Below are 41,270 nucleotides of genomic sequence, written 5' to 3' on the forward strand. Positions count from 1 at the left end.
TGAAATTGAAGGAAGAAAGATATCTGCATGGTTTGGAAAGGAAGGAGCAATTTTTAAAGATGGAGATGAGGCAAGATATAGAGAAGGGCAAATAGTTTCTTGGAAAGATTTAGCTAATAATATTAATGATTTATTAAATAGAGGAGAATTTGCTAGCAACGTGGAGGTTATAGAAAGTGCCACATATGAAAGAGAAAAAATAGCAGAAAAATTATTGTATTTAAAGAGAGATCTTTCTGATGAAACTAAGGACAGATATTTAGCGATTCTTAATGATATAAAAGGAAGAGGCTTCCCAGATGAAAAAGAAAATCTCGGAAAAAAACTTGAAGATAAAAATTTTATAAATAAACTCAGAAAAGAATACGAGGTATTTTTAGAAGAATATAAGATTAATCCTAATATTTTAAGATTTCATCATTATAAATTATCTAGAATCTATAATGATATCAATGATTTAGAAATAGAAAGAAAATTATATAGGTCAAATTTAAAGGATATTGCACCTATTCAGAGTTTCATAACACAAGATGAGATAGATGAAAACTTAAAAAGAGGAAGTGGGTTTTCTGATGGAAAGAAAAGAATATATGAATTTTTTACTAAAAAGCATGATTTGAAAGAACAAGCAGACTTCTTGAAAAATGAATATGGCGTAGGTGGAAGTTCTCATGCACTATCTGCTGCAAGAAAAAGTGGTGAGTGGCACGATGCGAAGGGAATAAAATATAATAAAGGTAATGCAAAAGAAATACTACTATCTTGGTCTAATGTTGCAAGAAGAATTAATGACCTTATTAAAAAGAATAGATATATAGATGAAGAAAGTTTTGAAGAAAATAGGAAGAAAAAAACAGATCAGGAAATAAATAAAACAGAAAAAGAAAGCCAGGAGTATATAAATTATCAAGATGATTTGCCTCCAACTGATAATGATGTATATATAGAAAGAACAAATAATAGTTCTATATATTATTATCAAGGACAGTCTGTAGCAAGTATAGGTGATGATGGAAAACTTATCATTTATGATGAATTTATGCCAAATTTTTTAAAAGAAGAAATATATTCCATAGCCTTTGAAAAACAATTAGATATACCATTAGACCAGTTAGACGATGGAATTATTCTTGAGGGAATACATGACACTTTTTATATTAAAGAAAAGGAAGAAATAGAAGGAAGAGAATATTACCTTTTAGAAAGTCAAAGTCGATATGATGATATTCCAAATATTGTAGTTAATTCTAACAAAGAAGTTATAGATGATGATATAGTAAATGGTTTTGAAGAATTTAAGGAATTTTATCCTAATAAAAATAAAGAGAATATAGGTTTTGATTTAGATAGCCATATAAAAGATGATTATTGGATAATTGAGTTTAATGAGGGTTCGAGTCTAATAGAAAAAGATTATACAGGACAAAGGCTGACCAAAGAACTATTAGATGAAATAAGAGAAATAGATGAAAAGATAAGACTTCATAATAAGACCTTAGGAGAAGATGAATATAGGCAGATGACTGATAAGTGGGAGGGGTATTCCAAATTCTATTTTGACCATATAGTAGATGGAAAAATTGTTGATCACTATAAGATAGACATAGGTGATGGAAATGAGATCAACCAAAGAGATTTTGAATTTCTTTATGAACAAATAGGAAAAAGTCAGATAGAACTTAATCAAACTATAGAAGAAAATAAGATAGATGAAAAAATAATTTCCATAGACCAAATTGAAGATAGACTTTTCGATGTATTAGTTAAGGATAAAGCTTTAGAAAATGAAATTATAAAGGCAAGAGAAAACTTAGGAAATAATACCTTAGCAAGTTTTAACTCTGTATTTCAAAGAGAATATGCGAAAATCATGAGAGAAGTTGCCGATAAGCAGGGAAATCTTCCGGATGATATGAAGTCAATAGATAAGGTTAAAGAATTAGGCATTAGAATAGAAAATAGATATAGAGAATATTTAAATAATTCACTTAAAAACAATATAGAAGATGATAAGGAAATCCTCTCTATAAAAGTGGGAGATATAGTTAGAACAGAGGATAATAAATATTTAAAAATAAAAAATATTTCCAGTGGATATGATAATAACCATAATCAAATAACATATTATTCATATGATGCCTATTTTGATAAGGACTTAAAACTATTCTCACATTCCTTTAAAGAAAGCGATTTAAAAGCTTTAGAAGTATTAAGAAATGAAGTAGAAGAAAAATTAACAAAAGAGATTGTAGAAGATAAAATAGCAGTAAAAGTAGGATTTTATTATGCTTTAGTAGATAAAGAGAAAACAAAGGATATAGAACTAGAAGAAACAGGAATTAGAGTTTATCCAAGAAAGGAAAACTCACAAGGAAAGATCTACAATTTATATAAAGGGAAATCTTTTGAGGATAGCAGAAAAATAGACAGTTTGTTTGATGAAATTACTGTCAAAATGAAAGAAGTAAACCTTACAAATTTAAATGATGTATTAGAATTGGAAAGGGAAGGTTTATTTGAAATTACTGATGATAAAGTTACAAAATTTGAGGAAGGCTATGATATAGATGTTCAAAGCTTTAATCAGCAATTTCCAGATTACTATAATGATATATATGTTTTTAATAAAAATCTTGAAATCAGTGGAGCATATCAAAATTTAGCACAAATAAATGAAGAAAATAAAATTACTTTTAATATAAATTTATCTCAAGAAGAAAAATCAAAAATTGAAGAAATAAGAGATAAAAAAGAAGTTCTTTCCAAGTTAATAGATAAGGATATCAAAGAAAAAAGAGAATACTATTTTGATCCTCAAAATGAAGAATACTTACTACTGTCAAAGAAAATAGAAGATGGATTATTAAAAAAACCAGAAAATATTATAGATGGAAAAGAAGGGTATAAGGTAGAGCTAATCTTAGATGTTAAGGGGAAATCTCTTAAACAAAATTTACGATACAATGGGTATATTTTAAATTCTAATCAAGCTATAAAATATAAAAGTTATAAGGACATATTAAGTAACTTACCTTATTTACTTGATGACAAACATAGAGAAGTGCTTTTAAATGGATATTTAAATCAGCAAATAGAAAATGATAGAACAAGGCAAGAAGAAAATCCATTTAAAGAAGGTATGAGTGTTAGATACAAAGGAAAAGAATACACTATAACCGCCATTAACGATACTACAAGTCCTAAAACTATAGAATTAGAAGATAGCACAGGACTAATGAATGGTTTTATTACCGGAAACGAAATAATTCTTTTTAATGACTACAAAGATCTTGATTTGGAAGTTATAAAAAAAGAGGAATTAATTCCGTTAGAAATAGAAGATTATAGTCTTTTAGGATTACCAGTTCAATTTAGAAATAAGGAATATTTAATTAAAGAAAATGAATTTAATGAAGCTGGAATGGGTAGATTAGCTTTAAGTACAATAGATAAGAGTGTTATTACTGAAGTAATATATAGTAGAGAAAGACCTGTTTCTAATATTTTTGTAAGAAAGGAAGATTTAGAAGAATATAAATCTAGTGAAAAAGATATATTAAGTAAAAAACAATCTATCGATAAAGAGGAATTAGTAGAACAAATTAGCTTTGAAGATATTGACAATAATAACGAAGAAAAAGTTAAAAAAGACAATTCAAGGCTTTTACATAAAAGCCTTGATGTAATAAATAATAAATCTTCTCTTGTTGCTGATCAGTTTATAGTAAGAGTTGATAATGAAAAGGAAGAATTTTTAGTATATAGTTCGTCTAATCCAAAAAATTATAGGGAATTTACTCTACCTTTTTCTTACCTCAAAGGAATCGACAAAATTGACGGAGATGGTAATTCATTGAAATTAACCACTCATAGAAAAGAAACTATTGATAAGAAGTTAGAAGAATATAAGGAATGGAAAGAAAATAATAATTTAATAAGGACTGATAGAGAAAATATAGAAGGGATTTCTGAAGTTTCTTTAGAAAACTATAAAATTATTAATGAAGAAGAAAACCTACCACCTTCACAGAGATTAAAAAACAACATTGAAGCTATAAATGTCTTAAAGGCTTTAGAAAAAGAAAATAGAAGTGCAAGAAAAGATGAACAGGAAATTTTGGCAAAATATATCGGCTGGGGAGGACTTTCTGATGTATTTGATGAAGAAAAGGAAGGTCAATGGCTTGATGCAAGAAACTTTTTAAAAGAAAATCTAGCTGGGGAAGAATATAATAGGGCAAGAGAATCAACCTTAACAGCTTTTTATACGCCGAAAGTAGTTATAGACGCTATCTATGAAAGTCTTTCTAATCTTGGATTTGAAAAAGGAAATATATTAGAACCAAGTGCTGGGACAGGAAGATTTATAGGAAATCTACCTGAAGAAATGAAAGAGTCAAACTTTTATGGAGTTGAATTAGATAGCATTAGTGGACAAATTGCCAAAGAACTTTACCCTAATGCCAATATACAAATAAAAGGATTTGAAGAAACCAATTTTTCTAATAACCTATTTGATGTGGCCATAGGAAATATTCCTTTTGGAGAATTTAAAGTAGCAGATCGTGAGTATGAAAGAAATAACTTTCTAATTCACGATTATTTTTTTGCTAAAACTTTAGATAAGGTTAGAGATGGAGGCATAATTGCTTTTATAACATCTTCAGGAACAATGGATAAAAAAAGTGAAGATGTTAGAAGATATATATCGGAAAGAGCAGAGTTCTTAGGAGCAATAAGACTACCAAATACTACATTTAAAGGGGTAGCTGGAACAGAAGTAACTTCAGATATAATCTTTTTAAAAAAGAGAGATAGACTATTAAAGCTAGATGAAGACTGGATAAAGCTAGACAAAGATGCAAAAGGACTAATATATAATAAATACTTTGTAGATAATCCTCAGATGGTAATAGGGACTATGGAAGAAATACCGTCAAGATTTGGGACAAGCCTTGCATGTATTGAAAATAAAGATATTTCTTTAGAAGAAGGACTAAAAAAAGCTATTAAAAATATTCAAGGTAGGTATGAAAAAGCTCAAATAAATGATGATTTAGGAGAAGAAACAATACCAGCTGATGATAGTGTTAAAAACTATTCTTTTGCTTTAGTGGATGATGAAATATATTTTAGAGAAAATTCAATTATGCAAAGAATATCCTTAAACCAAAAGGATAAAGATAAGGTAAAAGAATATTTAAGATTAAATGAAAGTCTAAGGAAAGTTATAACCTATCAAAGAGAAGACTATTCAGATGAAGAGATAAAAAAAGAACAAGAAAATCTAAATAAATTCTACGATGATTTCAATAGCAAACATGGAAGACTAAATTCAAAAAACAATAAAAAGTTATTTAGAGAAGATGCCAATTTTTCTTTAATTTCAACTTTGGAGAAATTAGATAAAGAAGGCAACTTTATAGGAAAATCTGATATCTTTAACAAGAGAACTATAAAAAAAGCTGTAATAATAGATCATACAGATAGGGCAATAGATGCTCTGGTACTCTCTATTAGTCAAAAAGGTAAAATAAATTTTGATTACATGGAAGAATTGACAGGAAAAACAAGAGATAAATTAATAGAAGAATTAAAGGGAGAAATATTTTTAAATTTAGATTCCTTTGAACCTAATGATATGAATCCATTTAAGTCTGCTAAAGAGCTAGGAGATTTTTCAAGACCTTACGTAAGTGCTGATGAATACTTGTCAGGAAATATAAGAGATAAAATTGAAGTTGTAGACTCTTATATTAAAAACATCGAAAAAGAGTTAGGAAAGGAAGAAAATCTAGAGGATAGTAAACTCTTAAAAAAAGAATTAGAAGAGTTACATTTTCAAAAAGCAAAGCTAGTGGAAGTAATGCCTAAAGCACTAGATGCAAGTGAGATTACAGTTAGAATGGGTGCAACATGGATACCGGAACAAGATTACAAAAAATTTATGTTTGATTTGTTGAAAACACCAGTTTCATCAAGGTGGAATATAGATATTAAGTATTCTGACTTTACAGGAGAATATAGAGTTGAAGGAAAAAGCTCTGATAGGGACAATGACCTTGCTTCTTTTACCTATGGTACAAATAGGGTAAATGCCTACAAATTGATAGAAGATACTTTAAATTTAAGAGATACTAAGGTATTTGACCAAGTAGAAGACAGTGATGGAAAGAAAAAATCTGTGCTTAATCAAAAAGAAACAATGCTTGCAAGAAGTAAGCAAGAGATGATAAAAGAAGAATTTAAAAGCTGGATATTTGATGATGTGGAAAGAAGAAATAGATTAGTAGAAGATTATAACGAAAGATTCAATTCCATAAGACAAAGGGAATATGATGGATCTAATCTTACTTTTGAAGGAATGAATCCTGAAATAGAATTAAGAGCACATCAAAAAGATGCAATAGCAAGAGGGTTGTTTGGTGGAAATACTTTACTTGCCCATGAAGTAGGAGCAGGAAAAACCTTTGAAATGATAGGTATAGCCATGGAGTCAAAAAGACTTGGGATGAGTAATAAGTCAATGTTTGTTGTTCCTAACCACATCGTAGAGCAATTTGGAAGAGAATTTAATGAACTCTATCCAGGAGCTAATGTATTATGTGCTACAGAAAAAGACTTCACACCAGATAAACGAAAAAGATTTTGTAGTCGTATTGCTACAGGAAGTTTTGATGCTGTTATTATAGGGCACAGTCAATTTGAAAAAATTCCTATATCAAAAGAAAGACAAGAATATGAATTGCAAGGTCAAATTGATGAAATAATTGACTATATAGATGAATACAAAAGAGAAAGGGATCAAAGATTTACTGTAAAGCAATTAGAAAAAACAAAGAAAAAATTAGAGACAAAGTTAGAAAAACTAAATGCTGATTATAAGAAAGATGACGTTGTAACCTTTGAGGAACTGGGAGTAGATAAGTTATTTGTAGATGAAGCCCATGCCTACAAAAACCTCTATCTATTTTCTAAAATGAGGAATGTAGCAGGAATTACTTCTACAGATTCACAAAAATCATCAGATATGCTTATGAAATGCCGCTATATGGATGAAATAACTAATAATAAAGGATTAGTATTTGCCACAGGTACACCAGTAAGTAACAGTATGGCTGAACTTTATACCATGCAGAGATATTTACAGTATGATGAATTAAAAAAGATGAAATTGCAACATTTCGATTCTTGGGCATCTACTTTTGGAGAAACAATAACGGCAATAGAATTAAATCCTGAGGGTAATGGTTATAGGAGCAAAACCAGATTTGCAAAATTTTATAATCTTCCAGAACTTATGAATACTGTAAAAGGATTTATGGATATTAAAACAGCTGATGTTTTAAACCTTCCTACACCAATGGCCCATTATGAAACTATAAAAACAAAGCCTACCGAAGAACAAAAAGAAATTCTTGAAACTTTTTCCGAGAGAGCAGATAAGGTTCGTGATAAGCAGGTAGATTCAAGTGTTGATAATATGCTATTAATAACAAATGATGGGAAGAAGATGGCATTAGATCAAAGATTAATCAATCCTTTACTTCCTGATGATCCTAATAGTAAGGTGAATACCTGTATAAAAAATGTGTTTAGCATTTGGTATAAATATAAAGATAAAAAATCTGCTCAATTAATATTTTGTGATATGTCTACACCAAGTAGTGATTTTAATATCTATGATGATATTAAAACAAAACTTATAGATATGGGAGTACCTGAAAATGAAATAGAATTTATTCATAAGGCAAAAAACAATATGGAAAAAGACGCTATCTTTGATAAGGTAAGAAAGGGAGAAATAAGAGTCTTACTTGGTTCAACACAGAAAATGGGAGCAGGTACTAATGCCCAAGACAAACTAATTGCAATTCACGATCTTGATATACCATGGAGACCTGCTGATCTTTCTCAAAGGGCAGGCAGGATTGTGAGGCAGGGAAATGAGAATAAGGAAGTCCATATATTTAGATATGTAACAGAAAATACTTTTGATGCCTACCTATTCCAAACCTTAGAGAATAAACAAAAATATATTTCCCAAATTATGACGTCAAAGACTCCTGTAAGAGTTGCAGAAGATGTAGACGAAGCCACATTAAACTATGCCGAAATAAAAACTCTTGCAACAGGAAATCCATTAATAAAGGAGAAGATGGACCTTGATGTTGAAGTTTCTAAACTTAAAATGCTAGAGTCCAATTTTAAATCAAATCTTTACAAGCTGGAAGATAAAGTAGTTAAATTTTATCCAAAGGAAATAGAAAGATTAAAAGAAAGGATAGAGAACTTAAAGGAAGATATTAAAAATGTTGAGCCTTATAGAGAATTGGATAAAAATTTAAAAGAAGATAATAAATTTACCTCTCTAATTATTGACGGAAAGAAGTATATAGATAAGAAAATAGCTGGAGAGTTTTTGTTGAACAAAATTAAGGGAGTTAAAATATATAGGGAAATGGATAAAGATGGAGAAAAAATAGGTGAATATAGAAATTTTGATTTATCCATAAAATATGATTCCTTTTTCAATAAATATAACTTTATATTAAAAGGTAAGGGAGAATATAGAGGAGAGTTTGGAACAGATGAAATAGGTAATATAACAAGAATGGATAATGTATTAGATAAATTACCAGAAAGATTAGAAAATACAATTTCAAAACTAAAAGATACAGAAGAGCAATTTCAAACAGCCAAAATTGAAATACAAAAGACATTTCCACAAGCTGAACTTTTAAAGGATAAGACACTAAGACTTGCAGAAGTTAATAATCTTTTGGATATGGGAGAAAGTGAAGATATAAGCCGAGATAATCCATTACTAGAAGAAGTAAAGGAAGAATTGATAGACTTCCTTAACAGAGAATATGATGAAGAAAACAGGTTAGAGGACTTTGATACTATATTTCCTGACTTAACAGATATAGGAATAGCTTATACAACTACACCAGATGAAAAACATGAAATACAAGTAAGTTTAGATTTAATAAATTACAAGATGAACACCTATGTAGATAAGAATCTAATTGACAGCTTTCAATACACCTATGATCCCTTAGATGCAAGTGATTTAAAAGAGCTAGTACAGATAAAGACATCTATTGGCTTTTGGGATTTTAGTGAGCTTGTATCAGTAAATGAAGAAAAACTGAGAGAAGTAATGGGATTTGAAATAGATGATGATGGCAACTTCTATGACCCATTATCTAAAGATATGGATTTAGATGGAATAATAGATAGAAATGATGCTGACTTTAGAGATAGTAAAGTGCAGGAAATAGGAGATTTTGAAAGGAAAGAAAAAACATCTATTATGGATAGATTAAAGGAATATAAGGGGAATTTAGCAGTAAATAATAATATAAAAGAAATAAATAATAGTGAACCATGTGGCAGATAAAACTTTAAATGAGATTATTAGAGGACAAAGAATATGGAATTTGATAGAGATAGATTTAATGAATTTATTCGAGAAAATTTTTCTTTTGATGGTGCTACTCAGAGAATAATTAACAATATAGTTGAATATGGAATTAAAAATTTTGCCGATTCAGAAGATAAATTAGTTGAATTTATTCAGACTACAATTGATGATCCAACAGTTGAAGAAATAAAACATTTTATTATTAGTGATGGAAAGGAAGAAGAAATAAAAGATTTAACAGATAAGAAAGATAAAAATAGAAATGGAGGAATAAAAATGAATATAAAAAAGGGAAATGTAATTGAAACTGAATTTGGAGACACTATGGTATTGGATGTGAAAGATAATCAAGCTACCTTATTTGACGGGAAGCAATTTATTTTAGCCACAGGAGTAGAGTTTAACAAAGAAAGTGGAAAGTATGAATGGGATTCTGTTAGATACGCAAGTGATATAAAAACAATAGCAAATATGGAAAATACAAATTTTGAAAGCATGAAAAATACAATAGATTTTTTAGCAGAATATAATCATAAAGAATTTGTAAAAGGTATTATATCTCTTGAAACAGGAGTAGAAAATGAAAATGTTCTTAATAATGCCTATGATAATTATATGAACGATTCAGTTATGGGGCTTATTGATGAAAAGTTTATTGAATATATAGACGAAGAAGAGTTAAAAGAAAATTTAGAAGTTAATCAAGAACAAGGAGATAAAGAAATGAAAGATATAGATAATAAAGAAAAGGATACATTAAATATAGATGGAAATATAGCAACTGATATAGAAATTAAAGATTTAAAATCAAAAGATGGGAGGGACTTTAAAGTAGCCTCCTTTTCTATTGCTGAAAATGACAAGGAAGGAAATGCAAAATTCATCAGCTGCTACGCCTATAATGACAAAATCAATCAAGTAAAAAATTTGAAAAAAGGAGATTTTGTACACCTATTTGGAAAAGAAAAGAAAAGTATGGGGAAGGATAATAAGGAATACACAAGTCTAAAAGTATACTCTGCAAAGTTATTAAAAGCTAAAGAGCATATTAAAGCAAAAGCATCAACACTAGGGAAATTAAAGGAATTTAAGACTAAAGGGGATATGAAAGTGGATGAAAAGAAGAAAAAGGATAATAGCATAGAAAGGTAAAAGATTATAGGGGGCAGGTTTTGGTCTGCCTCCTGTATTTTTTTATTGGTTGTCTTTAAGGAAAAATGGTGGGTTATATTGAAAAAATATCAGAAGAAGCTGATACACCAGATCCTTACTTATACAATTCATTATAAATATACTTATCAGTATTCTTTCTTAATTGAGTCAATTCATTTATCAATATATTCTCGTTGGCGTAGTCATCCATAAGAATATCTTTTTTATTTTTGTATTCATCATATAATTTTGACAACTCTTTTATACTTGGATTTTTATATTGACACTTTTCTAAAGTACTTATTGCTTTTTCATATGCGATAATTTGAGGCTTATATTCACTATAAAAATCTTTATCATTTGGATTTTCTTTATAGGTTTTATAGATAACCTTATTTATTTTTATAGTGTTAATGTCTTCAATAGCTGCGTAAATTTCGCTCATAACTTTTTCAACATCTTTAATCTTATTTAGGATTTCTTGCCTATTAACAGCCTCTTCTTGGAGTTTAGTTTCCAAATCCATACTAGATGATAGACCGTATTTTCTAAGCTGATTTAAGGTATTCGCCATAGTATTCATATTATGTTTTCTTGCCCATATTTCATAACCTTTAGAAGATTTAACCTTTTCATTACTTTCTATGTCTATTATATTATCAAATTTCTTATAAGATTTTTTATCATAACAAATTTTGTTATTTTTGTAATTTTCATTCACCTTATTTTCAATTCTTTCTTTTATTTTCTCTTTTGTATAATCTTTTCCAAGAGTAGTTTCCCTCGCACGAATGAATCGCCCTTTTTCTCCTTGTTTTTTATGTCTGAAAGAAAGATATTTTCCAAGTTTAATTTCATAGCCATATTCTTCCATAAGCTTTAAGAAATTCTCATAGCTATTTGCTTTATTAATAGTATGATCAATAGCGATTTGAAGTTTATGTTTCCAAGATTTTCCTTTCTTAAATTCAATATATTCTTTGTAGGATTTACCATTGGTTTTATACTTTTCCTTAAATTTTACATAATATTCATCTATAACTGATAGCTTATACTTTCTACATAAATCATCACTATGATTTCTAATTTGGTGGTAAGTTTTTTTGTTACTTTGATATGCTTTACCAGTTTCAAAAGAAACATTATTAAATAGTATATGGTTGTGAATATGCCCCTTATCTATATGGGTAGTAAGAACATATTCATACTTTCCTTTTAAGATTTTATCGCATAGTTCTAAACCTATTTGATGAGCCTCTTCAGCAGTAGTTTCTCCGGGGAAAAAAGATTGAATTAAATGTCTTGCAAAAACTTTTGCTTTAGAATTACATTCTATTTTTGTTTGTTCAAATTCTAAATGAGCAGTTATAGGGTTACAGTTTAGGGAGGAAATTAGAATTTTTCCATCTGTTTTATCACTATTCATAATATAATCAAGTGCTGCTTTTAAAGTGGATTTTATAGGATGAATTTTAGTGATTGCCATTATTCTTTCTCAGTATTTATGCTATTAGAATTAGTAAGAGAGTATATTTTTTTACGTATAGAGAAAATATCTTTTGCCTGATTTTCTAATAAGCTTTTTAAATCTTCTACATCATCTTTATATATAATTGATGTAGTATTTACCCTTTTAGTAATTTGATTTATATTATTTGAAGTACGACTTATATTTGTTGACATTTCACGAAAGACATCCATATCTAATACATAAATATCTTTTTCTAAAATACATTTCATAATAAATTGCCTAAGAGTTTTACACTTAGATGCTTTATATTTTTCATTTAGCAATTCTAACTCCTCATCAGATAACATTAAATAGATTCCGTTATTTCTAAATCTACTTGTCATAATTTAACCTCCTCGTATATTGTAGTTGTAATAATAAATACTACATTTTGTTCTCAATCCCTCTTTATTATGTGATAATAATTATATAGATAGAGCTCGTAGTAAACTTCCTTGAAGCTCCTCTTCCTAATAAATTTATTAATCGAAATAAAAAAGAAAAACCTGTAAATTCAAGTAGGATAACTTGACTTACAGGTTTAATTTATTCTATATATTTCGTTTGGGAATCTCCTGATTTAAATTTTTATTATTGATATTTTATCACTTTTTGAGATAATATTCAAGTTTACGTTTAAGCTATTATAAGCGTTTGTTGCTGAATTTAATTATTATAAATTTAGGGGTTTGGGGATATTCCCCAACAAGTAAAATGGAAAAAATAAGCGATATATTCGTAGTATTTTTATTCCATTTTTAGTAAGTGCATATGCACTTACTGTGCTTGCTCATATACTAATAGTATAAGAACAGCTTTAAGCATAGTTCTTAAAAATGAACCTAATCATCTATGATAAAATTATAGATATTAGGGATGAAATGGATTCTTTTATGTGCTTGGTCTATTAGAGTTATAAGCGTTAAGTGTTTATTAAATTTTATTAAGTTACCGCATCTATTGAAGTTAATAAACAATATATGACAAACCTAGAGGAATATTGCAAAATTTACTTTTAAATAGGGATTTTTATAAGTATAATGAGATAGTATAAAAATTAAGGAAATCATTTTTTAAGTTCTTTAATTTCGTATTTACTAAATTTGGATGTAATTATTTTTATTTTTAAGGGAGGGGTAATCCATTCTACACAGAGAATTTGCAGAGGAAAATTATTTAGAAGCTATATATATTTTATCTTTGGGAAAAGATGAAGTAAGAAACATGGATCTTGCTAATTACTTAGAGTATAAAAGACCTACTGTTACAAGAATGTTAAAAAAACTTGAAAATAAAGGGCTGATTATTTATGGTGAAGATAAAATAATTCGTTTAACAGAGGAGTCAAAAACATTTTGCAAAAAAATGTATACAAGGCATAAATATTTGACGGATGTATTTATAAGACTTGGAATAGATGCAGAAAAATCTGAAAATGAAGCTTGTCTTATAGAGCATGTTATTTCTGATGAAACTTTTGAAAAATTAAAAAAACATTTTGATTACAATTTATAATAAATAGCATAGATGGCTCGCATAATGAGATATCTATGCTATTTTTATCTTTAAAATTATTTTTTCAAAAGCATCTTAAAGCTATTGATAAAAGCTATCAAATAGTATATAATAATTTTGAGTTAGCCGATACTAACAGAAAACAAATAAAAAGGTGAATTTATGTCAAAAAACTTTGAAATACTAAATAAAGAAATTAATGAAAATAATATAATAGCAAATCTTTTTATATTTCCATTTGCAGGTGGTGGAGTGTCTGCCTTTAGAAAATGGAAAGATGAGTTTGAAGATATAAAATTATTTGTTGCCCAGTATCCAGGAAGAGAAAACAGGTTTTCTGAAAAGGCTATAAGTGACATTAACATCTTAGTGGATAGTTTATTTGAAGACATGAAAGAAAATTTTGATTTTAGAAAACCTTATCATTTATTTGGACACAGTATGGGAACAAAAATAGTCTATGAATTAGCATTAAGAATTAAAAATTCGGATTACATAAATCCAAGAGGAATAATTATATCAGGAGGGCGTGCTCCATTATATAAAGAACCTCATCCAATTTATCATCTTGACGATGACGGATTTATAGAAGGCTTGAGAAGATATGAAGGAACACCAAAAGAAATTCTAGCTAATAAGGATTTAATTTCCATTTTCTTACCAACGCTTAGGGCAGATTTTGTAATAGATGAAGACTATCAAGACACAAAGTTTGAGAAATTAGAATCACCTATACTAGGTTTTATGGGAGATAAAGATCAAGAAATGACCTTAGATGAACTTATAAAATGGCAAGATTATACCACAAAAGAATTCGCTTATAGATATATCGATGGCAAGCATATGTTTGTCAATACATCTCCTGAAAGTGTCATTAAAGAGATAAAAGAGTTTATAAAAGTAAATGAAAATTGAAGAATATGAGACAAGAAATACTAAAGATTTTCTTACTTTAGAAAATTTAAAAGCTAAATTATCTAATAATGATTTAATACTAATTAAGGCTTATACAGACAAATTATTAGAAGAAAAATTACTTTCTTATTTAACTGAAGAGGAGATAATAAAATCAAAGGATTATAAATCAGAAATAGCAAAAATTAATTATCTAGTATCAAGGGCAATACTTAATTTATCCCTAAAAGGTTTACTAGAAAAAGGAATTAATGATTTAATAGTCAAACGAGATAAAAACAATAAGCCTTACCTAGAAAACACTATAGGATTAAAGTTTAACATCTCACACACTGAAGGATTAGTCTTGTTAGCTTTTTCTAAAAGAGAAGTAGGGATAGATGTTGAAAAAATAAATTTTAAATTTGAGTTTAAAGATATATTAGAAAACTGTTTTACTAGAGATGAAATTATAAATATAGATAACAATATAATAAGTTTCTATAGATATTGGACTGCAAAAGAAGCCTATCTTAAATGTGATGGTATTGGTCTTATAAGAAATTTAAAAGAGATTGAAATAATTTCTTTGGAAAATGAATTTATAAAAATTAATGATAGTAAAAGGAATACAATAAGCAGATTAAAGTCATTGAACCATGACGACAAATATGTCGGGGCAATATGCTTGGAGGAGAATTAATGAACATTGAATTAAAAGAAAAATTGGAAAAATTTTATGATGAACAAGTATGGCCGCATATGACTTTAGGAGAATTTATTGAAGATTGTGCTAAAAAATATAGGGATAAGATTGCCTTAGTAGATGGAGTCGTTGAACTTTCATATCAAGAATTAAATAGAAAAGCTTGCCATTATGCCAATGGTTTATTGAAAGCTGGATTTAAAAAGGGGGATAGAATCGTTCTTCAACTTCCTAATTGTCACGAATTTGTTATTATCCTTTTTGCCATGTTTAAGATTGGTGTGATTCCAGTATTATCACTTCCAGCTCATAGGAAAAATGAAATAAAGGGAATATTAGAAAAATCAGGGGCAAAAGCATATATAGCTAAGGATAAATATCTTGGCTTTTCATATGTTGATATGATAAGAGAAGTAAGAGAAGAATTAAATATAGATTTTGAAGTTTATATTCTTGGAGATAATCAAGGATATAAAAATTTTTACAAACTCAATGATAAAGATTATTCATCTCAGTATATAGATATTGATTATAAAGAGATGGCTCTACTCATGCTATCGAGTGGAACAACGGGAAGTCCTAAAATGATACCAATGAAACATTGCGAATTAATTTGTTCAGCTATAGCAATAGGAAGTGCCCTAAATTATTCAGATGCTACAATATACTTGATGGCATTATCTCTATCTCATAAATTTGTTTTATCTTATCCAGGGATAATAGGAGTATTTTATCATGGAGCTAAGTGTGTAATATCTATGACACCAAGTCCTGACGAAATAATTTACAATATAGAAGAGCATAATATTAGTACAATGGCTTTAGTTCCAGCTTTAGCAAGTTTATGTATGGATTTTTTAGAGTTCGAAAAAATTAATATTTCATCTTTAAAAATTATACAAGTAGGTGGATCAGTTTTAGAATATAACAAAGCATTTGAAATCGAAAAGAGTTTTGGGTGTATTATTTCACAATTATATGGAATGACTGAAGGACTAGTTATGTGTACGAGATTTGATGATAACATGGACACCAGGCTTAATACTCAGGGCAAACCTGTATCTATTGGTGATAGTGTAAAAATAGTAGATGAGTTTGGAGAAGAAGTAAATACTGGTGATTATGGTGAATTATTAATAAGGGGGCCGTATACAATGTATGAGTATTACGGTGGAATGAATGATGTTAATAACTCTATATTAGACAAAGAATTATACTTTAGAACTGGAGATAGAGCTAGAAAGTTATCAAACGAAAACTATCAAATAGCTGGTAGGGTTAAAGAAATGATAATTAAAGGCGGAGAAAAAATTATTCCTTCTGAATTAGAAAACCTATTGCTAAAGAATAAAAAGATATCAGAAGTTCAAGTAGTCGGAGTTCCTGATGAAATATTAGGAGAAAAAATTTGCGTATGTATACTAGAAAAAGACAAAAATTTGATGTTTTCTGAAATCATTCAAACACTTAAAGAAACTGGTATAGCAGAATTTAAGATTCCAGATTGTATGAAGATAATTGATAATTGGCCGCTAACTGCTACGGGAAAAATAGATAGAAAAAGGCTAATAGAGAATTATGGAAATTAGAATATTTGAGAGGAGAAGAAAGAATGCCTGATTTATACGATTTATTAAATGAAATTAAAATTCAAGTTAAAAGTTATATAAATAAAGATGATATAAAAAATCATGATAATTTAATAGAGTTGGGAATAACTTCAGTAAATGTTATGGGAATAATAAGTAAATTAAGAAGGCACAATATTAATGTATCGTTTTCTAAATTAATGGAAAAGCCATGTTTTGCTGAATGGGAAGTTGCAATAAAAAATGCTCGTAAATTAAATAATCCAAATAATTCTAATAAAAAAGTCATAGGAAACAAACTGTTTGAATTAACTGATATTCAGTATGCTTATCTTGTAGGTGGTCATGATAATCAAATACAAGGAGGAGTAGGTTGCCACGCCTATATTGAAATAGATGGAAAAGAAATAGATTGTAAAAGATTGAATGATGCATGGAATAAACTTCAATATAGACATCCAATGCTTAGAGCAAGGTTCACAGAGGATGGAAAACAAGAAATATTAGATAAACCTTTTGACGAAGAAATTGAAGTTTTTGATTTATCTAATTTAGATGAAGAAGATACCAAAATTAGACTAGATGAAATACGAGAAAATTTATCTCATAGAAAACTCAGAGTAAAAATGGGAGAAGTCGCAGGATTAAAAGTTGCAAATCTGTCACAGAATAGAAATAAAATTTTCTTTGATTTAGATTTACTTGTTGCCGATGTCATGAGTATGAGTATTCTTTTGAAAGAATTAGGAGAATCGTATTTAGGAAAAGAATTAGACAATCTAAACAATTATACCTTTAAAGACTATATAAACAATCTTGAAGTAGACTCTGAAATTTATAAAAAAGACCAACAGTTTTGGAAAGAAAAAATAGACTCATTTGAGATAGAAAGACCTAATTTACCATTAAAGAAAGCTCCTGAACAAATTAAAGAAACGAGATTTACTAGAAGGAAACGAGTTATTGAAAAAGATAAATGGAGCAAAATAAAAGAGCTTGCAGCAAGCTATAAATCTACACCATCAATGGTTTTATTAACTGCGTATGCTTTAATTCTAGAAAGATGGACTAACCAAGATAAGTTTTTTATAAACTTACCATTATTTAATAGAGATCTTTCAAATGAAAACTTAAAAGCTATGGTAGCAGATTTTACAAATATCTTATTAGTAGAGCATGAAAGAAAAAATGATACCACTTTCATAGAAACTTTGAATAGAATAAGCAAAACCTTTATAGAAAATGCCAGCCATTCATATTATAGTGGAGTTCAAGTTCAAAGAGATATATCAAAATCACAGGGAACAAGCCTTAATGTAGCACCTGTAGTTTTTGCGTGCAACATAGACTATCCAATAGAAACTGAAATTTCAAGGAAAGCTTTGGGCAAAATTACATATATGGTATCACAAACTCCAGGAGTATGGTTAGATTTCCAATCATATATAAAAGATGGAGATTTAGTATTATGCTGGGACAGTGTAGATGAACTTTTCCCTGAAAATATGTTAGATGACATGTTAAATTCTTTAGAAGGACAACTTTTAAGACTAACAGAAAAGGAAAATTGGGAAAGCAAATTTGATGTACTATCAGAAAATCAAAAACTAGCAAGAGAAAAAGAGCTTAAATCAATTCTTCCATTAAACTTTCCTGATGAGAGATTATATGATGGATTTATAAAAAATGTAAAAGAAAATCCAAACAAAATTGCAATTATAGATTCAGAATCTAAAGAAGAAATATCTTATATAGACTTATATGAAAAATCCTTAAATGTAGCAGGATATTTAAAGGAAAATGGAATAAAAAAGGGAGACTATGTAGGCATTACTCTCCCAAGATCAAGCAAGCAAATTTACGCTATATTTGGAATACTTTTTTCTGGAGCGGCATATGTTGCTGTTGGAATAAATCAGCCTAGCGAAAGACGAACTAAAATATACGAACAAATTGGTATAAAGTTTGTCATCAGTGAAAATAAAACAATAGAAAATTGCAAACTAGATACGGGAGAAGTTTCTTTAATTGACTTAGACAAAGCTATAGACAAATCCTTAGGTCTTGATAAGCCTATAGAAGTAAGTCCTTTTGACTCAGCCTATATAATAATGACATCAGGTACTACAGGAGTGCCAAAGGGTGTTGAGATTATGCATACAAGTGCCATTAATACTATTAATGATTTAAATGAAAAATATTCTATTAATTCAAATGATACGTTACTTATGGTATCAGCAATAGACTTTGACTTATCAGTATATGATATTTTTGGAATACTTGGTGTAGGTGGAACTCTAATAACAACTAATGAAGATAATTATCGTAATCCTGATGAGTGGATTAGAATTATTGAAAAATATAAGGTAAGTGTGTGGGACTCTGTACCTATACTTTTTGACATGCTCGTAACTATGGCAGAGAGTGAAAAGAAAAACTTACCACTTAGAATTGTTATGTTATCGGGAGATTGGATAGTAAAAGACTTACCAGGAAGATTTTATAAGATAAGCGAAAAAGAAAATTCTATAGTTGTTGCTATGGGTGGTGCAACGGAAGCTTCAATCTGGTCAAATTATTTAAATGTGCCGAGACAAATACCTAAAGATTGGATTTCCATTCCTTATGGAAGACCACTTAAAAACCAAGTCTATAGAGTAGTAGATGAATTAGGTAGAATATGCCCTAATTATGTTAAGGGAGAACTTCTAATTGGTGGAGTTGGTGTTGCTAAATGCTACCATGGAGATGAAGAACTAACTAATAGAAAGTATTTTGAAGAAGATGGACTTAGATGGTATAGAACTGGAGATAATGGAAGATTTTGGAATGATGGTACTATTGAATTTCTTGGAAGGAAAGATACTCAAGTAAAAATTAAAGGACATAGAATTGAACTTGGTGAGGTTGAGTCTGTACTTAAAGGATTTCCTGATATCATTGATTGCTGTGCGAGCGTTATAAATTGTCATAATTCAATGAAAATTGGATTATATATTGTATGTAATAGCAATAACTTCAATATAAATAATTTAAAAGAAAGATTAGATAGAATTCTTCCAAGGTTTATGATTCCAGAGGAATATTATATTTGTAATAGCAGAAAAATTACAAAAAATGGCAAACTTGATCGAGAAGAGATTAAAAAAATAATAGTAAACGAATCGTTAAAAGTTGAAAAAGTTGTCCAAAACAACTTAAACCCCAAATTAACCGATACAGAAGTTTACTTAATAAATTTATTTAAAAATAAATTAAGTATAACAGATATAAGGGTAGAGGACAATTTTTTTAAATTGGGAGGGGATAGTTTAGCAGCAATATCTATTATTAGTGAAATAAATTCGGATTTTATGTTGAAGGAAAAGATTTCTATAAATAAGATTTTTAAATTTCCAACTATTAAACAATTATCAAAGGAAATTGACACATTGATTCAAGATGTAGAAATCTACGAAATTTAATTATATATTGGAGGATAACATGAATATTGAAGAAAAACTGAAAAATTTAAAAATAAAAGGGATAACTGTGTGGAAAGATGGTGAAAAACTTAAGTTTAGTGCTCCTAAAGATAGTATGAATAACAAAATTTTATCTTGGCTTAAAAATAATAAGAAAGAAATTTTGGACTATTTAGACAATAAGGAAGTTTTATATTATGAAGATACAAAAAATAGATACGAAAGATTTGCATTGACAAATATACAATCATCTTATGTAATGGGTAGAAATGAGTACTTTGAGTTGGGTGGAATTGGTTGCCACGCATATATAGAAATAGAATATGATAGCATCTTAGATGTTGATAAAATAAACAAAGCATGGAATTTGGTAATAAAAAAACATGATATGCTTAGGGCTGTAGTTTTTGAAGATGGAACTCAAATTGTTCAGGAACATGTCCCAAATATTTTAGTTGAAAGTATAAAAATTGGTGATGGAGAGGTTAGTAAGTTTAGAAAAGACTTAGAATTTAAACAATATAAACTGGGGCAATGGCCGATGTGTGAAATTGCTATTACTCTAAAACCTAATGTATCAGTTATACATTTTTCATTGGATATGTTAATAGCAGATTATAATAGCATAAATATTATATTAAGTGATTTAGAATATTTTTATAAAAATCCTAACAGCTATGTCAATTTTCCAAGCAAGTATAGAGATGTATTTAAGTATCAAGAAAAAGCAATAACTAGTTCTAAAAATAAAAATCAAGATGAAGAATACTGGTCTAAAAAATTAGATGTTATTTATGAAGCTCCTAATTTACCCATACTTTCACAGAATAATGGTGTAAAAACTTTTAGCCAAAAATCAATACAACTAAATAATTTTGAATGGGATAAAATATGTGCAATTTCTAAGATAAATAATATTACCCCATCAGTTTTAATAATGTCAGTGCTAACTGAAACGATAGCATATTGGTCGACAAATAAAAAATTTAGTATAAATACTACTTTCTTTAACAGACCCCAAATAGTAGATGATATTGATTCTGTAGTAGGCGATTTTACGGATGTTAATATAACTTCTATAAATATGGATTATAGTAAGACATTTTTAGAAAGAACAAAGATTTTACAAGATGATTTATGGACTGATTTAGAACACAAAGAAGTTTCAGGTGTTGAAGTTTTGAGAAAATTGAGTAAAAAAAGAAAACAAAACATTATTATACCAGTAGTTTTTACTAGCACAATAGGGTTATCAAATAGCAACACAATACTTTCGAATAGAAAGATTATTTACAGAATAAGTCAAACTCCACAGGTATATTTAGATTGTCAAATTATGGAAGAAAATAATGGAGTTAAAATTAATTGGGATATTAGGGATGGTGTATTTAAAAAGAAAATTATTGATGATATGTTTGAATGCTTTACTAACATAATTGAAAATTTTAAATCAGATAAAAATATTTTAGATAACAAGATTGTTACTAAATTAAGTAAAAGCAGTTTAGATACAAGAAAAACAGTAAATGATACATTTGAAAGCTTTAATATAAAAAGATTAGAAGATTGTTATTTTGACTCATTGAAAGAGCATAAAAATAAAACGGCATTGATTTGCGACAACAAAGAATACACATACGAAGAGTTTAATAAATATGTATACTCAATTTTTAAAAATTTAGAAAAAAATGGAATAACTAAGGGAGATAGAGTCATTATTGATATCCCTAAAAGCGTTTGGCAAGTTGCATCTGTAATAGCAACTTTGGCTATTGGCGCTGTGTATATTCCTATTAACACTTCGCAACCAATAAAAAGAAAAGAAAGAATAATTGAAAATTCTGATGCTAAAATAATTTTATCGTTTAATAGCACAAATTTAAATGAATTTAATACAAAGATTATAGATTTGAGAAAATGCATAATTTATCAAAACGTAGAATATGAATATTGGAAAAACAAGAGAAAATCATATGATGATGAAGCTTATATAATTTTTACATCAGGGACAACTGGAGACCCAAAAGGAGTTGTGATTACACATAGAGCGGCTATTAACACTATAATTGATGTTAATAAAAAATATAAAATTAACGAAAATGATGTATTTTTAGGTCTAGCAAATCTTTCTTTTGATCTATCAGTATATGATATTTTTGGTTCATTTCTTGCGGGTGGGACTTTAGTATTACCAGACTCAAAAACATTAAAAGATCCAAATATTATATACAATCAAATGTTGTTATATAGAGTTAGCGTTTGGAATTCAGTACCAGCTCAAATGCAACTTATAACTAACTTCTTAGCTATGTCTAAGAATTTAAGGAGAAGTGAGTTTTTAAGAACTATAATACTATCAGGTGATTGGATTCCGATCGATCTTCCTGAAAAAATATATAGTGAGTTTCCTAATGCACAAGTAATAAGTATGGGAGGTGCTACTGAAGCTTCGATATGGTCTATCTATCATGTGGTTAGCAAACAAGAAACATTCCTAAATAGTGTTCCATATGGCACACCTTTAGCTAATCAAAAGTTTTATATATTAAACGAAGCAATGGAAGATTGTCCAGATTATGTTGTAGGAAGTTTGTATATATCAGGAACAGGGCTTTCTGTAGGTTACTTAAATGATGAGAAACTTAATGCTGAAAAATTCAAGACTTTAGGCAATGATGGAGAGCGAATTTATAGAACAGGAGACATTGGTTATTATTTGCCTAATGGTGACATTATTTTTTGTGGTAGAGAGGATGGAGATTCACAAATAAAAATACATGGTCATAGAATTGAGTTATCCGAAATTAAATCTGCTTTATTGGAAAACAAAGATATTGATTCAGCTGAAGTGTTTACAATTGATGTAGATAGTTTAGAAAAGAAAATTTGCGCAGCCATTTTACCAAAAAAGATAATAATCAATGATGATTTATTGGATAGAAATGAAGAGGTAAATAAATTAAAAGAGTTAGAAAATAGTATAAATGAAAATATTAAAGATGAACTTATTGAAAAATGGATTAAAGCATCTGAAAAAGTAGTTATAAGTGATATTTTGAATACATTTCAAAAATGTGGTTTCTTTATTAATAATGCAGAAAAGTACACTTTTGAAGAAATTATATATGGGATGGGAATACCTGAAAAACTACAAAAATTAACAAAAAGATGGCTTCAAGTATTAGAAAATGAAAAAATTATTAATAGAGAAAATGAACTTTATTATTTAGCAGGAGAAGTTAATTGTCTAAATTCAGACAAACAATGGGAAGAGTTCTATAAAATTGAAGAAGAATTTAATTATGGTAAAGATTTTGTTGACTATTTAAAGAAATCTAGCCAAAATTTGGTAGCGCTTATAAAAGGGGATGAAGATCCATTAAATTTATTATTTCCAAAAGGTGATATAAAGCCTGCACTAGCCTCATATAATACAAATAAAATAAATAAAATATGTAATTATTTTATAGCTAAAGAAATAGAATTTATTGTAAAAAGAAATAAAGATAAAAAAATCAAGATACTTGAAATCGGTGCGGGAGTTGGAGGGACAAGCTTAGAAGTAATACCTATACTAGATGGAGAACAAGTTGAATATTATTTTACAGACATATCTACGTTCTTTTTAAATAAAGCTAAAAGTAATTTTAAAGAATATAATTGGGTTAATTATGGTATTTTTGATATAAATCAAGTTTTTTACGAACAAAATTATGACATATCTTCATTTGACATAATATTGTGCGCTAATGTATTGCATAACTCAAAAAATATAGACTTTGTTATGAATAATATTAAAAATTTGTTAGCACCAAACGGTTCATTAATCATATTAGATGAAACTAGAATGAGTTATATGTTACTAACATCTATGGAATTTAAAGATGGATTGACAGGATTTTCGGATATTAGAAGTTTAAATGAACAAACTTTTTTTAATAGAGATCAATGGAAGGATAATTTTGAAAACCATAATGGTCAAATAATATATGAATTTCCTAAAGAAGATAGTCCACTAGATGATTTTGGACAAACTATATATGTAGTAAGATTTAAAGATTCATATAAACCAATAACAGAGAATGCAGTTATCAATGAACTTAAAAATAAATTGGTTTCTTATATGATACCTAATGATGTTAAAATAATATCTAAAATTCCTACAACAATTAATGGAAAAATTGATATTAAATCATTAAAAAAATTATTCGAAAATACCGTGAAAAATGAAAAACATGTTATAGAGGAGACAAAAACTGCAATTGAAGAAAAAATAGAAAAAATTTGGACAAGAGAACTTGGAATAACAAACTTAAGGCTAGATGATAACTTTTATTCTGTTGGTGGAGATTCTTTACTGATTGCACAAATAGTCACAAAGATATTAGAGGAAGTTCCAGAGGCTAAGGATTGGGAATGGAGTGCCTTGTTATCTGAAATGATGCAATTTCAAACGGTTAGAGAAATATCTAAAAGGATACAAGACAAGTTTGAAAAAGGGGAGGAATATCATGATTCATCACTGCTAACTATCAAGAAATCCACTATAGATAATAATAAATCGGTAGCTAAAGTTATTTTTCATGCTGGAACAGGAACTCTTTCTGCGTATACTGAAATAATTAATTATATAAAGGAAGATAGTAAAGCAAATGAAGCTGTGTTAGGATTTACTTTCGGTGATGAAGCCGAATATATTTCTATGAAAACAGAAGATACTTTTAAATTATTAGGATTAAAATACGGTAAAATCTTAAGAGATTTGAATTACTCAAAATATATATTAATAGGACATTGTGTTGGAGGTTTAATTGCATTAGAAACTGCTGAATTTTTAAATGCTAATAATAAAAAGGTTATTGATGTTACTTTGATAAGTACGACTATACCTAAAGCTCAGGAAAGAACACTATTTAGAGATATTTCACCAACAAAATATAAAAAAGCTTTGCACTCTAATTTAAAAAATGAAATTCTGTTAGAACGAACTTTTGCAAGACTAATAAATGCAGATATTTCTAACGCTGGGCATGAGATAAAGGATCATGAATTAAATGATTGCATTTATGATATGGTAATTAATGGTGATGGAGATTTGAATGTTAACTCCTTTATTCAATTGTCAAATGAATATAAATATATTGGACAACAGTTTAAAAAGTTAAAAGACACACCTTTATCTGAAAGGCTTAATAATTTATATTCAACAATAAAAAGGGAGTCTTTGAATCTTCAAGATTCAGAAATACGTATGCTTAATACGCTTTTTAACATATTCTCCCAAAATTTCGGTTGTATATCAACATATATACCTAAACAGTATTATGGAAATGTCAGAGTTTTTTATTGTAAGGAACAGGAAAAGAGTTTTTATGGAGAATTCTTTGCTGAGGATAGAGAAACTTGGGAAGAATATTTGAATGGAGAAATATTTTACGACGAAATAGTAGGGCAACATTTTGATTGCTTGAATGGAGAAAACTTAAAGAAAAACTTAAGCAGAATATTAGACTTTAATGCATATAAATAGTCTATTTAAATAATAATATAAAAATAAGCTTTAAGTTAGGAGGTTAAATTGGAAAAAATTATAGGTATTTTGGGTGGAAGTGGACAAATTGGTAAAAGATGCATTGATATATTGAAGCAAAAAAATTATTCAATTCTTGCCACCTATAATCAAAATTACGTCCCAGATGATAAAAATTGTAGATATATGAAATTAGAAGTTAGTGATATAGATGCTTTAAGGGAATTCATAAAAAAATGCGATATTATTTTAAATTGTGCGGGAGCTTCATTTATTAATGGAGAAAATATAGCAAGAATTGCTAGTGATTTTGGCGTTCCTTATATAGATCCATCAGGAGAATCTTTTTTAGAAGATAGACTGGAAGATATTAAAAATAAAAATCTATTTATTTTGTCTGCTGGGTATTTTCCTGGCTTAACGGGATTAATGTTAAAATATGTTGCAGAGCATTTCGAAGTTCCCTTAATGATTGAGGGATTTAATATAAGCAATGAAGTACCGAGTTATTCAGCGATTGAGGATTTCATATTAACTAATTTATCTGGTTTCGGAAAATCTTTAAGTAGTTATATTGATGGGGAAGTAATTAATAATAATTGTTATAAGACAGAAGAATATAAAAACAAAAAATATAAAATGTATAACTATTTAACCAATGAGATATTAAGAGTAGCTAAAAAATATAATTTAAAACAAGCTAATTGGTACAATTGTTCATTTTCAAGTGAAATTTTAAGTAAAATGCAAATGATTGTACAAAAAATGCAACAAAATATTTATATTGATAACAAGAAAGACATAGATGAAATTTTAAATTACTTTAAGAAAGAGGTCGGAATAGGTAAAACATACAGCTATTTAAATATTTGTGGAAGGGGGAGAATAAATGGGAGAACTTCATCAGTTGAAATAAGTATTGATAGCTCATCAAGTAGTGAAATGAGTGCTATTGTGTTGGGTTATACAGCAATGTCAATTTTAGAGAATACATTTAAAAACGGTATATATTATGCTATGGATATCATAAAAATTGATAGAATTATACAAGACATTGACAGTTTAAATATCAATTACAGTATAAATGAAAAATTTGAAGGGGAAAATTATTATGAAAGTGAATTATAATTTAAATATTGTTGGAGACAAAACAAACAAAAAGATTTTGCTTATTCATGGTGTGGGATTTAGTTATGCAAATTGTTTTAAGAGTATTATTGCTAAACTCAGTAAAACATATTGCATTATATCCCCAGAATTACCTGGACATGGAAACAATACACTTGGAAGGTTAAGTTCAGTAGAGGATGTTGCTGAAGATTTAGAAAAATCATTGATGCTTGAAGATATAGTAAATATAGAATGTGCATATGGGATTTCATTAGGAGCAAGTATTGCATTACAAATTTCTTTGAATAAGAAAATAAATGTTAATAACTTAATTATCGATGGTGGTCAGTATGAGAGCATGGGAGAAATGATTGAACCATTTTCAAAAGTTATGGCAGAACAATTTGATAATTTAAAAAACGGAATTCATTTAATAGAAGATGTGAAAAAAGGAATGGGTTATGGAGACAATGATGTTATAACTTTGAAACATATGATGTATCCTTTTATTACAAGAGATACATTATACCAAGCTTTTAAGATGGCATATAAATATGATATTAAAAATAAAGTTGAAAAGCTTACAATGCCTGTTTGTATAATGTTTGGCAAAAAAGAAACTTATGCAAGCAAATATGTCGATTTAATCAGGAGTAAATCCATAAGTGATGTAAGAGTTGTTAGTTTTGATAATGTAGGACATGCTGAAGTATTAGGATTAAATCCAGAGCTAATTATAAATGAAATTGAAAAAGTCTTATAGGATACATTAATATATTGGAGGGGATAATTCTGAGATTAAATAAAATTGATATAATAGAAAATGTCCTTGAAGGATATATGTTTTCTGAAAAAAAGGTTACTGATGAATGTAAAATTTATACAATTGAAAATTCTACTGGCTGTGGCGAAATGCGCTGCTACAATTTATTTGAAGGTATTCAATTATCTTATAATATCCTAAATATGGAGACAGCATATCAAAAAATAAATCCTAAAAGCGGGGTTTTAGAAATAGATCATTGTTTAGAGGGATGTTATGAGTTTAAACTTGAAAATAATGAACGCGCTCTGATAGGTAAAGGCGATCTAAGTGTAATCGAAATAGGTAAAGTTCCTTTTGAAGATTCATGCATACCAACAAAAAAATATGTGGGACTTTCAATATTTATTGATATTGAAAAGGCACAAAAATCTATTGATAAATACTTTCCGTACGCAAAAATTGATTTGTTAGAAATAAAAGACCGTTTATGTAAAAATGGTGCAGCTTTAATTATTCATTCACGTCATGAGATAGACCATGTTATTAGTGAACTTTATAGAGTAGATTCTAGAATAAGACTTTCTTATTCAATTATAAAAACAATAGAGTTGTTATTATTTTTAAATTTAGTTGAAAGTTCAGATACATTTAAGTTAACGTCTTTTTCAGAACCAGTATATAAAGCAACTGTAGAATCATATAAGACGATTTTAAATAATCCTTTTGAAAGATATTCTATTTCTGATTTATCAAAAAAATATGCTATTTCAGAATCCAGTTTGAAGAGATGTTTTATATACATAACTGGAAGCTCAATAGGTAATTTTATTAGGGAAAATTGTTTAGAAGCCGCTGCTAAATTATTAATTCATAAACCCTTAATGTCGATAGGAGAGATTTCTGATTTGTCAGGATATTTGAATCCTAGTAAATTTTCTGAGTCATTCAAAAAACATTTTGGGCAAACTCCTCAAGAATATAGAAAAAAATCCATCTGACCTTTTTAGAGCAAATAAAGAGCTGTCAGGTTATAAAGAAAATATCCATCTTACTTTATAATAAAGTTGAGATGGATATTTTTTTGTAAATATTCTCTATACACATTCTATGTACATTTTATTAATTAACGGAGGTGTTTTATGAACAATAAAAAAATGACTACAAAAGATGTAGTAACAGTAGCTATTATGATTGCTTTATTTTATGCAATTTCTATTGTTATTGGAATGAGTATGGTTGCTGTTCCAGTTGTATATATTTATGGTACTGCTGGAATTGAAATGTTTATAGGAGCTATTTTCTACTTAGTAGCAGCTAACAGACTTAATAAACACGGGCTATTATTTATATGGATATTAATTTATGGTCTTATCACAGCAGCTATGGGTTATGTGTTTATGCTTCCATATTTTATTGGACTTGCTATTTTGTGTGAAATAGTAATGATAGGCAAAGATACTTATATAAATCCAATAAGAAATATGATTGGCTGGAGTGTTTATGGTGCTGGTATGTTCATGGGAATAGGAGTTCCATGTTGGATAGCTTGGGAATCTTATCAAAAGCAAGCTTTAGAGAGTGGGTTTGCAGATAAGACATTAACATTGCAATATAATTTGGTATCTTCACCAAAACTACTATTATTAGGTGTAACAATAACCGTTATATTATCTGCTTTAGGTGTTTTGTTTGCACAAAAAATTCTTAAAAAGCACTTTAAAAAGGCGGGTATTTTAGAGTAAATGGAGATATATGGGAAATGAAAATAGAAAAAATAAGTGGAATAACTTGTCTTTTTTTAACTATTATTTCCTGTATGGTGTCAATATTTACAAAAAGTTACTATATGCATGCTCTGTTTGTAGGATGGCTTTGTATGCTTTTAGCATATTTTGGTTTTATCAAACAGAGCATAATTTATTTTATGATATATAGTTTTACTACATTTTGGTTATTAAAAATGATACCTAGTGGTGTAGTTATAATTTCACCAATGCTTTTGGGAATGTTGTATAAATTCATAGTTCCAATCATGGCAGGATTTTTAACTTTTAAGATACCATCAGGAAAATTAATTTCAATATTTCACAAATTAATGTTGCCACGAAATTTTGTACTTATATTAACGGTAATTATTCGATTTGTACCAACAATTGCTGGGGAATTTAGAACAATAAAAGAAGCTATGAAAGTAAGGGGATTTACAGGTAACTTTTTTCATATTTTATCAAATCCTTTGAGGACTCTTGAATATGCTATAGTTCCTTTAATTTTTCGTTCTATAAAAGTAGGAGATGAATTATCAGCAGCAGCGATTGTTAGAGGAATTGAAAACCCAATAAAAAGGGATTCATATTATAGTAACAAGTTGTGTAAATTAGACATAATTATAATAACTGCAAGCTTTGTTTTATTTATATTATGTCTTATATGAGAGGTGCATCATTGAATAATAAAGTTGAAATTAGGAAATTATCTTTTTCGTATAATAGCAATAAAGATGAACAGTTGAAAGATATAAATTTAGACATTAAAGATGGTGAATGTTGTGTAATTATAGGGGAGTCGGGATGTGGCAAGTCTACTTTGACAAGAGCTATAAATGGATTAATTCCAAATTTTTACGAAGGAAATTTAGATGGAGAAGTATTTATTGATAGCAAATCTATCAAAAATTTAAAATCATGGGAGATAGCAAAGTTAGTCGGTAATGTATTTCAAGATCCTAGAAGCCAATTTTTTGCCAATGAAGTTAATGGAGAAATTGCATTTGGACCGGAAAATTTGGGATATAAGCGTGATGAAATAATAAGAAGAGTAAATGAATCAAGTGAGAAAATGAATATTGATAAATTGTTAAATAATAGGATATACAATTTATCCTATGGAATTAGGCAAAAAGTAGCAATTTGTTCAGCGAGAGCTATCGAACCATCTATATATGTATTTGATGAACCATCTGCAAATCTTGATTTGAAATCAATATATAAATTTTCAAAACTTATAATGGACTTAAAAAACGAAGGGAAAACTATAGTAATTGTTGAGCATAGGTTATTTTATTTAAAAGGAATAGCTGATAGGTATTTATTGATACAAAATGGATCTTTAACAAATAGTTATAAAGCAGAAGAATTTGAAAAAATTAGTTCAAAAGACTTAAATGCATTGGGCTTACGCTCAATAAATCTTGATGATATTGTTGTAGATGACCACAAAGTTAAAGAAAAAGAAATTAGTAGTGACAATTCTTTTGATTTTGAGGTGAAAAATATTAGTAAAAAATATAAAAATAATTTCGTACTAAAAGATGTGTCACTTAAATTTGATAGCAATGAGACTATTGCTTTAGTAGGAATAAATGGAACAGGTAAAAGTACACTCGGTAAAATTTATTCTGGGATTCAAAATCAGACTGATGGAGAAATAAAGATAAATGGACTCAAAGCTAATAAAAAGATGAGGTTAAGCAAAGTGTGGTATATTCCTCAAGATTTAGACTCTCAATTATTTGGGGAAGATTTGATGGATGAATTATTAACTGGGTTAAAAAATAGAGAAGATTATATCACGAAAGCAGAGGAACTTTTAAAAAAAGTTGGATTATTTGATATAAGAGATAAGCATCCAGCAACTTTATCAGGTGGTCAAAAACAGAGATTGGTTCTATGCGTAGCTATGTTGAGAGAAACACCTTTTATTATATTGGATGAGCCGACATCAGGGCTTGATTTCAGGAGTATGGATAAGGTGGGGAGATTAATCAAAGAGGAACAAAAAAAAGGAACAAAATTTTTGATAATTTCTCATGATATTGAATTTATAGCAAAGACGTGTGATAGACTTGTAAAACTAGAGAATGGGATAATAACAGAAGATTTTTATATTGATAATATAGGACAGCTGTTAAGAGCTATGGAGGCTAAATAATTTAGGAGGTGCGTAATGGAAGTTTTAAAAAAGCATATAGGACAAATTTTATCATCAGTTATTATTGCAGTAATTGGTGTTTTTTGTAGTGTTGTACCATATTTTGCTTTAGCTAAGATTACTCAAAATATAGCAATTAGTAATACAGATTTAGAATTCTATATAAGACCAATTTTGCTTATTTTAGGTGGGTTAATAGGAAGTGTTATTTTTCATGAGATTTCAACTTTAATTTCTCACAATTTAGCATTTCGCATAATAGAGGATGAGAGGAAGAAACTTGTAAGAAAAATTAATAGATTATCAATGGGAGAGATTGAAAAACGATCTAGTGGAGAATGGACTCAGTTTATGGTAGAAACTTTGAATAAAATTGAGCAACCGATAGCTCATGTTATTCCTGAAGTAATAGCTAATCTTATCATTCCAATCGCTTTAGTAGTTATTATTTTTATAATGGATTGGAGGATTGGAATTGCAAATCTTATTACATTACCACTAGGGGTGTTATTTTCAATTCTAATGATGGGTGGATATGAAGAAAAATCACGAAATTATCAAGAAGCCGCAAAAAACATGAATACAACAGCTGTTGAATATATTAGAGGTATTCAAGTTATAAAGGCATTCAATAAATCTGCATCATCATATGGAAAATTTGTAGATGCTGTAAATAGTAATAGAGACAGTATGCTAAATTGGTATTTAAGTGTTTGTTTCTATATGACAGCAGCAATGGAAGTTTTACCATCAACTTTATTATTTGTTTTACCAACTTCTTTATACTTGTATATGAATGGAAGTATTGAAGTAGGCAATCTAATAATGTGTGTTTTATTATCTTATGCCTGCTACAAACCTTTGATTAAAGCTATGAGTCATATGGATACTATGGCGAATGTAAGAGTTGTAATAGATGAAATAAAAAATGTTATGGAGTTACCAGAGTTAGAACGAGGTAATGGAGAGGAAAAAATAAGATCATACGATATTAATTTTGAAAATGTATGTTTTGCCTATAATGATAAGAAAAAAGTTTTTGATAACTTATCATTTAGTGCAAAAGAAAATAAACTTACAGCTATTGTTGGTTATTCTGGCGGTGGAAAATCCACTATTGCTAAGCTAATTGCGGGATATTGGAATATTAATAAAGGAAAAATATCCGTAGGAAATGTAAATCTTAAAGATGTTTCTCTTGAAAAGAACATGGAACTTGTAACCTATGTATCACAAGAAAATTATCTATTTAGAAAAAGTATTATAGATAATATGAGAATGGCAAATCAAAATGCTAGTATTGAAGAGATAAAAGACGCTTGTAAAAAAGCTTCTTGTCATGACTTTATTATGAGTCTTCCTAATGGATATGAAACCATAATTGGAGAATCTGGGAGCAACTTGTCTGGAGGAGAGAGACAAAGACTTACAATAGCAAGAGCTTTGCTTAAAGATAGCCCAATAGTTTTATTAGACGAAGCTACAGCATATTCTGATCCAGATAATGAAGCTGAAATTCAAAAATCTATAGATGCATTAGTTGAAAATAAAACGGTTATTATGATTGCTCATAGGCTTTCTACAATAATAGGAGCCGATAAGATCATAGTATTAAACAATGGGGAAATTGAAGCAGAAGGAACTCATAAAGAACTTCTTGGAAAAAGTGAAACATATGCAAAAATGTGGAAATCACACATAAGTTTATCAAACGATAGGGGTGAGTAAATGAAAGAATTAATTCACAAGTTATATTGGGTCGCTGGAAAAGAATCTTCCAAAATTAGCAAGATGTTTTTCTTTGAAGTATTAAAAAGTATATTTGAAGGAATATCCCTTGGAGCTACAATGTTGCTTTTACTTAAAATATTTCAAAATATATTTGAAGGAAGAAATATTACACAAGAAGACATCTATGTCGTATTTGCAATAGCTCTATTAAGTGTAGTAGGGAAAATATTATCTAGTTATATGGCTGATAGAAATAAATACATCGCAACTTACAATATGGGAGCAGAAAATAGGCTATATATAGGTGATCAGCTAAAAAAAGTGAATATGGGATATTTTAGCAGTAATCGCCTTGGAAACATTTCAGGCGGATTAACCACAGTTATAGGTGAACTTGAAACCGTAGGAGTTAATATAATAGAAACTTTATTTGTGGGAGTAATTCAAACTATAATAATGGCGATATTTATGATTCCGTTTGATATAGTTACAGGTTCTATAATTTTAGGAACTTTATTCTTAGGAATGTTATGCAATGTTATCTTTCAAAAGAAATCAGATGAGTTGACTAAAAAATTACAAGCGTTAAAAATAAATCTAAACGCATCTACTTTAGAGTATGTTAAAGGTATTAGCGTTATTAAGTCGTTTGGAAAAAGTGGTGAAATGACTAAAGAATTGGACAGAGAGATTTATAAAAATAGAAGAGGCTTTATAAATGTTGAAAAAACTGTAGCACCTGCTGCTTTGATATTTCTAATTATATTTAAATTAGGGATTTGTCTTATTATATTTTCAGCTATTTATAGATTTTGTATAGGAGAAATTGATCACTATAAAGCTGTAATGCTTGTAGTGTCTAGTTTTATTGTTTTTTCTGGTTTTGAAATGGCTGGAAGTATGCAAAACGTTAGAGGAATAGCTATACAAAACTTGGATTCAATTGCTAAACTTAGGAATTTACCAACAATTTCAGAAGGCACAAGAACAAGCTTTGAAAAAGGAGATATAAATCTAAAGGACGTTGACTTCTCATATGACGAACAGAACTTATTTAACCGTTTAAATTTAGATATTCCAAAAGGTAAGACTACAGCAATTGTAGGTGGTTCTGGAAGTGGAAAAACAACACTTTGTAATTTGATAGCTAGATTTTGGGATGTAGATTCTGGAGAAATATTGATTGATGATAATAACATAAAAGATTTTAGGTATGACAATCTGTTATCTAATTTCACTTTTGTTTTTCAAGACGTCTATTTATTTGATGACACTATAAAAAACAACATTAAGTTCGGAAATCCAGAAGCTAGTGATGAGGAAGTTATTAATGTTGCTAAGCAAGCACAGTGTCATGAATTTATTATGAAGTTGTCAGATGGTTATGACACAGTTTTACAAGAGGGTGGTTCAAATTTATCTGGAGGAGAGCGTCAGAGAATATCTATAGCAAGAGCAATGCTAAAACCAAGCAGAATTGTTATTCTTGACGAAGCTACTTCAAGTGTAGATCCAGAAAATGAACAACAACTTATAACTGCTTTAAACAATTTGTTAAAAGATAAAACTGTAATTGTGATTGCACATAAACTTGAAACTATTAAAAATGCTGATCAAATTGTTGTTATGGATAAAGGAAATATTGAAAGTATTGGTAAACATAAAGAGCTTATGGAAAAATCACACATATACAAGAGCTTTATTGAGAAAAGAGAAAAAGCTACTGGTTGGAAAATTGAATAAAATTTAATAGAGGATGATTTTATGAAACAAGATATGAAAGAACAATTATTAACAAAAAGACCTATAGATTTACTTTTTCAATTATCTATCCCTGCTGTAATAGGAATGATAGTAATAGGTCTTTATCCACTAATGGATGGAATTTTTGCAGGAAATATTATAGGACAAACAGCAATGACAGCTTGTGGTGTAGCTATGCCACTTACCTTTTTCAATAGTGGAGTATCTACACTCATAGGTGTAGGTTCAGCATCAGTTTTATCAAGAGCTATAGGAAAGGGTGACCAAAAAACAGTTGATAAAATTATGGGGAATTTAATCTTTTGGGTTATTCTATTCTCATCAATTATTACAATAGGCGGAATTTTACTTGCACCACATTTTTTAGATATGGTTGGAGCAAGTGGAGAAATTAAAGAATATGGTATCAGATATTTACGAGTAATTTTCATTGGTTCTTTATTTGTAAACTTTACTCAATCAGCAAACATGGTTATGCGTGGAGAAGGATTAATGAAAAAAGCAATGCTCATTATGGGGTTAGGGGCTTTTTTAAACATAATTCTTGATCCCATTCTAATGAAATTAATGGGAAAATATGCAATTGAAGGGGCTGCACTTGCAACTATTACAGCACAATTTGTTCAAGCGATAATAACACTCCATTACTTCAAATATAAAAGTAAAGCAGTAAAAATAAATAAAATTAAACCTGATCAAGAAATAAAAAAAGAAATGTTTGGCGTAGGGTCATCTGCTATGATGATGCAAATTTTATTTATGATTCAACAAACAATGCTATATAAAATGTCATTTAAATATGGCGGAGATACAAATGCTATCTTGATGGCAGCAACACTTAGAATATATGCCTTTTCATTCATTCCACTTTGGGGAATGAGTCAAGGTTTACAACCTGTAGTTGGTACAAATTTTGGAGCGAAAAAATACGACAGAGTAAAAGAAGCTATGAAAGTATTTTCTATCGGAGGATTGGTTCTTGCATCAATATTTTGGATACCAGCATTAGCATTTTCAAAGAATATTCTTTCTTTATTTGGAGTAGAAGAAAGTATTATAACTCAGGGAATAGGGAACTTTAGACTATTTTATTCTATCTTTATCCTATATGGAGTAATGGTAATGACTATAACATTCTTCCAATCAATAGGAAACGCTAAAAAAGCTGGCATAATAGTAATGCTAAGGCAGTTATTTTTATTCGTACCTGCTATGATTATTTTGCCAATGATATTTGGAGTTAAAGCAGTATGGTTTGCAGAACCCCTTGTAGATTTAATTATGATAATAGCTGGTGTAGTAATGATGTTTGGGGAATTAAATAGGATGGATAAAATTAGTTTGAAAAATTCAAGTAATGAATAATAAGTGGGTTTATTTAAAAGAATGGAGGGAAATATGCAAATAAATATAATTAAAGTAAATTTACCTTTTTTCTTTGGTTTACGCTGTTTACAAGTTAGATAACTCAGTTAAAAAATCAAATACAATTACTATTAGAAAGAGTTTCTTTCATTTTAGAGGACTAACCATGCCCAAGAGCAGGAGTCCTCCTTTTTTTGTATGAAAACATAAAGACAAAAAAAGAATGGAGGAAACATAAATGACAAAAGAATATTACCTTTATGTTGGTGGGCAAAAAATCAAAGTAAGCGAGCAGATATACAAAGTCTACTGGCAAGAAAGAGAACATGAAAAATATTTAGAGCAGGTGGACAAGAAAAAACACTTGCTCTTTTTTTCGTCTCTAAATCATGATGGGAATTTTGAAAATAATCTAGAAGATAAAAATGTTGATGTAGAAAAAGTTGTAGCTACACAAATGATGATTGAAGCACTAAGAAATGCTATGTCAAAGTTAAATGAGGAGGAACGGGAAATAATTGAAAGATTATATTTCAATGATGAAACACTTCGTGCAGTAGCAAAGACTCAAAATATATCACATCCTGCTTTAATAAAAAGACGAGATAAGATTTTAGAAAAACTAAAGAAATTTATAGAAGAATTATAATTTCTGGTTACCAAAGAGGGCAAATTTTCCTTTATAAAGTGAGGGGAATTTTGTCCTCTTTTATAAAAAAAAGAAATTAATAGAAATTTGAACCTTGACAACTGAATAGACCAAGACAGGACATTAACCATTTGTGGAGCTTTATAATTTCTTCGCCATGACTTTTCTGCTGATAAGGATTTCGGTTTAAAAAAATACTCTAGTTAAAGGAAGGATATAAGAAAACGAGCGACAAAAAGAAATTATATATTTAGCCTAGGAAACTGATGCATTGAAGCAAATGGGGATAATGATACTTCTACAGTTGTTGCCGGCTCATCTTGAAAAGGGGCGGTGGTGAAATTCCAATGTCGTGACCTACACGCCTGTTAATGTCAAAAAACTTAAAAATATTAAAGGTAAGGAGAAGATATTATGTGTGATGAACATAATATAAATACAGAAATGAAAACAGATAAAAAAGACAAACAGACGATAAATCAAATTGATGGTTGGAATATAGAAGTTAAATTTAATGAAAATGGATTTAGCTTAGAAAACTTAGTAGAGGAATACATCAAAGAAAAATTTTCTGTCTATTAGGGGCTGACAAAAAATATAAGGAGCGTTATAATATTTTCGTGGAAGCCTAACCTTGGTTTGATTTATTGTATGTAAATTGAATTAAAGGAGGCTTTTTTATGTTTAAAAACAATTCAGCAAAAGAAAATTTGGCAGTTATGTATTTAAGATTATCAAAAGAAGATGGCGAAAAAACAGAAAGTAACTCTATATCCAATCAAAGAGAAATTATAAACTCTTATGCAAGAAGAAATCAAATTCCAATAGTCAAAGAGTATGTAGATGATGGATATTCAGGTGCAAATTTTGATCGTCCCAATTTTAAAGAAATGATAAAGGCTGCCTATGATAGAAAGTTCAATACAATTATTGTAAAGGACTTATCGAGATTCGGAAGAGATTATATAGAAGCTGGAAAATATATTCAAAGAATATTTCCGGAAAACGGTATAAGATTTATATCAGTAAATGACAATTACGATAGTAAAAGTGCAGATATAAACGATACACATCTTATACTTCCTATAAAAAACTTCATCAATGATAGTTATTGCCGAGATATTTCCAATAAGGTAAAAAGCTCTCAAAAGATAAAAAGAGAAAAAGGAGACTTTATCAGTGCTTTTGCACCTTATGGATATAAAAAGTCTGAGGAGAATAAAAACAAGTTAGTGATTGATAAAGAGATATCGGATATTATCAAAAATATATTTGATATGAAACTCTTGGGATATTCCTCAAAGGCAATTGCAGATGAACTAAATCATTTAGGAGTTTTAACTCCAAGAAAATATAAAGAAAGTCAAGGATTTAAGTGTAATGGATTTCAAAATACAAAAGGTGGAACTTGGTCAGCAAAGACAGTAAATAGAATTATAGAAAATGAAGTATATATTGGAAATACTTTACAAGGAAAGAGTGTTACTCTAAGTTATAAAAATAAAAAGCAGATAGTAAAAGAGAAAGAAGAATGGATAAGAGTAGAAAATACCCATGAATCAATAATAAGTAAAGAAGTTTTTACTATTGCAAATACGATCTTGAAAAGAGATTTGAATAACTCTCGTGGAAAGAACAAAATTGATATTTTTACAGGAATGCTTTTTTGTAAAGAATGTGGAAGTTCTTTGATTAGAAGGACTGTAAAGTATAAAGAAAGAGAAGAGATATTCTATATCTGTTCAAAGTACAACAAGGAAAAATCTTGCACAAGACACAGCATAAAAGAAGAAACCTTGATAAAAGCAGTATCTAAAATAATGAAGTCCTACATTGAATTTAATGAAAATCTATATTCTAAAGTTCAGCGTATAGATATAAATAAAAATTTGAAAGACAATCAAATTCCCATACTAAAACGAGAAAAAGCAATGACAGAAGAACTCTTATCTTCCCTATACCTTGACCTAAAAGAAGATGTTATTAGTAAAGAAGAATATCAACTTTTTAGAAAAAACTATACAGAGAAATTGACTAAATTAGATGAAAGTATCAAGTATAGATTGAAAAAACAGGAAGATACTAAGGAGAAGATTGACAAAAATAAGAGTTGGATCATCGACATTAACAAGTATAAAAATTTATCTGAAATAGATAGATTGTCTGTTGTGATGCTTATTGATAAAATTTTTATTTCTGAAGATAAGACGATAGATGTTAGGTTTAATCATACTGAAGAATTGTCTTTACTTGAAGAAATGACAAAAATGGATAAGTCTGACATTAAAGCTAACACTATAAAAAAGAAAAGTATCGATATAATCAGGAAGTCAAAAACTATACCCACTGTTATGAATAAAAGTCTTGTAAGTTCTGAAAGTGAGGTATGCTATGGCTAGAACAAAAAATAGGCATATATCACAATCAGAAACAGAAGTTGGAAAAGTGATTGAAAAAATATACATTGCCGGTATTTATGCTAGATTATCACAGGAAAGAAAGGAAGCTTACAGGGATAAAAGTAATTCACTTGAAATGCAGGAAGAACTTTGTATAAATACTGCAAAAGAAAAAGATATAAAGATTTTAAGAGTATACAAGGACTATGAATATTCTGGAACAAATTTTAAAAGACCTGCATTTATTGAAATGATGGAAGATATCCGAACAGGTAGGATAAATTGTATCATAGTAAAAGATATGTCAAGGTTTGGTAGAGAGTATTTAGAAATCGCAAACTATATCGAAAAAGTATTTCCATTTTTGGGAGTTCGATTTATTTCCGTAAATGATAATCTGGATACCAAAGACGGTATAAAATCAGATCAGAGTTATGAAATAGCAATAAAAAATATCTTCAATGATTTATACGCAAAAGATATTTCAAAGAAAATAAAAGCCTCTAAAGAAATAAAAATGAAACAAGGGTCTTTTATAGGAGCAATGGCTCCGTATGGCTATAAGGTTGATAAAATTGATGGAAAAAGAGTTCTGATGATGGACGAAAAGGCAGCAGATGTAGTAAGACTTATCTTTTATATGGCAAGTCAAGGTAAATCCAATATGCAAATAGCAAGAGAATTGACTAAAACATATACGACACCTGATGAATACAAGAGAACAGGTAAAATTTTTAAGGATAAAGAAGATACAAAACAATGGGATATTTCTTATATATCAAAAATGCTTTCTGATGAAGTATATATTGGGAATTTGATTCAAAGAGTATACTCAAATAGACATGATCCAAGTAGGAAAAGTAAGTTTCGTGATAAAGAAGAGTGGATTATAACTGAGAATACCCACAAAGGGTTAATAGACAAAACTACATTTGAAAATATCAGAGAGATAAAGGAGAAAAAACAAAACTATCTACCTTACCATTCACTGAAAGACATAATAAAAGACGGAAAAGAAAATGTTGGAGTAAAAATTCAAAGAGATTATAAAAAAGAAGGAAAGTATGACGACCTCATACAATGCAGTGTTTGTGGTAGAAATTTGAAAAAACAATATGGACCACGAGGACTGAAATATCATGATGAGATTTGCTATTGCTATTATTGTAAAGGTGGAGACAGATTAAAATTAGAAAAATCTCATGTCAGAATATATGAAACAGACCTAGACAAAATTTTAGTAGATACCTTTAAAAGACTGTTTTCAAGCTTTTATAAAAAGGATAAAAGATTACAACTAAAAATATATTTAGAAAATATAAGTGCTGAAAAGATAAATCAAGTTTCTATAAAAACAGATGTAAATAATAAAAAGATTGCTTCTCTTAGGATCAATCTACAAGAACAATATGAAAACTATGTTAAAGGAGAGGCTCTTTTAAGTGATTTTAAAATAGAAAGTAAAAAAATAAATAATCAAATAAAAACCTTAAAAAATGAGTTAAAAGTTTTTGATGAAAGAATAAGAAATATAAAAAAGAAAAAAAGAGAAATTATAGAATTTATAGATGTACTATTTTGCTGCTTGGATGCTAAAAGCATAGAAGTTGATAAAGAATTGGTCGATACATTAATTAGCCATATAGAAATATCAGAGTATAAGCAGGTTACCATATATTTTAAGTTTAAACTTGATAAAGATGTGGGAAAGCAGTTGGAGGTAGAGCATGAATAAGATAGCTATATATTTAAGACTTTCTGAAGAA

At 28.7% G+C, this 41,270-nt stretch carries 23 protein-coding genes; 21 read left to right on the forward strand and 2 right to left on the reverse strand.

The features are described 5' to 3' along the window. Positions 1-160 precede the first annotated feature (160 nt). The gene (locus L6651_RS09195) at positions 161-9,406 is read left to right on the forward strand and encodes an SNF2-related protein (protein ID WP_255784981.1); all 9,246 of its coding nucleotides are present in this window, start codon (positions 161-163) and stop codon (positions 9,404-9,406) included. A gap of 33 nt (positions 9,407-9,439) precedes the next feature. Further along, positions 9,440-10,582, forward strand: coding sequence for a single-stranded DNA-binding protein (locus L6651_RS09200; protein ID WP_237037653.1), 1,143 nt, complete (start codon positions 9,440-9,442; stop codon positions 10,580-10,582). A 115-nt stretch (positions 10,583-10,697) separates the two neighbouring features. Here the strand turns inward: L6651_RS09200 and L6651_RS09205 are convergent, their stop codons facing one another. Then, positions 10,698-12,068, reverse strand: a complete 1,371-nt coding sequence (locus L6651_RS09205; RefSeq protein ID WP_237037654.1) for a relaxase/mobilization nuclease domain-containing protein — start codon at positions 12,066-12,068, stop codon at positions 10,698-10,700. Next, positions 12,068-12,436, reverse strand: coding sequence for a plasmid mobilization protein (locus L6651_RS09210; protein WP_060801413.1), 369 nt, complete (start codon positions 12,434-12,436; stop codon positions 12,068-12,070). Before L6651_RS09210 ends, L6651_RS09205 begins: the two co-directional genes overlap by 1 nt. 799 nt (positions 12,437-13,235) lie before the next feature. Between L6651_RS09210 and L6651_RS09215 the strand changes: the two genes are divergently transcribed. The 19 genes from L6651_RS09215 to L6651_RS09305 all read left to right on the forward strand — a co-directional run bounded on the left by L6651_RS09215 (position 13,236) and on the right by L6651_RS09305 (position 41,239). After that, complete coding sequence (locus tag L6651_RS09215; protein ID WP_142954987.1) at positions 13,236-13,607, forward strand: metal-dependent transcriptional regulator; 372 nt, start codon at positions 13,236-13,238, stop codon at positions 13,605-13,607. Between the two features lie 162 nt (positions 13,608-13,769). Next, positions 13,770-14,522: a thioesterase II family protein gene (locus tag L6651_RS09220; RefSeq protein WP_237037069.1), complete on the forward strand. Its 753-nt coding sequence runs from the start codon at positions 13,770-13,772 to the stop codon at positions 14,520-14,522. Continuing rightward, a complete protein-coding gene (locus L6651_RS09225) occupies positions 14,512-15,204 on the forward strand; it encodes a 4'-phosphopantetheinyl transferase family protein (protein ID WP_237037070.1) in 693 nt (230 codons plus the stop codon). The genes L6651_RS09220 and L6651_RS09225 overlap by 11 nt, the downstream gene beginning before the upstream one ends. Then, positions 15,204-16,796 (forward strand): AMP-binding protein, encoded by a 1,593-nt coding sequence (locus L6651_RS09230; RefSeq protein WP_019117152.1) that lies wholly within the window; start codon positions 15,204-15,206, stop codon positions 16,794-16,796. The genes L6651_RS09225 and L6651_RS09230 overlap by 1 nt, the downstream gene beginning before the upstream one ends. A 23-nt stretch (positions 16,797-16,819) precedes the next feature. Beyond that, the gene (locus L6651_RS09235; protein ID WP_237037655.1) at positions 16,820-20,260 is read left to right on the forward strand and encodes an amino acid adenylation domain-containing protein; all 3,441 of its coding nucleotides are present in this window, start codon (positions 16,820-16,822) and stop codon (positions 20,258-20,260) included. Positions 20,261-20,279: 19 nt separating this feature from the next. Beyond that, positions 20,280-25,790, forward strand: a complete 5,511-nt coding sequence (locus tag L6651_RS09240) for a non-ribosomal peptide synthetase (RefSeq protein WP_237037656.1) — start codon at positions 20,280-20,282, stop codon at positions 25,788-25,790. Positions 25,791-25,838: 48 nt separating this feature from the next. Then, complete coding sequence (locus L6651_RS09245; protein WP_216549832.1) at positions 25,839-26,918, forward strand: NAD-dependent epimerase/dehydratase family protein; 1,080 nt, start codon at positions 25,839-25,841, stop codon at positions 26,916-26,918. Beyond that, complete coding sequence (locus tag L6651_RS09250; RefSeq protein ID WP_237037657.1) at positions 26,902-27,663, forward strand: alpha/beta fold hydrolase; 762 nt, start codon at positions 26,902-26,904, stop codon at positions 27,661-27,663. The genes L6651_RS09245 and L6651_RS09250 overlap by 17 nt, the downstream gene beginning before the upstream one ends. A gap of 14 nt (positions 27,664-27,677) precedes the next feature. Continuing rightward, positions 27,678-28,664, forward strand: coding sequence for a helix-turn-helix domain-containing protein (locus tag L6651_RS09255; RefSeq protein WP_019132967.1), 987 nt, complete (start codon positions 27,678-27,680; stop codon positions 28,662-28,664). 141 nt (positions 28,665-28,805) lie between these two features. Beyond that, entirely contained in the window at positions 28,806-29,408 is a 603-nt protein-coding gene (locus L6651_RS09260) for an MptD family putative ECF transporter S component (RefSeq protein WP_001060382.1), read from the forward strand. A gap of 17 nt (positions 29,409-29,425) precedes the next feature. Further along, a complete protein-coding gene (locus L6651_RS09265) occupies positions 29,426-30,100 on the forward strand; it encodes an energy-coupling factor transporter transmembrane component T family protein (protein ID WP_000687642.1) in 675 nt (224 codons plus the stop codon). An 11-nt stretch (positions 30,101-30,111) separates the two neighbouring features. After that, the gene (locus L6651_RS09270) at positions 30,112-31,596 is read left to right on the forward strand and encodes an energy-coupling factor ABC transporter ATP-binding protein (RefSeq protein ID WP_235821481.1); all 1,485 of its coding nucleotides are present in this window, start codon (positions 30,112-30,114) and stop codon (positions 31,594-31,596) included. 15 nt (positions 31,597-31,611) lie between these two features. Continuing rightward, positions 31,612-33,324: an ABC transporter ATP-binding protein gene (locus L6651_RS09275; RefSeq protein WP_007891092.1), complete on the forward strand. Its 1,713-nt coding sequence runs from the start codon at positions 31,612-31,614 to the stop codon at positions 33,322-33,324. Next, the gene (locus tag L6651_RS09280; RefSeq protein ID WP_006701969.1) at positions 33,325-35,070 is read left to right on the forward strand and encodes an ABC transporter ATP-binding protein; all 1,746 of its coding nucleotides are present in this window, start codon (positions 33,325-33,327) and stop codon (positions 35,068-35,070) included. It abuts the gene before it with no gap. Between the two features lie 21 nt (positions 35,071-35,091). Further along, positions 35,092-36,456 carry an MATE family efflux transporter gene (locus L6651_RS09285; RefSeq protein ID WP_060458958.1) on the forward strand — a complete coding sequence of 455 codons (1,365 nt, stop codon included), beginning with the start codon at positions 35,092-35,094 and terminating at the stop codon, positions 36,454-36,456. A gap of 238 nt (positions 36,457-36,694) precedes the next feature. Beyond that, positions 36,695-37,105: a sigma factor-like helix-turn-helix DNA-binding protein gene (locus L6651_RS09290; RefSeq protein ID WP_237037658.1), complete on the forward strand. Its 411-nt coding sequence runs from the start codon at positions 36,695-36,697 to the stop codon at positions 37,103-37,105. A 414-nt stretch (positions 37,106-37,519) separates the two neighbouring features. Beyond that, positions 37,520-37,687: an aminoacyl-tRNA hydrolase gene (locus L6651_RS09295; protein WP_237037659.1), complete on the forward strand. Its 168-nt coding sequence runs from the start codon at positions 37,520-37,522 to the stop codon at positions 37,685-37,687. Positions 37,688-37,785: 98 nt separating this feature from the next. Next, positions 37,786-39,504, forward strand: coding sequence for a recombinase family protein (locus tag L6651_RS09300; protein WP_237037660.1), 1,719 nt, complete (start codon positions 37,786-37,788; stop codon positions 39,502-39,504). Continuing rightward, a complete protein-coding gene (locus L6651_RS09305; protein ID WP_237037661.1) occupies positions 39,497-41,239 on the forward strand; it encodes a recombinase family protein in 1,743 nt (580 codons plus the stop codon). The genes L6651_RS09300 and L6651_RS09305 overlap by 8 nt, the downstream gene beginning before the upstream one ends. Positions 41,240-41,270: the final 31 nt, after the last annotated feature.

The organism is Mediannikoviicoccus vaginalis (assembly GCF_928097925.1).
GTDB lineage: Bacteria > Bacillota > Clostridia > Tissierellales > Peptoniphilaceae > Mediannikoviicoccus > Mediannikoviicoccus vaginalis.

Coding starts and splice junctions, on each gene's coding strand:
- L6651_RS09200 (WP_237037653.1), top strand. CDS start 9,440: ATGGAATTTGATAGAGATAGATTTAATGAATTTATTCGAGAAAATTTT.
- L6651_RS09205 (WP_237037654.1), bottom strand. CDS start 12,068: ATGGCAATCACTAAAATTCATCCTATAAAATCCACTTTAAAAGCAGCA.
- L6651_RS09210 (WP_060801413.1), bottom strand. CDS start 12,436: ATGACAAGTAGATTTAGAAATAACGGAATCTATTTAATGTTATCTGAT.
- L6651_RS09220 (WP_237037069.1), top strand. CDS start 13,770: ATGTCAAAAAACTTTGAAATACTAAATAAAGAAATTAATGAAAATAAT.
- L6651_RS09225 (WP_237037070.1), top strand. CDS start 14,512: ATGAAAATTGAAGAATATGAGACAAGAAATACTAAAGATTTTCTTACT.
- L6651_RS09230 (WP_019117152.1), top strand. CDS start 15,204: ATGAACATTGAATTAAAAGAAAAATTGGAAAAATTTTATGATGAACAA.
- L6651_RS09235 (WP_237037655.1), top strand. CDS start 16,820: ATGCCTGATTTATACGATTTATTAAATGAAATTAAAATTCAAGTTAAA.
- L6651_RS09240 (WP_237037656.1), top strand. CDS start 20,280: ATGAATATTGAAGAAAAACTGAAAAATTTAAAAATAAAAGGGATAACT.
- L6651_RS09250 (WP_237037657.1), top strand. CDS start 26,902: ATGAAAGTGAATTATAATTTAAATATTGTTGGAGACAAAACAAACAAA.
- L6651_RS09260 (WP_001060382.1), top strand. CDS start 28,806: ATGAACAATAAAAAAATGACTACAAAAGATGTAGTAACAGTAGCTATT.
- L6651_RS09265 (WP_000687642.1), top strand. CDS start 29,426: ATGAAAATAGAAAAAATAAGTGGAATAACTTGTCTTTTTTTAACTATT.
- L6651_RS09275 (WP_007891092.1), top strand. CDS start 31,612: ATGGAAGTTTTAAAAAAGCATATAGGACAAATTTTATCATCAGTTATT.
- L6651_RS09280 (WP_006701969.1), top strand. CDS start 33,325: ATGAAAGAATTAATTCACAAGTTATATTGGGTCGCTGGAAAAGAATCT.
- L6651_RS09285 (WP_060458958.1), top strand. CDS start 35,092: ATGAAACAAGATATGAAAGAACAATTATTAACAAAAAGACCTATAGAT.
- L6651_RS09290 (WP_237037658.1), top strand. CDS start 36,695: ATGACAAAAGAATATTACCTTTATGTTGGTGGGCAAAAAATCAAAGTA.
- L6651_RS09295 (WP_237037659.1), top strand. CDS start 37,520: ATGTGTGATGAACATAATATAAATACAGAAATGAAAACAGATAAAAAA.
- L6651_RS09300 (WP_237037660.1), top strand. CDS start 37,786: ATGTTTAAAAACAATTCAGCAAAAGAAAATTTGGCAGTTATGTATTTA.
- L6651_RS09305 (WP_237037661.1), top strand. CDS start 39,497: ATGGCTAGAACAAAAAATAGGCATATATCACAATCAGAAACAGAAGTT.